General features: G+C 62.2%; 42 protein-coding genes, 2 tRNA genes and 2 pseudogenes. 18 read left to right on the top strand and 28 right to left on the bottom strand.

Going from position 1 to position 57,671, the window contains the following annotated elements:
* The first annotated feature begins 326 nt into the window (after positions 1-326).
* Together FEM01_RS19035 and FEM01_RS19030 are read left to right on the top strand one after the other, a co-directional pair.
* Entirely contained in the window at positions 327-3,719 is a 3,393-nt protein-coding gene (locus FEM01_RS19035) for an Ig-like domain-containing protein (RefSeq protein WP_138221022.1), read from the top strand.
* A 73-nt stretch (positions 3,720-3,792) separates the two neighbouring features.
* Positions 3,793-4,746: an SCO family protein gene (locus tag FEM01_RS19030; protein ID WP_138221021.1), complete on the top strand. Its 954-nt coding sequence runs from the start codon at positions 3,793-3,795 to the stop codon at positions 4,744-4,746.
* A gap of 6 nt (positions 4,747-4,752) precedes the next feature.
* Here FEM01_RS19030 and FEM01_RS19025 read toward each other — a convergent pair whose 3' ends face one another.
* Positions 4,753-5,232, bottom strand: coding sequence for a hypothetical protein (locus tag FEM01_RS19025; protein ID WP_138221020.1), 480 nt, complete (start codon positions 5,230-5,232; stop codon positions 4,753-4,755).
* An 894-nt stretch (positions 5,233-6,126) separates the two neighbouring features.
* Between FEM01_RS19025 and FEM01_RS19020 the strand changes: the two genes are divergently transcribed.
* From FEM01_RS19020 to FEM01_RS19010, 3 genes are read left to right on the top strand one after another with little or no spacing between them, the layout of a single operon-like run.
* Positions 6,127-9,651: a hypothetical protein gene (locus tag FEM01_RS19020; RefSeq protein ID WP_138221019.1), complete on the top strand. Its 3,525-nt coding sequence runs from the start codon at positions 6,127-6,129 to the stop codon at positions 9,649-9,651.
* Between the two features lie 18 nt (positions 9,652-9,669).
* Positions 9,670-10,833 carry a hypothetical protein gene (locus FEM01_RS19015; protein ID WP_138221018.1) on the top strand — a complete coding sequence of 388 codons (1,164 nt, stop codon included), beginning with the start codon at positions 9,670-9,672 and terminating at the stop codon, positions 10,831-10,833.
* A gap of 22 nt (positions 10,834-10,855) precedes the next feature.
* Complete coding sequence (locus tag FEM01_RS19010) at positions 10,856-11,902, top strand: hypothetical protein (protein ID WP_138221017.1); 1,047 nt, start codon at positions 10,856-10,858, stop codon at positions 11,900-11,902.
* A gap of 293 nt (positions 11,903-12,195) precedes the next feature.
* On the opposite strand, the gene FEM01_RS19005 is transcribed toward FEM01_RS19010, so the two are convergent.
* The gene (locus FEM01_RS19005) at positions 12,196-12,633 is read right to left on the bottom strand and encodes a type II toxin-antitoxin system YafO family toxin (RefSeq protein WP_138221016.1); all 438 of its coding nucleotides are present in this window, start codon (positions 12,631-12,633) and stop codon (positions 12,196-12,198) included.
* A complete protein-coding gene (locus tag FEM01_RS19000) occupies positions 12,633-13,172 on the bottom strand; it encodes a hypothetical protein (protein ID WP_138221015.1) in 540 nt (179 codons plus the stop codon). Before FEM01_RS19000 ends, FEM01_RS19005 begins: the two co-directional genes overlap by 1 nt.
* Before the next feature lie 216 nt (positions 13,173-13,388).
* Here FEM01_RS19000 and FEM01_RS18995 point away from each other — a divergent pair.
* Positions 13,389-13,604, top strand: a pseudogene (locus FEM01_RS18995) (tyrosine-type recombinase/integrase); the annotation flags it as partial.
* A 78-nt stretch (positions 13,605-13,682) separates the two neighbouring features.
* Here FEM01_RS18995 and FEM01_RS18990 read toward each other — a convergent pair.
* The 9 genes from FEM01_RS18990 to thrS all read right to left on the bottom strand — a co-directional run bounded on the left by FEM01_RS18990 (position 13,683) and on the right by thrS (position 21,154).
* Positions 13,683-13,759 (bottom strand) — tRNA-Pro (locus FEM01_RS18990).
* Between the two features lie 99 nt (positions 13,760-13,858).
* Positions 13,859-14,215, bottom strand: a complete 357-nt coding sequence (locus FEM01_RS18985; protein WP_138221014.1) for a MerR family transcriptional regulator — start codon at positions 14,213-14,215, stop codon at positions 13,859-13,861.
* Positions 14,196-14,498 (bottom strand): integration host factor subunit alpha, encoded by a 303-nt coding sequence (ihfA, locus tag FEM01_RS18980; RefSeq protein ID WP_009394049.1) that lies wholly within the window; start codon positions 14,496-14,498, stop codon positions 14,196-14,198. The genes FEM01_RS18985 and ihfA overlap by 20 nt, the downstream gene beginning before the upstream one ends.
* A 4-nt stretch (positions 14,499-14,502) precedes the next feature.
* Positions 14,503-16,884 carry a phenylalanine--tRNA ligase subunit beta gene (pheT, locus tag FEM01_RS18975; protein WP_138221013.1) on the bottom strand — a complete coding sequence of 794 codons (2,382 nt, stop codon included), beginning with the start codon at positions 16,882-16,884 and terminating at the stop codon, positions 14,503-14,505.
* 31 nt (positions 16,885-16,915) lie between these two features.
* Positions 16,916-17,932, bottom strand: a complete 1,017-nt coding sequence (gene pheS, locus FEM01_RS18970) for a phenylalanine--tRNA ligase subunit alpha (protein WP_138221012.1) — start codon at positions 17,930-17,932, stop codon at positions 16,916-16,918.
* A 107-nt stretch (positions 17,933-18,039) separates the two neighbouring features.
* A complete protein-coding gene (rplT, locus tag FEM01_RS18965; protein ID WP_003250671.1) occupies positions 18,040-18,396 on the bottom strand; it encodes a 50S ribosomal protein L20 in 357 nt (118 codons plus the stop codon).
* Between the two features lie 28 nt (positions 18,397-18,424).
* Positions 18,425-18,619: a 50S ribosomal protein L35 gene (gene rpmI, locus FEM01_RS18960; RefSeq protein ID WP_003250667.1), complete on the bottom strand. Its 195-nt coding sequence runs from the start codon at positions 18,617-18,619 to the stop codon at positions 18,425-18,427.
* A 61-nt stretch (positions 18,620-18,680) separates the two neighbouring features.
* Positions 18,681-19,232, bottom strand: coding sequence for a translation initiation factor IF-3 (infC, locus tag FEM01_RS18955; protein WP_011533207.1), 552 nt, complete (start codon positions 19,230-19,232; stop codon positions 18,681-18,683).
* Positions 19,232-21,154, bottom strand: coding sequence for a threonine--tRNA ligase (thrS, locus tag FEM01_RS18950; RefSeq protein WP_138221011.1), 1,923 nt, complete (start codon positions 21,152-21,154; stop codon positions 19,232-19,234). Before thrS ends, infC begins: the two co-directional genes overlap by 1 nt.
* Positions 21,155-21,485: 331 nt before the next feature.
* Here thrS and FEM01_RS18940 point away from each other — a divergent pair, with 331 nt between their 5' ends.
* Together FEM01_RS18940 and FEM01_RS18935 are read left to right on the top strand one after the other, a co-directional pair.
* Positions 21,486-21,788: a hypothetical protein gene (locus FEM01_RS18940; RefSeq protein WP_138221010.1), complete on the top strand. Its 303-nt coding sequence runs from the start codon at positions 21,486-21,488 to the stop codon at positions 21,786-21,788.
* A 162-nt stretch (positions 21,789-21,950) separates the two neighbouring features.
* On the top strand, positions 21,951-22,163 hold the full coding sequence (locus tag FEM01_RS18935) for a cold-shock protein (RefSeq protein WP_138221009.1): 213 nt from the start codon (positions 21,951-21,953) through the stop codon (positions 22,161-22,163).
* Between the two features lie 91 nt (positions 22,164-22,254).
* Here FEM01_RS18935 and FEM01_RS18930 read toward each other — a convergent pair whose 3' ends face one another.
* Positions 22,255-22,575 carry an I78 family peptidase inhibitor gene (locus FEM01_RS18930; RefSeq protein WP_138221008.1) on the bottom strand — a complete coding sequence of 107 codons (321 nt, stop codon included), beginning with the start codon at positions 22,573-22,575 and terminating at the stop codon, positions 22,255-22,257.
* Between the two features lie 287 nt (positions 22,576-22,862).
* Between FEM01_RS18930 and FEM01_RS18925 the strand changes: the two genes are divergently transcribed.
* Positions 22,863-23,075, top strand: coding sequence for a hypothetical protein (locus FEM01_RS18925; RefSeq protein ID WP_138221007.1), 213 nt, complete (start codon positions 22,863-22,865; stop codon positions 23,073-23,075).
* Here FEM01_RS18925 and FEM01_RS18920 read toward each other — a convergent pair.
* From FEM01_RS18920 to FEM01_RS18890, 7 genes are all read right to left on the bottom strand, one after another.
* A complete protein-coding gene (locus FEM01_RS18920) occupies positions 23,047-24,054 on the bottom strand; it encodes a nucleoside hydrolase (RefSeq protein ID WP_138221006.1) in 1,008 nt (335 codons plus the stop codon). The two genes, FEM01_RS18925 and FEM01_RS18920, sit on opposite strands and share 29 nt — an antisense overlap.
* Before the next feature lie 85 nt (positions 24,055-24,139).
* A complete protein-coding gene (gene rbsD, locus FEM01_RS18915) occupies positions 24,140-24,544 on the bottom strand; it encodes a D-ribose pyranase (protein WP_138221005.1) in 405 nt (134 codons plus the stop codon).
* Positions 24,541-25,449 (bottom strand): ribokinase, encoded by a 909-nt coding sequence (rbsK, locus tag FEM01_RS18910; RefSeq protein WP_138221004.1) that lies wholly within the window; start codon positions 25,447-25,449, stop codon positions 24,541-24,543. Before rbsK ends, rbsD begins: the two co-directional genes overlap by 4 nt.
* A 12-nt stretch (positions 25,450-25,461) precedes the next feature.
* A complete protein-coding gene (locus FEM01_RS18905; protein ID WP_138221003.1) occupies positions 25,462-26,484 on the bottom strand; it encodes a LacI family DNA-binding transcriptional regulator in 1,023 nt (340 codons plus the stop codon).
* A 4-nt stretch (positions 26,485-26,488) separates the two neighbouring features.
* Entirely contained in the window at positions 26,489-27,484 is a 996-nt protein-coding gene (locus FEM01_RS18900; protein ID WP_138221002.1) for an ABC transporter permease, read from the bottom strand.
* Positions 27,481-29,034 (bottom strand): sugar ABC transporter ATP-binding protein, encoded by a 1,554-nt coding sequence (locus FEM01_RS18895; RefSeq protein ID WP_138221001.1) that lies wholly within the window; start codon positions 29,032-29,034, stop codon positions 27,481-27,483. The genes FEM01_RS18900 and FEM01_RS18895 overlap by 4 nt, the downstream gene beginning before the upstream one ends.
* A gap of 105 nt (positions 29,035-29,139) precedes the next feature.
* Positions 29,140-30,093 (bottom strand): sugar ABC transporter substrate-binding protein, encoded by a 954-nt coding sequence (locus FEM01_RS18890; protein ID WP_138221000.1) that lies wholly within the window; start codon positions 30,091-30,093, stop codon positions 29,140-29,142.
* 333 nt (positions 30,094-30,426) lie between these two features.
* On the opposite strand from FEM01_RS18890, the gene FEM01_RS18885 reads away from it, so the two are divergent.
* Both FEM01_RS18885 and FEM01_RS18880 read left to right on the top strand, forming a co-directional pair.
* Entirely contained in the window at positions 30,427-31,518 is a 1,092-nt protein-coding gene (locus FEM01_RS18885) for an asparaginase (protein WP_171030995.1), read from the top strand.
* A gap of 186 nt (positions 31,519-31,704) precedes the next feature.
* Complete coding sequence (locus FEM01_RS18880) at positions 31,705-31,905, top strand: DUF1654 domain-containing protein (protein WP_416781924.1); 201 nt, start codon at positions 31,705-31,707, stop codon at positions 31,903-31,905.
* A 2-nt stretch (positions 31,906-31,907) separates the two neighbouring features.
* Here FEM01_RS18880 and FEM01_RS18875 read toward each other — a convergent pair whose 3' ends face one another.
* The 5 genes from FEM01_RS18875 to FEM01_RS18855 form a co-directional block, all read right to left on the bottom strand.
* Entirely contained in the window at positions 31,908-32,333 is a 426-nt protein-coding gene (locus tag FEM01_RS18875; protein WP_138220998.1) for an HD domain-containing protein, read from the bottom strand.
* A 134-nt stretch (positions 32,334-32,467) separates the two neighbouring features.
* A complete protein-coding gene (locus FEM01_RS18870; protein WP_138220997.1) occupies positions 32,468-33,037 on the bottom strand; it encodes an SPOR domain-containing protein in 570 nt (189 codons plus the stop codon).
* 162 nt (positions 33,038-33,199) lie between these two features.
* Positions 33,200-33,276: transfer RNA gene (locus tag FEM01_RS18865), tRNA-Val, on the bottom strand.
* Between the two features lie 141 nt (positions 33,277-33,417).
* Entirely contained in the window at positions 33,418-35,610 is a 2,193-nt protein-coding gene (locus FEM01_RS18860) for an OsmC domain/YcaO domain-containing protein (protein WP_138220996.1), read from the bottom strand.
* A gap of 128 nt (positions 35,611-35,738) precedes the next feature.
* Positions 35,739-36,890, bottom strand: coding sequence for a PLP-dependent aminotransferase family protein (locus FEM01_RS18855; RefSeq protein ID WP_138220995.1), 1,152 nt, complete (start codon positions 36,888-36,890; stop codon positions 35,739-35,741).
* Positions 36,891-36,972: 82 nt separating this feature from the next.
* On the opposite strand from FEM01_RS18855, the gene FEM01_RS18850 reads away from it, so the two are divergent.
* Positions 36,973-37,410: a MarR family transcriptional regulator gene (locus tag FEM01_RS18850; protein ID WP_138220994.1), complete on the top strand. Its 438-nt coding sequence runs from the start codon at positions 36,973-36,975 to the stop codon at positions 37,408-37,410.
* A 221-nt stretch (positions 37,411-37,631) separates the two neighbouring features.
* Here FEM01_RS18850 and FEM01_RS18845 read toward each other — a convergent pair whose 3' ends face one another.
* Positions 37,632-38,069, bottom strand: coding sequence for a spore coat protein (locus FEM01_RS18845; RefSeq protein WP_138220993.1), 438 nt, complete (start codon positions 38,067-38,069; stop codon positions 37,632-37,634).
* A 182-nt stretch (positions 38,070-38,251) separates the two neighbouring features.
* On the opposite strand from FEM01_RS18845, the gene pvdM reads away from it, so the two are divergent.
* The 6 genes from pvdM (at position 38,252) to FEM01_RS18815 (ending at position 47,474) form a co-directional block, all read left to right on the top strand.
* The gene (gene pvdM, locus FEM01_RS18840) at positions 38,252-39,598 is read left to right on the top strand and encodes a pyoverdine-tailoring dipeptidase-like protein PvdM (RefSeq protein ID WP_138220992.1); all 1,347 of its coding nucleotides are present in this window, start codon (positions 38,252-38,254) and stop codon (positions 39,596-39,598) included.
* A 10-nt stretch (positions 39,599-39,608) separates the two neighbouring features.
* Entirely contained in the window at positions 39,609-40,883 is a 1,275-nt protein-coding gene (locus FEM01_RS18835) for an aminotransferase class V-fold PLP-dependent enzyme (RefSeq protein ID WP_138220991.1), read from the top strand.
* Between the two features lie 14 nt (positions 40,884-40,897).
* The gene (locus FEM01_RS18830) at positions 40,898-41,758 is read left to right on the top strand and encodes a formylglycine-generating enzyme family protein (RefSeq protein ID WP_138220990.1); all 861 of its coding nucleotides are present in this window, start codon (positions 40,898-40,900) and stop codon (positions 41,756-41,758) included.
* Between the two features lie 114 nt (positions 41,759-41,872).
* Positions 41,873-43,207, top strand: coding sequence for a lysine N(6)-hydroxylase/L-ornithine N(5)-oxygenase family protein (locus FEM01_RS18825; protein WP_138220989.1), 1,335 nt, complete (start codon positions 41,873-41,875; stop codon positions 43,205-43,207).
* 16 nt (positions 43,208-43,223) lie between these two features.
* The gene (locus tag FEM01_RS18820) at positions 43,224-44,873 is read left to right on the top strand and encodes a cyclic peptide export ABC transporter (protein ID WP_138220988.1); all 1,650 of its coding nucleotides are present in this window, start codon (positions 43,224-43,226) and stop codon (positions 44,871-44,873) included.
* Between the two features lie 111 nt (positions 44,874-44,984).
* Complete coding sequence (locus tag FEM01_RS18815; protein WP_138220987.1) at positions 44,985-47,474, top strand: TonB-dependent siderophore receptor; 2,490 nt, start codon at positions 44,985-44,987, stop codon at positions 47,472-47,474.
* A 69-nt stretch (positions 47,475-47,543) separates the two neighbouring features.
* Here FEM01_RS18815 and FEM01_RS18810 read toward each other — a convergent pair whose 3' ends face one another.
* Both FEM01_RS18810 and FEM01_RS18805 read right to left on the bottom strand, forming a co-directional pair.
* On the bottom strand, positions 47,544-48,506 hold the full coding sequence (locus FEM01_RS18810) for an alpha/beta hydrolase (RefSeq protein WP_138220986.1): 963 nt from the start codon (positions 48,504-48,506) through the stop codon (positions 47,544-47,546).
* Positions 48,507-48,562: 56 nt separating this feature from the next.
* A pseudogene (locus tag FEM01_RS18805) lies at positions 48,563-57,667 on the bottom strand (amino acid adenylation domain-containing protein); the annotation flags it as partial.
* Positions 57,668-57,671: the final 4 nt, after the last annotated feature.

Raw genomic sequence — 57,671 nt, 5'->3', positions numbered from 1 at the left:
TTCCTTGTTGACCGACCCAATCGCAGGCCAAGGGTGCCAAGAACGGTGGAGCGCCGCAAGCCTGAAACTGTCGCGGCAACACGACACAACAGGCTCAGGGCACCTCACAGTCACTTGCCTGGGGAGCGATTCCCCACCCAGCATTGGGTGTGCTGACCCAAGTATGCGGGGTCGAGGAAATCACCCACCCTTGCAACATCTTGAAACAAGCGACTTTTCGCCCACTGGCCTTTGGCACAGCCGTTGCTCCCCTGCTGTGTGACGAGGCATACGCCACCGGCACGCTGGCCACAGCGGCCAGGCCGCTCAATACGGGGCATACGGTAATGAAAAGACCCGCGGTTTCATCCAGGCACATGTTCAGGTTGGCTTCGCTCGGCGGGCTGTTGTTCGGTCTAGGGCTGGCCGGCGTACAGGCCAGTTCGCTCGACGATGTCACCCCGCCAGCGCCCACCGACCCGTCGGCTTTCAGCGACCCACCATCTGATGCTATCGGCCAGGCGGCGGCGCTGGAGGCCCTTAAAAGCTTGCCCGAGGCCAACGAAGGCGCGCTGGAATTGAGCAACGGTGTATACGGCAGCCGCGCCACGGTAGAGATCGACAACGTGCTACCACCGCTGCAACAGACCTCGCGCCAGTACCCCACCAACGGCAAGCCCAGCCCGCTGTTCGGCGCCGAGCCGTTCACCCAGCAACTGCTGCTGTTCGAAGAGTTCGGCCCGGAGAAACTCGACCCCGCCACCCCACCCGGCGAGCTGGCCTTCCCTCCCCCCGTGCTCGGCCCGGCGCCTGCCCAGGACCCAAACGACGTGGCGCGCAGCAGCCCCAACGGCAACGCCCTGGAAGCTTTCCTCAGACAGCCGGGGCTGACCCCGTTGCCGTCGCAGTATGCCAACGTGCTCGACCGCAACCCGTGGAAGGCGCAGATCGAGCTGTTCCTCAATCGCAACTCGGTCGGCTCGCCTGCCGAGGGCCGTCCTCCAGGCAAAGGTTGGTCGCACCAGCGCTGGAATGAGTTCTACCCGCAGGCGACGTTCAAGACTGCCCAGGCCGGGGCGCGCATCAACCAGGGCCTGCGTGACCGTAAGCAACTACACAACTACGCCAAGGGCGAGTTCGGCCCTGGGGGCCTGTACTACCAGACCTCCGACATCCCCACCACCCTGGGCACCACCAAAGGTATCGACACCCGCTTCCACCCCAAGATGCCGCTGCAAAACCACAAGGCGCTGTGGACCTTCGATGGCACCTTCCCGCCCAAGCTGCTGATGGTGCGCTATGGCCAACCGATACTGATGCGTCACTACAATGCCCTGCCCATCGACCCGTCGGCCAACAATGGCTTTGGCTTGCACACCATCAGCACGCATGAGCACAACGGTCATTCCCCGGCCGAAAGCGACGGTTTTGCCAACGCCTACTTTTTCCCAGGGCAGTACTACGACTACCGCTGGCCGATCCAGTTGGCAGGCTACGACACCCTCAACACCCGCGCCCAGGATCCGCGCGCCGCGTTCCCGTGCTCGCCTGGCGAGACGCTGTTCGTCAATGACGCCAACCCAGGCCTGAAAACCTGCGAGAACGGCAGCATCAAGATTCGTGGCGATTGGCGCGAAACCATGAGTACCCACTGGTTCCACGATCACATGCTCGATTTCACCGCGCAGAACGTCTACAAGGGCAACGCGGTGATGATGAACTACTACAGCGCCCTGGACCGAGGCAACGAGGCCCTGCAAGACGGCGTGAACCTGCGTTTGCCCAGCGGCACGGCGATGCCATGGGGCAACCGCGACTACGACGTCAACCTGGTGATCGCCGACAAGGCCTGGGACGCCAATGGCCAACTGTGGTTCAACCCCTTCAACACCGATGGTTTTCTGGGCGATCAGACGCTGGTCAACTGGCAGTACCAACCGCGCCTGAAGGTGCGTGCGCGTAGCTACCGTTTGCGTATCCTCAATGGTTCGGTGTCGCGCTACTACAAGATTGCCCTGGTGCGCGAAGTGGCAGGCAACAGTGGCGAATTCAAAGGGCCGTCCGGCTCGAACGTGTCTTACAACCGCGTACCGTTCCACATGATCGCCAACGACGGCAACCTCATGGAACATGCCGTGCCGTTCGACGGCACGCTGGACCTCAACGGCGATGGCGACCTGCAAGACCACAACGGCATCCTGCCCCTGCAAGGTATCGCCGAGCGCTACGACCTTATCGTCAACTTCGCCAGGAACGGCATCAGCGTCGGGGACAAGCTCTACCTGGTCAACCTGATGGAGCACCAGACTGGCAAAGGTCCGAACCGCGCCATCGCCCTGGCCGATGTCTTGTCGGAGAAGTACAAGGCGGTGATCAAGCAAACCAGCAAAGGGCCGGAATGGGACGGCGGCGACCCTGTGGTGGGCAAGTTCATGCAACTGCTGGTACAGCCTTACAGCGGCACGGACCTGAGCATGGACCCGTCGCAGTACGAACCGGCCAAACCCGGTAAGGCCGCAGGTCGGGTGATGATCCCACTGCCGATCAATCGCGACAGCGCCACGGATCAGGTTAAGATCGCCGCCGCACGCCATCGCGAGTTCATCTTCGGACGCTCTGACGGTACCGACGAGCAACCCTGGACCATCAAGACCGACGGTGGCTTTGGCTACAGCATGGACCCACGCCGCCTCACCGCCGCCGCGCAACTCGCCCAGGAAGCAACCGACGGCGGCTTTAGCGGCGACGGCACGCTGGAAGTCTGGAAAGTCAAGAACGGCGGCAATGGCTGGAGCCACCCGGTACACGTGCACTTCGAGGAAGGAGTGGTACTCAGCCGCGACGGCAAGGCACCGCCAGAATGGGAAAAATGGGCGCGCAAGGACGTTTACCGCATTGGCCCGGAGGCCGAATCCTCACAAGATGTGGAAATGGCCATTCGTTTCCGTGAGTTCGCCGGTACTTACATGGAGCACTGCCACAACACCCAGCATGAAGACAGCTCCATGCTGCTGCGCTGGGATATCGAGCACCCCGGACAGTTCCAGTTGATGCCCACTCCGTTACCGGGCTGGGACGGCGTGCAGTATGTCAACTCGGCGGCGTTGCCGACCTTGCGCAGCGCCGCCCAAGACGACAGCACCGCCAACAAGCCCCCGCTGGCGGTGAACGACAGCGGCGCGACCACCGCTGGCAAGCCACTGGTGCTGAATGTGCTGGCCAACGACACCGATGCAGATGGCGACTTGCCGCTGAGCATCAGCAACCTGACTCAGCCCGACGCCGGCCAGGGCAGCGTGAGCAGCAACGGCACACAGCTTACCTACACGCCACCGGCCAGTGTCGCCCTGGCATTCACGGCCCGTTTCACCTACGCGGCGCTCGACGCGCGCGGCCTGGCCTCGAACGCGCCAGCCAGCGTGAGCGTCGCCGTCTCGCCCGCCCTGGCGATGGACACCCTCCAGGTAAGTAGCGCCACGCTGACCAAGCGCAGCAATAACCGCTGGACGTGGGAACTGGCCGGTACTACCACGGTGGCGGCAGGCAATAGCATCCAGGTGACCAGCAGCACCACCAGCGGCCCTCTGGACCTGGGCCTGGCCACTCTCAGCCCGAGTGGCACAGGCGCGCGTTGGAAACTGTCGGTAACCACCGAGGGCGCAAGCCCAGTGCTGCCCGCCACGGCCAGCGTGCGCTCGGCACTGGGGCAAAGTCTGAGCGTGTCGATGACGCTGAAGTAAGGTCACGACGCTGAGCAAGCAAGAATCTGCACGGCTTGCTCAGCGCCCTACACCCTGTTCGGAGGATCAAACCATGCCTGGCACCTGGCGCGTGCTGCTCCCGCTGCTGCTGGCCCTGAGCCTGCCGCCGCCGTCGAGCGCGCCCCCCGAGTCCGCAACCCCATGGGGCGCCGACTACTTCCCCAACTTCACCCTACTCACCCAGGACGGGCAGCAGGTGCGCTTTTTCGACGACCTGATCAAGGACAAGGTGGTGGCCATCAATTTCATCTTCACCGGCTGTGGCGACTCGTGCCCCGTGGAGACCGCCCGCTTGCGCCAGGTGCAAAAGTTGCTGGGCGACCGCGTGGGCAAGGACATCTTCATCTATTCGATCAGCATCGACCCGTACAACGACACCCCGGCCACCCTCAAACGCTATGCACAGAAGTTCGCCATCGCCCCCGGCTGGACCTTGCTTACCGGCGCAGCTGCCGACATCGAACAGTTGCGCCGCAGCCTGGGCCTGTACATCGACGGCCTGGACAACGGCCGCAGCAAGGATCACAACCTCAGCCTGATCATGGGCAACCAGGCCACCGGTCGCTGGATGAAGGCCTCGCCATTCGAGAGCCCGTACATCCTCGCCGACCGCCTGGCCAACAGTCTGCACAACTGGAAACAGCCCGCCGCCAGCGCCAGTAGCGAAGCCCCTGTGATCCGCCCGCCGAGCATCGGCGAGCAGCTGTTCCGCACCCGCTGCTCGTCCTGCCACACGCTAGGCGATGCAACGCCCGGCGCCCCCCACGGCATCGGCCCGGACCTGCTGGGCGTGACCCGCCAGCGCGAACCGGCCTGGCTGATCCGTTGGCTGAAAGAACCCGACAAGATGCTGGCCGAGCAAGACCCATTGGCGACGCTGCTCTACCAGCAGTACAACCAACTGGCAATGCCGAACATGCGCCTGGGGCAAACCGAAGTGCAGGCGCTGCTCGGTTATCTGGAAGAGGAAACCCAACGCCTGCAAACACCGGGCGTGCAGCGTTGAGGCGGCTTACGAAAAGCTGGAGGGCCGCTCATGGGTGAAGTCACCGCTGGCCAGCAGCGGCCTGAGGTACACCGCATAGTCATCCCAGGTTTCGAACAACTGCGGGTGTGCCATCAGCGCCTCAGCGTCACCGGTAATATTGAGCAGCATCACCCCCTGCCCCTTGATCACGATCTCTCGCGCCTTATCAGCGAAGCCACTGTGGGTGATGAGGTAACCCAACGCGACCAAGCCGAGCACCGAGCCTTTCTGCGCCGCGCTGGCACTGAGCAACGGCTCTTCAGGGGCGTCGCAGAGCAGCAGGGTCAAGGTATGCAGGTGATGCCGGGCATCATCGACCGACGCGGCGATCTGCCCGCCATGCAGCAGCGCCTGATCGGCCTGGGCATGGGCGATGATGTTCTCGTGGGCGAAATGGTCGTAGGAAGTGAGCAGTACCGTGCCAACGGGAGATGGCTGCTTGGGGAAGTGACGGGCTTCGGTCATGCGCGCATTCCTCGGGGGTCAATGGTGCCATCAGAGCACGATAAAGCCGGTGACGCCAAGCGCGGGGTTTCGACGCAATAGGCGTGCCGCATGCTCGATGCACGCCAGCGATGGCCAGAAGCAGCGCAACCTGTTGATTCCATGGTGTCTTGCGGAGGCAGAGTGATTCCAGCCTTAGGGGAGCTGCCGATGCCGCAGGAAGACGTCTCAGGCTGTTTGCCTGGCTGCATATGGGTAGCGTTTGGCCAGTCACTGCCAGAACGATACCGGACCGGCCAGAACACGCCTGACCGCTTGAAAATGGGAGCCCGCCACACCCAACAACACCTGACACCCAGCCTGACCACACGGTCCTTGTGTCGCCCTTTTGCCCGATGGCTGGGCACTTGGCAGTGCGAGGGTATGGCGAACAGGGGGGAGACTAGAACTGGACGAGAGGCTTTACAACGGACGCTACGGGAAAAGCTGGCCTTTGAGAAAGATACTACGTGAGTATCGGAGATCCCCTTCAAGTCAGGCCAGCTTAGACACCGTGCCGATCGATGCGCAGAGGCATGCCCGGCTATCGCCGATACCAAAACCTTGTAAAGCCCGGATACCCACTGGGCAACCTGCCGTTGTCCGTCGGTGTGACGCTGGTGCTGATCCAAGCCATCGCCCGCCCAAAGCCGCGCGTCTGGAAAATCCCACGGCGCATGCGGTGTGCCACCGGCCTACTGATGCTCATCACCAGCCTGGTCTGTAGCCCACTTACGACAGCCGTCGCGGCACGAAGCATGGCCACCTGCCAGCTGATAGCAAATCGCTAGGTTGGGTATTCCAAAATAAACGTAGCGCCAGCGCGAAACGCCCCTAATCTGTCCATCGATGGATCAACCCTCCCCGGAGCAAATCATGGAAAGATTAGCGTCGTCGCATCCGCTCGCCCGAAAATCCGTCACTGTCGTGCCTGAATCGCGCTTCATGCAGAACTACCGCGTCGCCAGCGCCGTGCATGGCGGCAGCTCGGCGTCTGCTATCAGCAATGCGCGCGGTGATGTGGAACTGTTCACCAGCGGCAGCGATACCCAGGTGTGGAACATTTACCCTGATCCGCAGAGCGCCACGGCCAACAGCGCGACCCTCACCGGCCTCACCGGTGAAGTGATCGCCAGCGGCCTGACGCCGAGCGGCGACATCGCGCTGTTTGCTGCCCAAGGCACCAACCTGCTGTACTGCGTCGAACAGCCGGCTTCGCCCACTCGCTGGTCGTCGGTGAAGATGATCGATGTGCCCTTGCCCTCCAACGCCGTGCGCATTGCGCGCATCACCACAACCCGTGTCGCCGGCAAGCTGTACATCGGTGTGCTGGTCGAGGCAAAGGGTCTCATCGGCACGCTTTACAACTTCAGTTGGGGCGTCTGGGACAGCCGCGCACCCACGTCACTCAACGGCACGACCCTGCAGTTGCAGACACTCAATGCGGTATGGACCGGCAACAGCGTCAGCAATGTGGCCTTCACGGTTTTCGACACGGTGATTCTTGAGTACACCCTCAGTACCCATGAGCTAAACCGTCCAGCCATCGCCGCCAACTTCCGCAGCCTCGATGTAGCGGCGGCTACCGATCAGCTCGGTAACACCCAGGTACTGGCCATTCTTGACGACGGCAATGCCTATAGCCTGGTCGGAGGTGGCAACCGGCCTTACAGTTGGGCGCAGTTGACCACTGCGTCCTCGTTCAAGCAGGTGGCCGTGCTGCCCTCGCGGCCAGCACTGGATATGCTGTTACTCGGTGTCGACAATACGCTTTACCACGCCAGCCAGAATGCCCCGTCGGCGACCGGCTGGGGGCAACCGACGCCGGTCTATCGCGGTGTGCAGGCCTTCCAGGCGGCCGTGCAGGACAATGGCCTGGCGGTGTTTGCCATCCAGGCGCAACAGAACACGGTGACCCAACTCACCCGTGAAAGCCTCAGCGGCAACTGGAACATCGCTGCGCTGCAGGTACAGGCGCAGGGCAGTATCGAGGACTTTGCCTCCTACAGCACCGACGTCACGCTGTTCAGCGAGGTAGGGACGCCGCTGGCTGGGACCCCCGTAGAGGTCTGGACAGAGGAGCCGTCACGGCTGGCCATCAATGGCGGCGTCTACTACGCCACGCCGCGCCGCCCCGTGCGCCTGCTAACCAACAGTGCCGGGGTGCTGTCGATCGCGCAGCAGGTCAGTGCTTTGGCCGCTCCGGCGATCCTGCTGGCGGTCCCCTCACTGATGTCGCCTGGCGAGCGTATCGAAGTCCGTCAGGATGCCGAAGTGCAGGACCGGCTCAGCGTCACCCATGGGAACGAACTGCTGGAGGCCAAGCTGGCCAGCGGTGCGCCGTTGCTGCGCGATCAGTACCGCACACAGGCGACCGCCGATGCGGTGGCCGAAGCGGTCAACCGCAGCATGAGCCTGGCCAGCCCGGCCTACTTCAAGGGGGCTACGGCGACGCCTTATACCGACCCGCGCCGACCTCGTGCAGGTGTTTCAATGCGCCGCGGCGGCGATGTTGGCGTGCGCTCGCTCGAACTGACGCAAGTACCCGAGCAGCACTGGCACCTGAGTGTGCGCAATGGCCAGGTGCAGTTCAGCGACCTGTCCGCCGACGCGGCTTCCGGGCTGCTGATGGCGTTGAGCAGCAGTTCACTGTCCGCCGGTTGGTTCAGTTGGCTGACCGACATCGGCGACTTCATCGCCGGGGTCGCGCAAGGCCTCATCGAGGTCGTCGATTATGTGGTGACCACTGTCAGCGCGGGCATACGGGCGGCATTTCATTTCATCGTCGACGGCGTAACCTACCTGTTCGAAACCCTGGTGGACACCGTGGAAAAGGCGTTCGACCTGGTCGAGGCCGTGTTCTCGGCGGTGAAGGTGTTCTTCCAGCAACTCTATGAGTGGCTGGCATTTCTCTTCAACTGGGGCGACATGCTGCGAACCCACGACGCCATCGCGCATATCGTCAACAGCGGTTTCGACTTCCTGATCGGCGCCACCGGCGGCATCCAGCGCATCATCGACGCAGGTATCGACACCTTGCAGCACCAGTTGCAGCAATGGTTCGCCGAAGCGCGCAACACTATCGCCGGTGACTATAGCCTGGGCGGCTACGAACGATCCAACACTCCGGACGACCCGGACACCTCCAAGGCGGTGGCCAACAACATCGTCTACAACGGCCTGGTCAACAATGCCTCGGCGGCGCATTCGAGCATGGCTGCCACGGCGTTGCTGAGCGCTGCCGACGGGCCGTTGCGCCAGTTCATGGACGAGCTGACGCAACTGGCCGACTTCACCGAGTCGTCCCAGGCCTTCGCCCAGGCGCTGGCCTATCTGCAAGACCTGGGCTCAGCGCCGGACGAGATCTTCCGCAAGCTGCTGGCGGCCTTGATGAGCGTGGTCGAAGGGGTGCTGCAGGCGGTGCTGTCCGGTGTGCAGGCGGTGATCGATGCGCTGCTGAAAACCGTCGCGACACTGATCGCCGGGCTCAAGCAACTGATGAATGCGAAGTGGAACATTCCCTTCGTCAGTGATCTGTACCGGTTTATCACCAACGGCTCGGACCTGACCACGCTGGACTTGATGGCGCTGGTGCTGGCGGTACCCGGCACGATTCTGTTCAAGGTAATGCAGAACGCCGCACCGTTCCCGGACCAGGCCAGCGTGTCACGCTTCAAGGCGGCGTTCACCGCCGATGTGCTGCTCAGCGCAAGCGGGCTCAAGCCGGCTAGCCGGCAACACGCCAAGCAAAGCGTGCAGGCCGAGCAGGCATGGAGCGGTTGCCTACCGCGCGACCTGGCACTGGTGACCGGAACCTTGGGTTCGGTTGCCTACTTCTTCTACGGCAGCCTAACGGCCCTGGGTGACGCCCTGCCGCCGGAATCCGGGCCACCAGAGATCGTCGCCTATGCCGCGTTGATCCTGGAGACGGCTGCGCAGTTGTGCAGTTGCCCCTGGATCTTCGCCAGCGGCGCACCTGGATGTGCCACCGCCGAGGGTGCCGGCCGCGTTCTGTGGCTCTACACCTGCCTGGGCGTAGTGCTCGACGGGGTGTTCGTGTTGACCGCGCACAAGATGCCGGAAAACCGCGACGACATTGGCGTGATGGCCACCTTCGTGTATGGCCTGGGCCACCTGGCGTTGGCGATTCGGCCTTCGATTGGGCAAAGCGGTGAGGCGGTGGCGTTGAACATCGTGCCATGCCTGCCAGAAGTGTGTAAGCCATTGCGCCTCAAACGCGTAGTGGTCAGTACCGAAGGGTTCTCGTTGCTGGGCCAAGCGGCCCTGGATGCGATCTGTTACACCTCGGCCACGGTCCTCAACATGGTCTCGGTGTCTGCTGCAACTCGACCTTCGCTCGCCGACGCCAGTGCCTTGGGCACCGGCACCCGTTCGTTGTAGTCAAAAAGGAGTTTGGCAATGTTGACAGTCACCAAAAATCCCCCCGTGGTCGGCCACGGCCAGGTTCTGCGCGGGCCTGTCGCACAGGCGTCGAGGCGTGAAGCCTTACTGGCCGGGACCTACGACAAAGGCATCTACCTGCGTCCAAACCTGAGCAATGGGGGCAAGATACCCGCCAGTTCGCCACTGTCGGCCTCGCCCGACATCTGGATCGCCGGTACCCAGCCGGTGAAGGATTTTCGCAATGCGCTGGCCACAAGCAACAGCTACGCCTCGCAGTCCCCCGGCACCATCACCCAAGGCACGCCCAACTACATCTACGTGCGCGGGTGCAATGGCGCGCCGGTCAGCACCACCACCAAGGTGCAGCTGTATGGCGTGCCGTGCGCGTCCATCCAGTGGCCCAGCGAGTGGGCCAAGTACGGTATTCCCACCGACCGCGACCACCCGGATGGCACGCCACCGTACTACGACTCATCCATCGTCAACCTGGCGTCGTCAGGCATCGGTGTAGCGGCCGATACTTTTGTCTGGAGCAACCCGCAGCCGCCAAGTGGCGGCAGTGACCACTACTGTTTCATTACCTGGATGAACAACGCCGGCAATCCGTTCCCGGATGTATTCTCGCAGTTGGATATGTCGGCGTTGGTCACCAATAACCTGCAGTTCGGCTGGCGAAACGTGTCGATGCAGTCCGGTCGTTCACCGACCCGGCAGATGAGTTCGCAACTGATCATCCCCGACGACGTGACCGCAGGCAGTCGTGAATATTCGCTGCAGATCACCAACATGGGCTTCCCGGAAACCGGCTGGACCTTGTCGATGAGCTGCAGCCAGACCGACTCCAAGGGCAATCCGATCGCCATCAACAATGTCGCCATGCCTGCGGTGGGCCATTTCGTGGGCGTGCGTTGCACCTTGGCGCCCGGCTATAGCGCATTGCTTACCCTCAATCTGTACAAGAACAACGGGCCCGACTCGCAGCCCGGCGCCGCCATTGATATTACCCCGGCCTATTTCGCCGACGGCTCGACGCTGGAGTTGCAGGAGGCGCTGGACCGCGGGCTGGTGGACTTTGCCTTGTCCCATGCCTTGCACCGGGCCTTTGCCGCCACGGAGGTGGCCAATATCCGTCCGCGCCCTGTGGTGCTGCTGGGCGCTGACGGCTTGCAGATCATCTGATACTCACAGGGAGTGAATGGTCATGAATCAGACAGTCGTGAACCTATTCAGCAGCAGCCAGGCTGCCACTGAAACGCTGTACTTGCGCAACAACCTCGCCTCCACCGGCAGCGTGCCGTTCAAAGGCCCGCTGGGGCTGTGCCCGGATATCATCCAGAGCCCCGAACAGGTGCCGGATGCACAAAATGCGTTCAGCACGGTCAGCAGTTGGGAGCAGGCCTATAACGTGCAACCGCAAGCCGCCGTGCCTAACTACTACTACTTGCGCGGCATGAACGGAGGGAGTGAAACCGACAGCAACGGGTTTTCCCTGTATTACGCGCCGGCGCAGGTGTTGCTGTTGCCCGCGACCTTCCGAGGTCACGCGTTGAGCATCGCAGCGGGTCTGGAAAGCACGCCGGTCAACGCACCTGCCGGGCATATCGGAGTCGGACAGGCGCCCTTCGTCTGGACGCCGCCCTCCCCGCCAGCCGACAGCTACTTCAACCTGATCGCCCAGGTCAACGCCGATACCCAGCCCGACCCACTGCCAGTGGTGCGAGACTGGCTCGACCTGGCCAAGATGATCGGCCAGACCCCGAGCCTGGGTATCCGCACCCAGGCGCTGGTCAGTGGCAAGCAGTGGGTGCGCCGTCAGCAACTGACCGTACCGGCGAGCTTTACCACTTCACCGATCACCATCACCCTGGCGGCCAAGGGCCTGGCCGGCACCCGTGTGTGCCTGCTCTGCGATACGGTCACGCCGTTGCAAGTGCCGGTGTTGCTGGGGCCGCTAACCTTGGGCGCCGATGGTACCCAGACCGGGGCCACGTTCGTGCTGCCTGCGGGGTATTCGGCCAACCTTGCCGTGCAGTTCTGGAACCCGGACAACCAGCCGATCACGACCGGTTCGAGCCTGTCGGTAACCTTCGGTTATCCAATCAATCCAGGCGCCGAACTGGACCGGGCGATCGCCGAGAACCTCGTCAACCATCACTATCAGGACGCCATGGGTGACACTGCCACGGCCGCCATCAAACCCAAGGCCATGGCCATCGTCAGCCAGATGACCTTTACCTTCGAGGCCTGATCCGGGCTGCGGCGTCCTGGGTCTGGAAGCCCCAGGGCGCCGCGCTCACGGTCAGGATGTATTGGCGAAATGACAGGTTTGTACTGAAGATGGCTGCCTGGAAGAACACCACTGTGCCCTGATGTCGCCAGCACCGAGCCTTCAAGGATGCGAGGGGGTTGCTGGATGCTATTGCGGCCTGAAAGAAGAAGAGAGGTGACTCTCAGAAGAATTTCGCGCCTTACGAGCCTGAGAGAGAGGACAAGCAGACCCATGCGACTCTCATTCGAACCCGCTCGATGGCCATATGGACGTCAGTTCTGATCTCGAAACTTTTTAGCCAGCACCCCAAGCCGAGTCATTACCGCATCTACCTTGGCTTTGTCATGCGCATTAGGGGCGAAAAACGCAAGTATCATATAGCGATCTTCGTATAGCTCGCCCTGAACATAGACTAATGCTGCATCTAAATGCGGGAGGCTCTTGTCGCACTTTCTGTATGCCTGGCAAACCTTCTCTTTGAACGTCTGCGGAGGTAGTGCGATGTGAATGTGGCGAAGCTGTCCAGACCTCGCAGCCGCTGGCTCATGATACGGTTGATCGCACCCCATGTAGCTCGGGATTTTCAGGCCGCCACTCTCCATGCAGGCAGCAAAATCGGCCTTGAGCTGATCAATGGTAAATGGGTAATTGGCGAGCGCAGACTGAATGTCCGCCCGCAGATCAGGATGGATTTCAACCTGAACGGGCACTAGCTGATTTGCTTAATCAGACGCAGCGTGGTGTGCGCAGTAAGCTTGCTCAGCCCTTCAAGATCTACTTCGCTGTGAAAGACCTCAGGAACGACAGTACGCTGCTTGATCAGCGAATCATTCATGGCTGCAACGGAGCGAGCCTTCGCTATGGCGCGGATCAGCTTGTTGTACTCAGCCTCTGCGTCCTCGGGCGCGCCAATCTCCCTGAAACGGCTTTCTGCAAATCGAAGGTTCTCTGCAATCAACCCAAATGGTTGATCTTGCAGGTACTTTTCCGGAACGTGGTCTTGGCAAAGAATCTTTGTGTACTTCGACATGCGTGCTTCAAGATCCTTTAGCTCAGACACAGCCTGCTCCACCAACGCCTCCATATCGGCATCGGCGCTAGTGGGCTTGGATACAAAAGCGGACTTCTGCTTAGCAGGCGCGTCTGCCCAAGCAGCACTGCCAGCCATTAGCGCACAGACCGCCGCAATGGCAAGGGCAAGGGATGGCCCCGACCATGAGGCCTTACTTTGCGTGGTAGTGATGGTCATGGCGTCACCGGCAGTGTTCATTGGTTAAGGAGTATACAGCAGGGCAAGGTGGGATTGTATTACACGCAGCCCATATGCCCACCCATCCACCCTGGACGGGAAGCCAGTACGCGCCATGTCCGGGCCGTAGTAGCGTTGTGCCTCTCAACGAACCGCCCCGGTCCGTTGCCGGAAAGCCCATGGACTGGAGCAAGATGACCTAGCCGGTCTGCTTCGAGGGTTCATGACTTGAAGCACACTTTCGGCAGGCGCCTGAAAGCAGCGGGTGTAACAGAGGAAGATCGGAAGTCGCTACTTGGCCACAAGAACGGCAGCGTGACCAGCCACTATTCTGGCGCGGAGCTGGGACAGTTGATAGAGGCGGCAAACAAGGTTTCAGCTACGGACTCGCGTGGCCCGGTGCTGACGATTCTGAAGAGGAGGCAGGCATAAAACCTGAGAAGTCACGCAAAAGTCACGCAAAGGAAAAAGGCCACCCCTTGCGGGAATGGCCTAAGTCCTTGGGATTATTGGTCGGGACGGAGTGATTCGAACACTCGACCCCTTGCACCCCATGCAAGTGCGCTACCGGGCTGCGCTACGCCCCGACATCATTCTCGATACCGCTGAGAACGGTGAAGAATCTAACCTAACCTTCTGATTAATGGAAGCTTTTTTTCAAAAATTTCCACTCATCGGCAATCAGGTCACTTCTTCAAGACCACCAGTACATCCTCCAACTCGGTAATCATCTGCCGAATCAGCTGCTTATACTGGCTGGACTCATCCTTGACCTCGTCACTGGAAAGACGCAAACGCGCCCCGCCAATGGTGAAGCCCTGGTCATACAGCAGTGCGCGGATCTGGCGGATCATCAGCACGTCTTGGCGCTGGTAATACCGCCGATTGCCACGGCGCTTCACCGGATTGAGCTGCGGAAATTCCTGCTCCCAGTAACGCAGCACATGCGGCTTTACCGCACAAAGCTCGCTGACTTCACCAATGGTGAAGTAGCGTTTGCCCGGGATGGGGGGCAGCTCGTCGTTATGGCTTGGTTCCAGCATAGGCCTCTACCCGGGCTTTCAGCTTCTGCCCTGGACGAAAGGTGACGACGCGGCGTGCGGTGATCGGGATCTCTTCCCCGGTTTTGGGGTTGCGGCCCGGCCGCTGGCGTTTGTCGCGAAGGTCGAAGTTGCCGAAACCGGACAACTTGACCTGCTCGTTGTCTTCAAGCGCGTGCCGAATTTCTTCGAAAAACAGCTCGACCAGCTCCTTGGCCTCTCGCTTGTTGAGTCCCAGCTCCTCGTACAGCCTTTCGGCCATCTCAGCTTTCGTCAGAGCACCCATACCGTTATTTCCTTAACGTGGTGTTCAACCTTTGTTCGAGCGAGGTGAGGATATTTACCAAGGTCGCATTCACCTCATCGTCATTAAGAGTGCGCGATGGATGCTGCCAGGTCAAGCCGACGGCCAGGCTTTTTCTATCAGGATCAATACCTTTACCCTGGTAGACGTCAAACAGCCTGAGGTCCGTGAGCCATTCGCCTGCATTGTCACGAATGACTTCAAGCACCGAACTGGCCGCCACGTCACGCCCTGCAATCAGCGCGAGGTCGCGACGGGTTTCCGGGAACTTCGACAGTTCGCTGAACTTGGGCAGGCGACCTTCTACGACATCGCCAAGCACCAACTCGAAGACGAACACCGGACGGTCGAGGCCGAGGGTCTTGGCCAGCTCCGGGTGAATGGCGCCGAGGTAGCCGACTTCCTTGCCGTCGCGCTCGATGCGTGCAGTCTGGCCGGGGTGCAGGGCCGGGTGCTTGCCGGCAGCGAAGGTGAAGTCACCCAGCGCACCGGAGTAGCCCAGCAGGGCCTCTACGTCGGCCTTGACGTCGAAGAAGTCGATGCCATCGCGACCGTTGGCCCAACCTTCGGGTTGGCGGCTGCCGGTGACGACGCCAGCGATCATCGGTTGCTGCTTGAGATCACCCAACTGACCGACGAAACGCAGACCGCTTTCGAACAGGCGTACGCGGTCTTGCTGGCGGTTGAGGTTGTGCTGCAGCGCCTTGACCAGGCCCGGCCACAGCGAGGCACGCATGGCGGCCATGTCGCTGGAGATTGGGTTGGCCAGCAGCAGCGGCTCGACGCCAGGGGTGAACAGCTCGAACAGTTTCGGATCGATGAAGCTATAGGTAATGGCTTCCTGATAGCCACGGGCAACCAGCAGGCGACGCAGGTTCGGCAACTCGCCACGGGTCTCCGGGCGGGCCTGCGGGGCCAGGCGAGCCTGCGGGTAGCGGACCGGCAGGTTGTTGTAGCCATACAGGCGGGCCAGCTCTTCGATCAGGTCGACTTCCAGACTGATGTCGAAGCGGTGGCTCGGCACGCTGACGGTCCACGCCCCTGCCCCATTGGCGCTGGTTTTCAGCTCCAAAGCATTGAGCAGTTGTTCGACCTGGGCCGCCTGCATCTGCATGCCAAGCATCTGGGTAATGCGTTCATCACGCAGGGTGATCGGCGCGATCTTCGGCAGGTGCTGCTCGCTCACGGCTTCGACCACTGGGCCGGCTTCACCGCCAACGATTTCCAGCACCAACGCAGTGGCGCGCTCGAGTGCTTCACGGGCCAATTGCGAGTCGACGCCACGCTCGTAGCGGTGCGAGGCATCGGTGTGCAGGCCGTAGGAACGGGCCTTGCCCGCAACGGAAATCGGCTCGAAGAAGGCGCTCTCCAGGAACAGGTCGCGGGTCTTCTCGGTGCTCACACCGCTGTGCTCGCCGCCCATGACACCGGCAATGGCCAAGGCACGGGAGTGGTCGGCAATCACCAGGGTGTCAGCGCGCAGGGCGACTTCCTGGCCGTCCAGCAGGACGAGCTTTTCGCCCTCCTCGGCCATGCGTACGCGGATGCCACCGTTGATTTCGGCCAGGTCGAAGGCGTGCATCGGCTGACCGAGTTCAAGCATCACATAGTTGGTGATGTCGACGGCAGCATCGATGCTGCGCACGTCGCTGCGGCGCAGGCGCTCGACCATCCACAGCGGCGTTGGCTTGCTCAGGTCGACGTTGCGGATCACGCGGCCCAGATAACGTGGGCAGGCCGCTGGAGCACTGACTTCAACCGAGCGCACTTCGTCATGCGCAGCCGGCACGGCTGGCACCACTGGACGCGACACAGGGACGTCGTACAGTGCGCTGACGTCGCGGGCCAGACCTGCGATGGACAGGCAGTCGCCGCGGTTCGGCGTCAGGCCGATCTCGATGCTGGCGTCGTCCAGGCTCAGGTACTGGCGAATGTCCTCGCCCACCGGGGCGTCGGCGGCCAGCTCCAGCAGGCCGTCGTTCTCTTCGCTGATCTGCAGCTCGGCTGCCGAGCACAGCATGCCGAACGACTCGACGCCGCGCAGCTTGGCTTTCTTGATCTTGAAGTCGCCTGGCAGCTCGGCGCCGATCATGGCGAACGGGATCTTGATGCCTGGGCGAGCGTTGGGGGCACCGCAAACCACCTGGAAGGTTTCTGCGCCGTTGCTGACCTGGCACACGCGCAGCTTGTCAGCGTCCGGGTGTTGTTCGGTGGCGAGAATCTCGCCGACTACGATGCCGCTGAACTGGCCGGCAGCAGGGGTCACGCTGTCGACTTCAAGGCCAGCCATGGACAGGCGGGCAACCAGTTCATCACGGGAGACTTGCGGGTTTACCCAACCGCGCAGCCACTGTTCACTGAATTTCATGCTGTTCTCCTGAAAGTTGCGTCGATTGGGCCTAGCGGAATTGGGCGAGGAACCGCAGGTCGTTGTCGAAGAACAGACGCAAATCGTTGACGCCATAGCGCAGCATGGCCAGGCGCTCGGCGCCCATGCCGAAGGCGAAGCCCTGGTACTCTTCCGGGTCGATGCCGGACATGCGCAACACGTTCGGATGGACCATGCCGCAACCCATCACTTCCAGCCAGCCGGTCTGCTTGCACACGCGGCAACCTTTGCCGGAACACATCACGCACTGGATGTCGACTTCGGCGGAAGGCTCGGTGAAGGGGAAGAACGAGGGGCGGAAGCGCACAGCCAGTTCTTTCTCGAAGAACACCCGCAGGAACTCTTCGATGGTGCCCTTGAGGTCGGCGAAGTTGATACCGCGATCGATCAGCAGGCCTTCGACCTGGTGGAACATCGGCGAGTGGGTGATATCCGAGTCGCAACGGTACACACGGCCTGGACAGACGATGCGGATCGGCGGCTGCGTGGACTCCATGGTGCGCACCTGAACCGGCGAGGTGTGGGTACGCAGCAGCATGTTGGCGTTGAAGTAGAAGGTGTCGTGCATCGCACGGGCCGGGTGGTGGCCAGGGATGTTGAGCGCTTCGAAGTTGTGGTAATCGTCTTCGACCTCTGGGCCCTCGGCGATGCCGTAGCCAATGTGAGTGAAGAACTGCTCGATGCGCTCCAGGGTACGGGTGATCGGGTGCAGCCCGCCGGTGGTCTGGCCACGGCCTGGCAGGGTCACGTCGATGCATTCGGCGGCCAAGCGAGCATTGAGCTCGGCCTCTTCGAAGGCGGCCTTGCGTGCGTTGAGCACCTCGGTGACACGTTCCTTGGCGTCGTTGATCAGCGCGCCGACCTTGGGGCGCTCGTCGGCTGGCAGATTGCCCAGGGTCTTCATCACCTGGGTCAGCTCGCCTTTCTTGCCGAGGAATTGGACCCGGATCTGTTCCAGGGTAGTGATGTCTTCAGCGCGTTCCACGGCCTCGAGGGCTTGGCCAACCAGCGCGTCCAGGTTTTCCATGTACAGACTCCAGATACGAAATAGGGGAAGAGCTTTTGAAGGCTCTTCCCCTATCGATGACGTTTTACATCCGGCGACCGAGGCCGCCGAATGATTGTCGTGGGTACTTAAGCCAGAACGGCTTTAGCTTTCTCGACAATCGCAGCAAACGCCGCTTTTTCGTTCACTGCCAGGTCGGCCAGAACCTTGCGGTCGATTTCGATCGACGCTTTTTTCAGGCCAGCAATCAGACGGCTGTAAGACAGACCGTTGGTGCGGGCACCGGCGTTGATACGAGCGATCCACAGAGCGCGGAACTGACGCTTCTTCTGGCGACGGTCGCGGTAGGCGTATTGGCCTGCCTTGATGACCGCTTGCTTGGCAACGCGGAATACGCGCGAGCGTGCACCGTAGTAGCCTTTAGCCAGTTTCAGAATTTTCTTGTGACGCTTACGAGCGATGACGCCACGCTTTACACGAGCCATGAGTAACTTCCTCTATCTTTGACCGAAATTAACGTACGCGCAGCATGCGCTCGACTTTTGCAACGTCAGACGGGTGCAGCAGGCTGGCACCGCGCAGTTGACGCTTACGCTTGGTCGACATTTTGGTCAGGATGTGGCTCTTGAAAGCGTGCTTGTGCTTGAAGCCGGAAGCTGTTTTCAGGAAACGCTTCGCAGCACCGCTCTTGGTTTTCATTTTTGGCATGTTGGAACTCCGCATTCGATAAAATTACACAATAATCATCAGGCCTGCCGTGCCCGGGAGATTACTTCTTCTTTTTGGGGGCGATGACCATCATAAGCTGGCGTCCTTCCATCTTCGGATGCTGCTCAACGGTGCCATATTCGGCGAGGTCGGTTTCGACCCGCTTCAACAGCTCCATGCCCAGCTCCTGGTGGGCCATCTCACGGCCGCGGAATCTCAGAGAGATCTTGGCCTTGTCCCCATCGCTAAGGAAACGTACCAGGTTGCGTAGTTTTACCTGGTAATCCCCTTCTTCCGTCCCTGGACGAAACTTGATTTCTTTGATCTGGATCTGCTTCTGGTTCTTCTTGGCTTCGTTGGCCTGCTTCTTCTTCTCGAAGAGGTGCTTGCCGTAGTCCATCACCTTGCAGACGGGCGGTTGCGCATCTGCAGAGATTTCCACCAGATCCAGCTTCGCTTCATCAGCGATACGCAGCGCTTCATCAATCGAGACGATGCCAATCTGCTCGCCGTCAGCACCAATTAACCGAACCTCGCGTGCCGAGATATTCTCGTTGATCGGGGCTTTCGGTGCAGTTCGTTTATCGTTTCTCATTTCACGCTTAATAGTCATTACTCCGATTCTAGGCGACCGCGCTTCGCCACTGCGTCAGTGAGCAGCTGGGTGAATTGGGAGACAGGCATGGAGCCGAGGTCTTGGCCTTCACGGGTGCGTACGGCGACGGTCTGCGTTTCGACTTCGCGATCCCCTATAACCAGCAGGTATGGGACCTTGAGCAAAGTATGCTCGCGGATTTTAAAGCCGATCTTCTCATTTCTCAAGTCCGACTTGGCACGGAAACCGCTACCATTCAGGGCTTTTTCCACTTCGAGGGCGAAATCGGCCTGTTTGTCGGTGATGTTCATCACCACAGCCTGGGTCGGCGCCAACCACGCAGGGAACACGCCGGCGTAGTGCTCAATCAGCATGCCGATGAAGCGCTCGAACGAACCGAGGATCGCACGATGCAGCATGACCGGGCGCACACGACTGTTATCTTCGGCGATGTAGCTGGCGTCCAGACGCTCAGGCAGGTTCGGGTCGTACTGCAGCGTACCACACTGCCAGTTACGGCCCAGGCAGTCGCGCAAGGTGAACTCGATCTTCGGACCGTAGAACGCGCCCTCGCCCGGCTGGTATTCCCACTCCAGGCCCGACTCGTTCAACGCATCGGCCAGGGCGCCTTCGGCGCGGTCCCACAGCTCTTCGGACCCCACGCGCTTGGCCGGACGGGTCGACAGCTTCATAGCGACATCGGTGAAACCGAAGTCCTTGTACACGTCCAGGGTCAGCTTGATGAAATCAGCCGCTTCTTTCTTGACCTGCTCTTCGGTGCAGAAGATGTGCGCATCGTCCTGCACGAAGCCACGCACGCGCATGATGCCGTGCAGCGCGCCGGAGGGCTCGTTGCGGTGGCAAGCACCGAACTCGGCCAGGCGCAGCGGCAGGTCGCGGTACGACTTCAGGCCCTGATTGAACACCTGCACGTGGCACGGGCAGTTCATCGGTTTTACCGCGTAGTCGCGGCTTTCCGAAGCGGTGGTGAACATGTTCTCTGCATAGTTGGTCCAGTGCCCGGAACGCTCCCACAGGATGCGATCGACGACTTGCGGGGTCTTGATTTCCGAGTAGCCGTTCTCGCGCTGAACCTTGCGCATGTACTGCTCGAGCACCTGGTAGACGGTCCAGCCATTGGCATGCCAGAACACCATGCCAGGGGCTTCTTCTTGCAGGTGGAACAGGTCGAGCTGCTTGCCGATCTTGCGGTGGTCGCGCTTTTCGGCTTCTTCGATGCGCTGGATGTAGGCCGCCAGCTGCTTCTTGTCAGCCCAGGCGGTGCCATACACACGCTGCAGCTGCTCATTCTTGGCATCGCCGCGCCAGTAGGCGCCGGAGAGCTTGGTCAGCTTGAAGGCTTTCAGGAAGCGGGTGTTCGGCACGTGCGGGCCACGGCACATGTCGACGTATTCTTCGTGGTAGTACAGGCCCATGGCCTGCTCGTCAGGCATGTCCTCGACCAGGCGCAGCTTGTAGTCTTCGCCACGCTGAGTGAACACGTCGATGACCTCGGCGCGCGGGGTCATTTTCTTGACGACGTCATAGTCGGTATCGATCAGCTGCTGCATGCGCTTTTCGATGGCCGCCAAATCGTCCGGTGTGAAAGGACGTTCGTAGGCGATGTCGTAATAGAAGCCTTCGTCGATCACCGGCCCGATCACCATCTTGGCGGTCGGGTACAGCTGCTTTACTGCGTGGCCGATCAAATGGGCGCACGAGTGACGAATGATCTCCAGTCCCTCTGCATCTTTGGGGGTGATGATCTGCAGGGTGGCGTCATGATCGATCTTGTCGCAGGCATCGACGAGCTTGCCGTCGACCTTGCCGGCCAGGGTGGCCTTGGCGAGGCCCGCGCCAATGGAGGCGGCGACTTCGGCTACGGATACCGGCTGGTCGAACGTACGTTGACTGCCATCGGGAAGAGTAATAACGGGCATGGCGCCTCCTCTCCTAGTGGTGACCCCTACCAAAGGTCACGTGGGTTGGGATGAGCCAGTACAAGATCCGCCCTGCCTTTCCCGCGGGAAAGCCTGCCTCACAGTGGCAGAGACCTTTCGGCCTGCCAGGAACGAACCAGAGTGACTGGAAAGTAAATAAGAAGTTGCAGCCAGAACGGGCTGCAAGCCGGCCATGCTAGCACGGGCTAGAGCCGCAGGCAGAAATATTTGGAAATTACGTACCCAGGGTGAACTTGTACGGAAATTTTCCTATCAGACTTTGTGAAGCAACCTACTCTAGATGAGACCTTAACCCAAGGAGTGCCTGGTTATGCGACTTCCTTCCCTTCTGGCCGCGTGTGCCACAACGGCCTTGCTGCTGCCGCTGGCCGCCCATGCAGGTAATTTCCCGCCCGGCAAGGAGGCTGCCTACATGGCGCAGTGCACGCAGGTGGCCACTGGCCAAGGCGTGGACGCGGCGACGGCGAAAAAGCACTGCGACTGTGGTGCCCAGACCATCAAGAAAAATTTCACCGACAAGGAGATCGTCGAACTCGATAGCAAGGATGGGGTAGATGCCAAGCTGATGCAGCGTGCCCAAGCCACCGTGCAGGCCGCCTGCAAGCCGAAATAGCTAAAATTTCGAGGCCAATCCAGACATTGTTTGCTCTGGATCAACATCCTGCGAAGGTAAAAGGCGCTAGATGCGCAGAAATGAACTATGATGTTGCCCGTGCTCCTGTAGCCTCGGCAACATTGCACCTCGAAAAAAATCATGTTTCTGGAGATTCACCTCATGTCCAATCGCCAAAACGGCACCGTCAAATGGTTCAATGATGAAAAAGGCTACGGCTTCATCACCCCAGCAGGCGGCGGCGACGACCTGTTCGTTCACTTCAAGGCCATCGAATCCGACGGCTTCAAGAGCCTGAAAGAAGGCCAGACCGTCTCCTTCGTTGCCGAGCGCGGCCAGAAGGGCATGCAGGCTGCACAGGTTCGTCCGGAGTAATTCGGATACCGCTGTAAAAAAACCCGCCACTTGTGGCGGGTTTTTTATTGGCCGCTTGCACCGGTGCGACCCGCTGCAAGCGCAGCCTCCTTTAACCGCAGTTGACGCGGGTCACCACACCCTTGTCGTCGACGTTCAAGTTCACCCGCTCCGAGCGATACTCCAGGGTGATCATGTCAGTCGGCTTGAGGATACGCCCCATCTGTGAACCGCTAGCCTTGCGCGCCTGCTCGAGCAACTCGGGGGTACCTGGCTTGCCGATGGCGAAGTCGGCACCACTGGCGTCGCAGCGGCCATCGTTGCCAGCCGGGGCAGCAGGCGAAGCCTTGTCGCCCGAAGAACCACCGGTGCTGCAACCTGCCAGTACGGCAGCTACCAGCAAGGTGGCCAGGGAAGCGCGGGTACGGAACATGAATCCTCCTGAAATCGATCTGGGCAATGTCCATGCGACAATGCCTGTAGCTCTTTGTTGCAAGGCCGCCGGATTCTGCCTGAACCCAAGACCCGAAGCGAAACACAATCGTGACCGAATTTTGCACCAAACCGCAGGTTACACCTCGCCCCGCGCTTATGCTTAAGTCGCAGGGCCGTTGACATCAAGGCGTGATTTACTGGAACCAATGGAGTGCGCACGGCCTCCTATCGAACGCCAGGACCCGGTATTCGACCTCCCACCCAGGCCCCTCACGAGAGCCCTCCATGAGCAGTCACAGCATCGATGCCGACATCAAGGTCAAATGGGCCGAAGGCCAGAGCGCCTATAGCCCCAGCACCCCAGAAGAGCTATTGCTGATCGCCATCGATCTACTGGTACGCGACCGCGGTAGCGAGGCAGCGCGCAGCTTCATCGACCAGGTGTTCGAGCGCTATGCCCACCACGCGGCTATTGCAGTCGCGCCAAGCGGGCGCTGAGCAGGTCGAAGAACCCCTGCGCATCGCCCTCTTCTATCCAGTGCACGTTGCTCGGCTGCTTGAGTACGCCGTACCAGTCAGCGATGGTCTGACCGAACGTCGGACCTTCACGACTGTCGATGGCCAGATGCACGTCGCGCCCTTTGAACAGCTCGGGCTTGAGCAGGTAGGCGATCACGCTCGCGTCGTGTACCGGGCCGCCAGGCATACCGTATAACTGCATGTCGTACTGGATGTAGGCATTGAGAATGTCGACCACACGCTTGCTGGCCTGATTATTCACCGCAGCCAACTGCTTGAGGCGCGCCTCGCTGGTGAGCAACTTATGGGTGACGTCCAGTGGCAGGTAGGTGAGCTTGGCCCCGCTGGCCAGCACCACTTCGGCCGCGTGTGGGTCGGCGTAGAGGTTGAACTCGGCGGCGGGGGTGATGTTACCGCCGTTGAAGTGCGCCCCACCCATCACCACCACCTCCTTGAGGCCTTGGGCGATTTCGGGCTTCTGGATCAAGGCCAAGGCCAGGTTGGTCTGCGGACCAAGCATGGCCAGGGTGATGCTGTGGGGCTCGGCAGCGCCAAGCGTATCCACCAGGTACTGTACGGCATTGCCTTGGGCCAAGGGCGCCTTGGGCTCGTGCACCGGCACGCCGGTCAGGCCTTCTTCACCGTGCACGTTGGCCGCATAGATGGGGGCGCGCACCAGGGGGCGCCCTGCCCCGGCATACACCGGAATATCTTCGCGCCCGCCCCATTCACGGGCCAGACGGGCATTGCGCGAGGTCTTGTCCAGGCGCACATTCCCCGCCACCGTGGTGATCGCACGGATCTTCAGCTCATCCGGCGAAGCCATGGCCAGCAACAGCGCAACCACATCGTCGGCCCCAGGATCAGTGTCGATGATAAGCTCGCGCGGGGCAGCCATCAGGCTGGTGGCAGTCAGTGCCGACATCAGTACAGCTCCTTGCAGTAGGCGTTTGAACATTCAGCTCTCCTTTGCCTATTCCGTTGACCTATCCCTCGTGCCACAAGGGGGAGGCATCTGCGAACAGATGGCCTGCATGGCCTACCTAGAAGGTAACCCCCGCAACCAGGGCGATATTACTGTATGGCTGACACTCCCCCGTGCGCACCACAGCCCGCGCCTGGCGGCTCAGCACCTTGAACGCCTCATGACCGAGCAGCTCGCGCTTACCCAGCTCGCCCAGTCTGTGCATGCGCTCCACCTCAGCCAGCCCCGGGGGAGCTGCCTGGAACATCTCTTCACCCAGCACATGTCGCTCGACCTGCATTTCGCTCAGCACCACCCGCAGCACGCTGGCAAAGTCCGGGATGCCGGGCGTCAGCGCCAGGTCGATCAGTTCCACCCCAGGCGGCACCGGCAGTCCGGCGTCACCGATCACTAAGATATCGCCATGCCCAAGTCCGGCAATGGTTCGCGACAGGGCTACGTTCAACAAGGCCGTTTTTTTCATGGAGTCATTTCCGCCAGGTAAGGAATCGACGGCTGAGCACCGCTGCGGGTGACGGAAATCGCCGCCGCTCGCTGCCCGAAAACGATTGCGTCGGTAATCGAGAAACCATTGGCCAGGTGCGCCGCGAAACCACCGACGAATGTGTCGCCGGCCGCAGTGGTATCGAGCGGCTGCACGGCCGCGGCCTTGAAGTGTTGCGCGCCTTGCCCATCGACATGCAGTGCGCCCTGGGCGCCCAGAGTGACGATAACCTGCCCCGCGCCGAGTGCACGCAAACGCTCGGCGGCAGCCTGGGCGCTGGCCAGGTCGGTCACGGGCAGCCCGGTCAAGGCCTCGGCTTCACTTTCGTTGGGGATCAGGTAGTCGATCTGCGTGTACCACTCAGGCGGCAGCGGCCCGGTGGCCGGCGCCGGATTGAGAATGACGGTCTTGCCCAGTGCGTGACCACGGGCCAGTGTCCAGGCCACGGTTTCGGCGGGAACCTCCAACTGGCAGACGATCACCTCGGCACCCTGCAGCAGCGCATCGAAACGCTGCACCGACTCAGGCGTCAGCAGGCCGTTGCCGCCCGGAACGATGACGATGGCGTTCTGGCTTGCTGCATCAACCACAATCAGCGCCACACCGCTGGAGACACCGGCGCATACACCCACGCCCTGGCAATCGACACCCTCCACTTGCAGCGCATCGCGCAATTGCTGGCCGTAGGCGTCATCGCCCACGTTGCCGAGCATCGCCACACGGGCGCCCAATCGCGCCACAGCCACCGCCTGATTGGCGCCCTTGCCGCCTGGCGCGGTGAAGAATTGCTCACCAGCCAGGGTTTCGCCACCGCGCGGCAGACGCTGGGCACGCGCCACCAGGTCCATGTTGAGGCTGCCGACCACTACCACCTTGGCATCCATTGGGGTACTTCCTTAACGGTAATCGTTGAACAGATCCGGGCGCGGCCCGGTGGATTCGCGCAGCACCAAGCGCGGCGCGACGATACGTTGCTCGGTCTCGCCGCGGCGTGGCGCAGTGATGCGCGACAGCAACAGAGCCGCGGCGCTCTCGCCAAGCTCCCGAATCGACTGACCGACCGTGGTCAGCGCCGGGTACACGTAGCGACTGAGTTCGATGTCGTCGAAACCGATCACCGACAACTCACCGGGCACGTCAATGTTGCGCTCGGCAGCCGCGCGCAGCACACCGAAGCCGATCATGTCGTTGCCGGCAAAGATCGCAGTGGGCCGCTGGCCATCGAGCAGGCGCGCGGCTGCCGCATGCCCGCCCAGGCTGGTGAAATCGCTGTGCAACACACCGTCTGCGGCGATGCTCACCCCTGCCTCGGCCATGGCTCGACGGAAACCGGCAAGACGCAACTGGCTGACGCCAGTGTCCTGCGGGCCGGCAATCGTGGCGATGTCGCGGTGGCCCAGCTCCAGCAAGTGGCGGGTGGCAAGGTAGGCGCCTTGCTCGTGGTCGATACGCACCAGATCCGCCTCGACACCTTCCAGCGCGCGGTCGACGATCACCATCGGCGTGCGCACGCAGCGCAGGCTGTCGAGCAAGTCGCGGTCCTCGCCCACCGATGCCACCACCAGGCCGTCGATACGTTTTTCCAGAAGCACCCGCAAGTAACTGCGCTGCTTCTGCGGGTCGTCATCGGAGTTGCATAAAATCACACAGTAGCCATTACGCTCGCAGGCATCCTCGATACCCCGTGCCAGCTCGGCAAAGTACGGGTTGACGCTATTGGGCACCAGCAGGCCGATGGTGGCAGTGCTGCGGGCCTTGAGCGAACGCGCCACGGCGCTGGGCACGTAGTCCAGCTCAGCGATGGCCGCCTCGACTTTCAGGCGCACGTGCTCGCTGACCGGACGGGTCTTGTTCAGTACATGCGACACGGTGGTGTAGGAAATACCCGCCAGCGCCGCGACGTCTTTGATGGTTGCCATGGTTTCAGTTCCGCCGGTTCGCGCGCCGGCTGCGGTAAGTGTCGAGCACCACGGCGATGACGATCACCGCGCCAGTGATGATGCGCTTGGTAGGTTCGGAGGCGCCGATTTGCGCCAGCCCTGCGGCCAGCACCGAAATGATCAGCACACCGAAGAACGTGCTGATGACCGAACCTCGCCCACCCATCAGACTGGTGCCGCCGATCACCACGGCAGCGATCACCTGCAACTCCAGGCCAGCACCGGCATTCGGGTCGGCCGCCTCAAGCCGGGAAATCTGGAACAACGCGGCAAGGCCCGCGAGCACGCCCATCAGGGCGAATACCAGGATCTTGTAGGGGCGCGGATCGATACCGGCCAGGCGCACTGCCTCTTCGTTGGTGCCAATGCCGATCAGGTAACGGCCGAATACCGTACGGGTCAGCACCAGCTGGGCTACCACGATCACCAGCAGGGCGATGATGAACGCTGGCGAGATGCCGAATGCAATCGGGTTGGAGAACCAGGCGAAGGCATCGCCGATGTAGGCGGTGCGCGAGTCGGTGAACTGGTAGGCCAGGCCACGGGCCATTTCCAGCACGCCGAGCGAAACGATGAACGAAGGAATGCGCCAGGCCACGGTAATGCTGCCGGTGACCGTGCCCGCCAACGCCGCCACGGCCATGCCCAGCAGCGCTGCCGGCAGCACGCTCCAGCCCCAGCCGAGGATCGCCACGCTGACCGTGGAGGCGGCCAGCGCCAGCACAGAGCCCACCGACAGGTCGATGCCGCCGATGATCAGCACGAACGTCATGCCCACCGCCAGCACCATCAGGTCGGGGATCTGGTTGGCCAAGGTGCTGAAGGTGGCGTAGGAGAGGAAATGGCTGCTCAGCAACGAGAACAGCACGATCATCGCCAGCAAGGCGCCAGCCAGGCCCAGGTAAGTACCCAGGCCCAGGTAACTGCCGGTACGGCGAACAGGCTTGGCGCCCGAGGTATCGAGAGGGGTGGTTTTCATGCGTCCATCCTGGGAGCTGCATCGTGCAGCAAGGCATCACGTTTCTGATAACCGGCGAAAGCGGCTGCGAGGAGTTGGTCCTGGCTCCAGCGGTCACGGTCGAAGGTGTCGATCAGGCGTCCGGCCGAGAGCACGGCGATGCGGTCGCAAATCAACATCAACTCGCGCAGGTCGCTGGACACCACCACCAAGGCCTTGCCCTGGCGAGCAAGCTCGGCGAGCAAGCCGTAGATGTCGAATTTAGCGCCGACATCGATACCACGGGTAGGTTCGTCGAACAGCAGCACCTGGCAGTCGCGCTCCAGCCAGCGGCCGATCACCACCTTCTGCTGGTTGCCACCGGAAAGCTCACCCACCGCCTGCTCAGGGCCCGCGCTGCGGATGCGCATGGCGCTGATCTGGCGTTCAGCCAGGCTACGTTCGGCGCCGCTGTCCAGCACCCCCGCGTGGGACACGGCAGCGAGGTTGCCCAGGGCGATATTGGCACTGATCGACTGCGTCAGCAGCAAACCTTCACCTTTACGGTCTTCGGTGATCAGTGCGATGCCGGCCTTGACCGCAGCCTTCGGCGAGTCGACGACCACCGGGCGCGGCGGCTGCCCCAGGGAAACCGTGCCGCTGTCGGCGCGGTCGGCGCCGTAGATCAGGCGCAGCAGCTCAGTGCGCCCGGCACCGATCAGCCCGGAAATACCAAAGATCTCCCCTGCCCTGACCTCGAACGACACATCGCGCACCTTGTCGGCACGGCTCAGGTGCTCGACCTTGAGCAGCGGCGCCCCGAGATTGCGCTGGCCCAAATCGATGTGCTCGCCGAGCGCACGCCCAACCATCAGGTTGACCAACTGATCGCTGCTGTAGCGCTGGATAGACTCGACGCACACCAGCTTGCCGTCGCGCAGCACGGCGATGCGCTGGGCCACCCGCTGCAACTCTTCGAGCCGGTGGGAAATGTACACGATGGCCACGCCACGCTGGCGCAGGCGCTCGATCTGGGCGAACAGCAGTTCGACCTCGCGCGCGGTGAGCATGGCCGTGGGTTCGTCGAAGATCAGCACGCGGCAGTCGCCGATCAGGTTGCGGGCGATCTCGACCATCTGCTGATGACCAATACCCAATTCGCCCACTGGAGTATCTGGATCGATGGTATCCAGGCCCACCTGGGCCATCGCCGCAATCGCAAGCTGGCGCAAGCGTTTCTGATTGATCCAACCCAGGCGCCCAGGCAGGTTGTCGAGGAACAGGTTCTCGGCCACGGTCAGGGTGGGCAGCAGGTTGAGTTCCTGCATGACCATGCGCACCCCCAGGCCTTCTGCCTCGGTGCGACTGGCCGGTCGATAAGGCTGACCGCGGTAGAGCATATGCCCGCTAGTCGGGATTTCCAGACCACTGATGAGCTTGGACAAAGTGGACTTGCCAGCCCCGTTCTCACCGGTCAGGGCCAATACTTCGCCGCCGCGCAGCTCAAGCGTGACATCACCGAGCACGGGCTGGGCGTAGGTCTTGCCCAGACCGGTGACGGCCAGCACGGTTTGATCGGCCGACACAGACATGGCCACCTCTCTCCTAAAACGAAACACTGCTTGTGGGTTGAACGGACATTCGCAAGCGCGGGCGGCGCAGGTTCAGGCCGCCCCACCTACTACCCGCTTGCTCTGTTACTGCTTGATCAACTCGACCGGCGTCTGGATGACGTTGTCAGCATCCACATCCGGCTTCTCGCCCTTGATCATTTTGAGGGCGGCCTGGATACCGAACACGGCCTGTTGGCTGGCGGCCTGGTCGAGGGTGGCAAGTACGCGGCCATCCTTGAGCATCGGTTTGATGGCGTTGATGTTGTCGTAGCCGACTACTTGCACCTGGCCAGTCTTGCCAGCGGCGCGCACGGCCGACACCGCACCCAAGGCCATGCTGTCGTTGCCGGCCAGCAGCGCCTTGAGGTCTGGGTATTCGTTGAGCATCGAAGCGGCGACGGCGTTGCCCTTGTCGATCTCCCAGTTGCCCGACTGCACCGAGACGATCTTCATCTGCGCCGCCTCCATGGCATCCTTGAAGCCGGCAGTACGCTGCTGGGCGTTGGTGGTGGTCGGCACGCCTTCGATGATACCCACCTGATCCCCCGGCTTGAGCTTCTGCTGGGCCAGGTAATCACCCACCAGTCGCGCGCCCTTGCGGTTGTCCGGCCCTACGAACGGCACACTGATGCCTTTGCTCTTGAGCACGTCGGGGTCGAGGCGGTTGTCGATGTTGACCACGGTGATACCGGCGTCCATGGCTTTCTTGACCACCGGGACCAGGGCCTTGGAATCAGCAGGGGCAATCACCAGGGCCTTGGCACCGGTGGCGATCATTTGCTCGACGATACGGATCTGGTTACCGGTATCGGTCTCGTCCTTGATGCCGTTGGCCACCAGATCGAAGTCGTTGGGGTGTTCTTTCTGATAAGCCTTGGCGCCATCTTCCATGGTGCGGAAGAACTCGTTGGCGAGGGATTTCATGACCAGGGCGACCTTGGGCTTGTCTTCGGCATGCGCAACAGACAATGGCAGGGCGAGCATGAGCGAGGAAAGAACGGCAATGGCCAGCGGACGACCGGGGAAAGGCAGCTTCATGGAATTGACTCCGAATCTTGTGGTTTTTATCGGATGCAAACGTTTGCGGTGACTCACTATGGAAACAGCTCTCGCATTTGTCAAATCCGCATTGCAGCCTTTTCGACACAGGTGTTCGGATTATCCGCAATTTATCCGAAAAACCGAACTGCTTTCCTAATCGCGTTCGGCAAGCCGAACCACGAAAGCGCCCACTACGCCCCGGCCCGCACAACGTTCTTATAAATATCAATAACTTGCACATTTCAGCTGACGAACGGTGGGACTGGTACGAAACCTGCCTCGATACCACTGCGACACAGCAAACATCTCATCTGGAAGAGAGAAGAAGAAATGATCGAAACCACCCTGAAGACCTTCGCCCCGGCCGCCCTGGCCCTGCTGCTGGCCCTGCCCAACGTGGCCAGCGCGAAGGACACCGAGCAACGACAGAAGCTTGCCAACGTGGTCATCCTCGCGACCGGCGGCACCATCGCCGGCGCGGGCGCCAGCGCCGCCAACAGCGCTACCTACCAGGCCGCCAAACTTGGCGTCGACAAACTGATCGCCGGGGTGCCGGAGCTGGCCGACCTTGCCAACGTGCGCGGCGAACAAGTGATGCAGATCGCCTCGGAAAGCTTCAGCAACGACGACTTGCTAAAACTGGCCAAGCGCGTCGCGGAACTGGCCGAAAGCAAGGATGTGGACGGCATCGTCATCACCCACGGCACAGACACCCTGGAAGAGACCGCCTATTTCCTCAACCTGGTTGAGAAAACCGACAAGCCAATCGTGGTGGTCGGCTCGATGCGCCCAGGCACCGCGATGTCCGCCGACGGCATGCTCAACCTGTACAACGCCGTGGCCGTGGCCAGCGACAAGCAATCGCGCGGCAAGGGCGTACTGGTGACGATGAACGATGAGATTCAGTCCGGCCGAGATGTCAGCAAAGCGGTCAACATCAAGACTGAAGCCTTCAAGAGCGCCTGGGGCCCGATGGGCATGGTCGTCGAGGGCAAGTCCTACTGGTTCCGCCTGCCGGCCAAGCGCCACACCACTAACTCGGAATTCGATATCAAGCAGATCAGCAGCCTGCCGCAGGTCGATATCGCCTACGGCTACGGCAACGTCACCGACACCGCTTACAAAGCGCTCGCCCAAGGCGGTGCCAAAGCCATCATCCACGCCGGCACCGGCAACGGCTCGGTGTCCTCGCGGGTAGTACCGGCCCTACAGGAACTGCGCAAGGACGGCGTGCAAATCATCCGTTCCTCCCACGTCAACCAAGGCGGCTTCGTACTGCGTAACGCCGAACAGCCAGACGACAAGAACGACTGGGTCGTAGCCCATGACCTGAACCCACAGAAAGCGCGGATCCTTGCCATGGTGGCAATGACCAAGACCCAAGACGCCAAAGAGCTGCAGCGGATCTTCTGGGAATACTGATAACAGGACGCTTCGCGGGGCAAGTGCGCCTCTTCGATACCTGTAACCAGGCCCATCGGGAGGCGGGCTTGCCCCGCGATTTCATATTGCGAATTTGCCTACAGTGAAATACTGTATGCACATACAGCAAAAAAGGAGCATCCTGTGGCCAGCACTTGCGCCGAAACACCGGGCAGCTATGAACAGATGGGTCAGCGCATCCAGAAAATCATCAACAGCCCCACCGCTCAACGCAGCCGTGCCGCGCTGATTTTCCGTCTTGAGCACGAATCGCCCGATGACTGGGCCACGCTGCTCGAGGAAATCGCCGAGAACGACAACGTCACCCTCGCCCATCGCGACGATGGCGGCATCCAGATCTTCTGGACAGTGCCGAAGGACGACTGAACTCAGGCCAGGGTGCGCAGGTAGGCGCTGGCTTGCTGGTAGCGCGACAGCCTGGCAAGGTCCGCTGGGCCTGGATGGACGATGCGACCGAGGTCACTGTTGTCGGCCAAGTCAGCCAGCTTCACTTCGCGTGCCAACGGGTCGCCTCCCAGGCGGATCACGAAAGCCTCGTAGCTTTCGCCCTCACGCCGACTCAGCGCCAGCACGGCGGCAAGAATTTTCAGCGGGAAGCCTTCGCGCGCAAGGTCGGAAAGCGTCAGCGGGGTATCTTCCAGCACGTCATGCAGCACAGCGACAATACGCTGCTCCGGCGTACAGACCCGCGCCATCACCCGCAATGGGTGCAGAATATAAGCCGCCCCGCCCTTGTCGACCTGCCCTTCATGTGCCCTGGTAGCCACCGCGATGGCGCGTTCCAGTGTAGCCATGAGGCCTCCCTGATTTCACATCTGCCATGCTCAGCATAGTCGCTGAACGTTGCAGCTGTGACAGTGACCGCAGACGCTCTGTTCCGCACCTGCGGCGACAAAGCGCAGCGTATTCAATCGCCCACCGCACCGGCTCAGCGCGTTACGCCATGCTGGATGACGATGGAGTCAGTGCCCAGCTTGGCCATCACCTCAGCCTTGCGGGCATCAGCCTCGGCCTTGCTCGGGAAAGGCCCCATCAGCACCACCGGCTTACCTTCACGGTATTCGACCCAGGAGGGAATACCCTTTTCGATCAGGCGTGCAGTCATGTCGGTGAGCGCCCCCATGTTCGGGCCCTGGATCACTTCGACATCCCAGCCCTGGGGGGCCGGCTGATCGGCCAACGCATCGGCGCGGCGCTGCAGGTCGGCCCCCCCGCAAACCTCGCGGATGCGTAGGTTGTTGCCGGTTTCGTCGATGAGAATTTCGTACTGACCATCGTGCTTGATCGCCACATAACTGCGGTAGGGCTCGTATTGCCCAGCATCGTCCTTGCCACGCACCTGGCCGCAAATCGAGCCATTGGTGTCGAAGCGCACGTTGGCGAACTTGGCCGTCTTGGGGTTGTTCAGGTGTTCGGCTACCTGCTTGTGCCCCCCTTCGACCTCGTTGTTACAGCCCGCCAAGGCCAACACCGCCATTACCACCGCCAGTTTGCGCACGCCTGTACCTCCAGATTCGAAGGCTCGGATTCTAGCATGGGCAAGCGGGGGATTCTGAGGGGGTGCGGCAACGCTGCAACGGTATGTGTAACCAGCGATGAATCGGTACGGTAAAGCGCAATGCAAAAAGGGCGACCCTTGCGGATCGCCCCTTCTGATGTTTGGTAGGCACAATTGGACTCGAACCAACGACCCCCACCATGTCAAGGTGGTGCTCTAACCAACTGAGCTATGTGCCTGTCGTGTGGGGCGCATATTAGTGCTGCTTTCATACGCTGTAAAGGTTTTTTTTCAAAAAAATCAAAACCTTTGCGAAAACATCGCAGCGTTGCCGCACCGCTGTCGCGGGGCTCCGTGGCAGAAGCCCCTTGCGCGTTTGCTTAGCCCTGCGCCGCCCTGCCCCGCGCCGCGTGCAGCTTCTTGTAGCTTTCCACCAGGCGCAGGTGGCGATCGAGGCCCTCTAGCTGCATGCTAGTCGGGGTCAACCCATAGAACCGCACGCTGCCCTCCACCGATCCGAGCACCGCATCCATCCGCTCGTTGCCAAACATCCGTCGGAAGTTGGTCTCGTAATCGGCCATCTCCAACTCGTCATCCAGCACCACTTCGAGCACCGCGTTCAGCGCCTGATAGAACAGCCCTCGCTCGAGCGTGTTGTCATTGAACTGCAGGAACATCTCCACCAGCTCCTTGGCATCGTCGAAACGCTGCAACACCAGATGAATCAGCAGCTTGAGTTCAAGGATAGTCAACTGCCCCCATACGGTGTTGTCGTCGAACTCAACGCCGATCAGCGTGGTGATGGTCGTGTAGTCATCCACCTCGGCGTTGTCCAGGCGCTTGAGCAGCAGCTTGAGCGAACGGTTGTCGAGCTTATGCAGGTTGAGGATGTCGGAACGGAAACCCAAGGCGCGGTTGGTGTTATCCCAGATCAGGTCTTCCACCGGGTAGATCTCCGAATAACCCGGCACCAGGATACGGCAGGCGGTCGCGCCAAGGTCATCGTACACGGCCATGTACACCTCCTTGCCCATCCCTTCGAGGATGCCGAACAGTGTCTGCGCCTCCTGCACGTTGGAGTCCTGGCCTTGGCCCGAAAAGTCCCACTCGACGAACTCGAAGTCAGCCTTGGCGCTGAAGAAACGCCACGACACCACGCCACTGGAATCGATGAAGTGCTCGACGAAGTTATTCGGCTCGGTCAGGGCATGGCTTTCGAAGGTCGGCTGCGGCAGATCGTTCAGACCCTCGAAGCTGCGCCCCTGGAGCAACTCGGTGAGACTGCGCTCCAACGCCACTTCGAAGCTTGGATGGGCGCCGAACGAGGCGAACACACCACCGGTGCGCGGGTTCATGAGAGTGACGCACATCACCGGGAACTCCCCGCCCAGGGAGGCGTCCTTGACCAGCACCGGGAAGCCCTGCTCCTCCAGCCCCTGAATGCCGGCGACGATACCAGGGTACTTGGCAAGGACCTCTTGCGGCACATCCGGCAGGCACAACTCGCCTTCGAGGATCTCGCGCTTGACCGCCCGCTCGAAGATCTCCGACAGGCACTGTACCTGCGCCTCAGCCAGGGTGTTACCGGCGCTCATGCCGTTGCTCAGGTACAGGTTCTCGATCAGGTTGGACGGGAAGTACACCGTCTGGCCATCGGACTGGCGCACGAAGGGCAGCGAGCAGATGCCGCGTTCTTTATTGCCCGAGTTGGTGTCGTACAGGTGCGAGCCACGCAGCTCACCGTCAGGATTGAAGATCGCCAGGCAGTGTTCATCGAGGATCTCCACCGGCAGCGCATCGCGCGGCCCAGGCTTGAACCACTGCTCGTTGGGGTAATGCACGAACGCCGCGTTGGCGATGTCCTCGCCCCAGAACTGGTCGTTGTAGAAGAAGTTGCAGTTCAGCCGCTCGATGAACTCGCCCAGCGCCGAGGCCAGCGCCGCCTCCTTGGTGGCGCCCTTGCCGTTGGTGAAGCACATCGGCGACTGCGCGTCACGCAGATGCAGCGACCACACGTTAGGCACGATGTTGCGCCACGAAGCGATCTCGATCTTCATCCCCAGATTGGCCAGCAACGCCGACAGGTTGGCGATGGTCTGCTCCAGCGGCAGGTCCTTGCCAGGAATGTAGGTGCTGCTGTCGGACACCGGCATCAGCAGCGCCTGGGCATCGGCGTCGAGGTTGTCGACCTGCTCGATGACGAACTCAGGACCGGTCTGCACCACCTTCTTTACCGTGCAACGGTCGATGGAACGCAGGATGCCCTGGCGGTCCTTCTCGGAAATGTCCTCGGGCAGCTCGACCTGGATCTTGAAGATCTGCTTGTAGCGGTTCTCCGGGTCGACGATGTTGTTCTGCGACAGGCGAATGTTCTCGGTCGGGATGTCGCGGGTCTGGCAGTACAGCTTGACGAAGTACGCCGCACACAGCGCCGAGGACGCCAGGAAATAGTCGAACGGCCCCGGCGCCGAGCCGTCGCCCTTATAGCGAATCGGCTGATCGGCGATCACCGTGAAGTCGTCGAACTTGGCTTCCAGACGGAGGTTGTCGAGAAAATTGACCTTGATTTCCATGGGCGGGCATACCAGAAAGCGGGCGAAAAATGGCGGGTATTATCCGGGATTTTTGGCGCAAAGTGTTGATGGGCGTGCAGCCTGCTCAGCGCCCCTGACAGGCGGAGTACGCGACACGCCTCAGCCCCCTACTTCGCCTCGCGCACCACCTGCGCCAACCGCCGCAGCCCCTCCTCCAGCAACGCCGGCGGCACATGGCTGAAATTCAGGCGCAAGTACCCCAGGTGTTGATCCGGCTCGGGAAAGAACGCCTCGCCCGGCATGAACGCGACGTCCACCGCCAACGCCGCTGGCAGCAGGGTGCGGGTATCGAGCGGCCGCTTTAAGGTCAGCCAGAAGAACAGCCCACCCTCAGGGACCTGCCAGTCGGCCAAATCGGCGAAATGCGTTTGCAGTGCCGCCTGGAACGCATCGCGGCGGCTGCGGTAGTAATCACGCAGGCCGGCCAGGTGCTGCTGGTGCTTCTCGCTGCCCAGCCATTGCAGCAACTGCCACTGGCCGATGCGGTTGGTGTGCAGGTCGGCCGCCTGCTTGAGCCGCAACAGGTACGGGAACAGGTCGGGACTGGCGATCAGGTAGCCCACCCGCAAGCCCGGCAGCAGGGTTTTCGAGGCCGTGCCGGTGTAGATCCAGCTGGCCTTGCGCAGGCGCCCGGTGATTGGCGTGGCGTCGGCGCCGTCGAAGCTCAGCTCGCGGTAGGGCTCGTCCTCGATCAAGGTCACGCCGAACTCGTCCAGCAGCGCCGCCACGGCATCGCGCTTGGCTTGGCCGTAGCGCAGGCCAGACGGGTTCTGGAAGGTCGGGATCAGGTAGACGAATGCCGGGCGCTGTTGTTCGAGGCGCTGGCGCATGGCCGCCAGATCCGGGCCGTCGGCCTGCATCGGCAAGGCCAGGCAATCGGCGCCGAACAGTTGAAAGTTCTGCAACGCCGCCAGGTAGGTCGGCGCCTCCAGCAAGACTGGCGTACCAGTGTCCAGGTACAGCTTGGCCGCTAGGTCCAGGGCCTGTTGCGAGCCGCTGAGCACCAACACCTGGCTGGCATGGCAGTCGATCCCCAACGCCCGCGCTTCGGCCGCCAGGGCTTCGCGCAGGGCCGGCTCGCCCTCGCTCATGCCGTATTGGCCTATGCCCACCGGCATCTGCTCCCAAGTCACCTTCGGCAGCATCGACTCGGCCGGCAGGCCGCCAGCGAACGACATCACCCCTGGGCGCTGCGCCGCAGCAAGGATTTCACGGATCAGGGAACTCTTCAGGCGCGTGACACGTTCGGAGAAAGCCATGGGGATCACCAGTAGCGAAGCGTGGAAGAAATACGTCAAACTGATTGACCGAACTTACGATGTCGCCCACGGATAAGTCAATATGATTGACCTTAAAAACCCCGCCTGCCAACAGCAAGCCATGGAAGCGTTCTTCTTCGGTTACCAGGCCTTCACCGCCAAGCCCGATGAAATGCTCGAACGCCGCGGCCTGAGCCGGGTGCACCAGCGCATCCTGTTTTTCATCGCGCGTTATCCGGGCCTGAGCGTGAAAGCGCTGCTGGCGCAGCTGGGCGTGAGCAAGCAGGCGCTGAACATCCCCTTGCGTCAGCTGATGGAGATGCGCCTGGTAGACAGCCAGGCGTCAGCGCAAGACAAGCGCATGCGCTTGTTGCAACTGAGCGAGGAAGGCGAGCGCCTGGAACAGGCACTGCGTCGCGAGCAGGTGAAATTGCTCGAGCGGGTGTTCGCCGAGGCCGGCGAAGCGGCGGTGGGAGGCTGGCTGGCGGTCAATCAGGCGCTGGGAAACAGCGCCCTGTAGGAGATCACCCAGCCCTTTGGGCTGCGCTGTCGCGCAGAGAATTGAAATTACAAGCGCGCCACGTACCCTGTGGGAGCGGGTTTACCCGCGAAGCAGGCGACTCGGTGTATGGCACCGGCTTCGCCGGTGTTCGCGGGTAAACCCGCTCCCACAGGTCTCTGCTAAATCAACAAGTTATGTGTAGTTCTATAGGAGCGGCGGGGTTGCGCAGCGGCGCACGATCAAGCCTCGGTATTGACCACGCTACCAGCGCTGCTGCCACCGCTCTCGGTCAGCGCCGTGAGCAGTTGCGCAGTGGCGGCCTGGATCTGCCCATTGAGCGTGGCGATGCTCGCCTGCTTGGCGGTGACCAGGGCCAATTTGGCGCTGTCGTCGGTCTTCTGCGCCATCAACTGGGCCAACTGCCGTTGTTCATCGGCCAGTTGCTTTTGCAGCTGCTTGATCATCTGGCGCAGCTGTTTGATGTGCGGCGCTTCGGTGTCGCTGTCGCTACTGCTAGCGCGGTCAGCCTTGCCCGCCCCCGCAACAGACGACTCAGTGGCCAGCTTGGTTCCGTCCACCTGCAACGACGTCTGCGTGCCAGGTGTCTCCTGCGCTGGGGTGCTGGCCGGCTGGTTCGCAGCCGGGTTGCTGATGCTGATGCCGGTGATGCCCACCATGTCCCTGATCCTCTGAAAAAGGTCCCTTACGTGACCGCTGCATCGGCCGCGACGGGCATTTCTTGAGTCCGCCCTGACGATAAATTTGCCCGCCCGTCACTCGTCCACCTGATACCCGAGCCCTGCCCGGTGCCGCCCGCGCGCCGCCAGGCCGATCCGATCAGCCCTGCAACGAGATGGCAATGACCAAGACCCGTTCCCGCAAAGCCCTGTACATCGGCCTGCCCCTGGCCCTGATGGTCGCCCTGGTAAGCGCCGCTGGCTACTTCTACTGGCAACGCCAGAATGCCGGCTACCCGCACAAGATCATCGAACAGGCCACGGCGCTGCACGAGCACATGTTGTCGTTCGACAGCCACGTGACCGTGCCCCTGGACCTGGGCAGCGCCGGGAATGAACTGGACAAGGACGGCCCTGGCCAGTTCGACCTGGTCAAGGCCGGCCGTGGCCGCCTGTCCGGGGCCGCACTGACGGTATTCGGCTGGCCGGAGATCTGGAACGGCGCCAACGCCCCGCATCGTCCTACCCCAGGCTTCGTCGACGCGGCGCGCCAGGAGCAGGAGGTGCGCTACAGGATCATCTCCGGCATGGTCCGCGACTTCCCCAACCAGGTCGGCATCGCCTACACCCCCGAGGACTTCCGCCGCCTCAACGGCGAAGGCAAGTTCGCCGTTTTCATCAGCATGCTCAACGCCTACCCGCTGGGCCACGACCTCTCGCAGCTCGACCTGTGGGCTGCGCGCGGCATGCGCATGTTCGGTTTCAGCTACACCGGCAACAACGACTGGGCCGACTCCTCGCGCCCGCTGCCGTTCTTCAACGACACCGCCGATGCGCTGGGCGGGCTGTCTGCGCTGGGCGAACAGGCGGTCAAGCGCCTCAACGACCTGGGCGTGATCATCGACGTGTCGCAGATGTCCACCCTGGCCCTGGAAGACGTTGCCCGCCTGTCGCGCGCGCCAATCGTCGCCTCGCACTCCGCACCACGGGCACTGGTGGACATCCCGCGCAACCTCTCGGACAAAGAAATGCAGCTGATCAAGGACAGCGGCGGTGTCATCCAAGTGGTGGGCTTCGGCCAGTACCTCAAGCCGCTGAGCAAACCGGTCCTGGACAAGCTCGATGCCCTGCGCGCGCGCTTCGACCTACAACCCTTGCAGGGCCTGGCCAACGCCCTGATGCCGGGCGATGCGGTGATCGCCATCTGGCCCGAGCAGCGCTTCGGCGAATACGCAAGCTCGCTGTACGGCATTCTCGAAGAAGAACCCAAGGCCACCCTCAAGCACTACGTCGATGCCATCGACTACACGGTGAAGAAGGTCGGTATCGATCACGTCGGCATCAGCTCCGACTTCAACGACGGCGGCGGCCTGGATGGCTGGAAGGACGTGAGCGAAATCCGCAACGTAACCGCCGAGCTGCTGACCCGCGGCTACAGCGAGACGGACATCGCGAAACTCTGGGCGGGCAACTTCCTGCGCGCCTGGGAACAGGTACAAAAATCCGCACGCCCCGTCGCCACTCGCTGAGCACATCTGAATGAGCAACCGCCGTACCTTCCTGAAACAGGCCAGCGTGCTGGCCGCAGGGCTGCCACTGCTGGCCCGGGCGCAAGACCCAGTCATCCCCAAGCCGCTTGCCGGCACCGATAAATGGCGCAACCTGCGCGCCCTGTTCCCGCTCGACCCGAACATCGCACATTTCGCCAATTTCCTGGTCACCGCCCACCCGCGCCCGGTACAAGCCGCCATCGACCGCCACCGTGCCGACCTGGACCGTAACCCCGCCGCGCTGATGGACTGGGAGAGCCAGTACGAATGGCAGCGTGAAGACGAAGTCCGCGAGTGGGCCGCCCGCTACCTGGAGGTGGGCCCGCGCCAGATCGCCCTCACCGGCAGCACCACCGAAGGCCTGGCAATGATCTTCGGCGGCCTCAAGGTAGGCCCCGGCCAGGAGATCCTGGTTACCGAGCACGAGCACTACTCCACGCACAAGACACTGGCCTTGCGTACCCAGCGCCAAGGCACCGCAGTGCGCAAGATCCGCTTGTTCGACGACCCGTGGACGGTGTCCAGCGACCAGGTACTGAGCACGATCGACAAGGCGATCAAACCCCACACCCGCGTACTGGGCATGACCTGGGTGCATTCGGGCAGCGGCGTCAAGCTGCCGGTCGGCGAAATCGGCGAGCTGGTCCGCCGACACAACCACAACCGCAGCGAAGCCGAGCGCATCCTCTATGTGATCGATGGGGTGCATGGTTTCGGTGTGGAGAACGCACGCTTCGCCGACTTCAACTGCGACTACTTCATCGCCGGCACCCACAAGTGGATGTTCGGACCACGCGGCACCGGGATCATCTGCGCCGCCTCCACCGGCATGACCCACCTCACCCCGACCATCGCCACGTTCTCCCGCGATGAAGACTTCGCCACCATCATGACCCCCGGCGGCTACCACGCCTTCGAGCACCGCTGGGCCGCTGGCGAAGCCTTCAAGCTGCACCTGGAGCTGGGCAAGGCTGATGTGCAAAAGCGCATCCACCAGCTCAATAGCCTGCTCAAGGAGCGCCTGGCCGAGCACCGTCAGATCCAGCTAGTCACGCCGCGCAGCGAACAGTATTCGGCCGGCTTCACCTTCTTGCGGATCAAGGACCGCGACCCTGACACCGTCGCCGCCTACCTCACCGCCAACAAGGTGATGTGCGACGCGGTCTACCGCGACGTCGGCCCAGTCATCCGCCTGGCCCCGAGCCTGCTCAACGACGAGCAGCAGATCGACCGCGCCATGACCCTGATCACCCAACAACTCTGAACAAGGCCCCCTCAATGCGCATACCTGTCTACCGCCTCACCCTGGCCGCCGTGCTCGCCACCTGTAGCCTGCCGGCGCTGGCCGCGCAAGTGTCCGACACGCCCGGCACGGTGTTCCGTGACTGCACCAGCGCCTGCCCGGAGATGGTCGTGCTGCCAGCCGGCACTTTCAGCATGGGCACCCCGCCCGATGAGATGGGCCGCCAGGACGACGAAGGCCCACAGCATCCGGTGACCTTCGACAAGCCCTTCGCCATCAGCCGCTTCCAGATCACCGCCGGGGAATGGGCGGCCTATCAGAAAGAGGCCGGCGTGGTCATTGCAGACGGCGACGACCGCCCTGGCCGGCGCTGCACCAACAGCAAGCCCAGCTACACGCAAGGCCCACGCCAGCCTGCGGTGTGCATGAGCTACCACGACGCCGAGCAATACGCTGCGTGGCTGTCGAAAAAGACCGGCCAGCCCTACAGCCTGGTCAGCGAGGCCCAGCGTGAATATGCAGCCCGTGGCGGCAGCACGGGCTTGTTCCCGTTCGAGCCCGACGCCAACTTCGAAATCAGCAAGCACGCCAACGTGTACGGCCCCAAGGATGGCTACAGCTACAGCTCCCCAGTGGGCAGCTTCCCGGCCAACGCCTTCGGCGTGTACGACATGCACGGCAATGTCTACGAATGGGTCGCCGACTGCTATCACGACAGCTACCACGGCGCGCCCACCGATGGCAGCGCCTGGACAGAAGCCGGTTGCGAGCGGGTCAGCATCCGCGGCAACGACTGGGGCGAGGCACCGATCTTTTCGCGCTCGGGCAACCGCAACAATGCCTATGCCAACAATCGCGGCGACTGGCTCGGTTTTCGCGTAGCCAGGGCGCTCTGAGCCGCCGTACGGCGGTAAATTCTCCCCCACCCGGCTCGTTCCTATCGGTGTACTTGCAGAGGACCCGGGGCGCCCCTGACGGCGCCCCTACCCACCATCCAAGGAACCGCAACCATGAGCCAGACCGCTTCTTCCGAAAACATCCACGACCTCATCGGCGTCGGCTTCGGCCCTTCCAACCTGGCCCTGGCCATCGCCCTGGAAGAGCTTGCCGAAACCAACGGCCACGCCCTCGACGCGCTGTTCATCGACAAGCAGACCGACTACCGCTGGCACGGCAACACCCTGGCCACCCAGAGCGAGCTACAGATCTCCTTCCTCAAGGACCTGGTATCACTGCGCAACCCCACCAGCCCCTACAGCTTCGTCAACTACCTGCACCAGAAGCAGCGCCTGGCCGACTTCATCAACCTGGGCACCTTCTACCCCTGCCGCCTGGAGTACAACGACTACCTGCGCTGGGCCGCCGACCATTTCGCCACCCAGGCGGTGTACGGCGAGGAAGTACTGCGTATCGAGCCAGAGCTGCGCGACGGCAAGGTCGACCATCTGTGTATCGTCTCGCGTGACCAGCAAGGCCGTGAATTCAGCCGCAAGGCACGTTCGGTGGTAGTCGGCAGCGGCGGCACGCCAAAGATCCCCGAGGCCTTCCGTGCGCTCAAGGACGATCCCCGCGTATTCCACCACTCGCAGTACCTGAGCGGCCTGCAGAAGCTGCCGTGCAACCAAGGCAAGCCGATGCGCATCGCCATCGTCGGCTCCGGCCAGAGCGCCGCCGAAGCGTTCATCGACCTCAACGACAGCTTCCCGTCGGTCAAGGTCGACATGATCCTGCGCGCCTCGGCCCTCAAGCCCGCCGACGACAGCCCGTTCGTCAACGAGATCTTCGCCCCCGAATACACCGACCTGGTGTTCAACCAGCCCCACGCCGAGCGCGAGAAGCTGGTCGCCGAATACCACAACACCAACTACTCGGTGGTCGACGTCGACCTGATCGAGCGCATCTACGGCATCCTCTACCGCCAGAAGGTCGCCCATCAGTACCGCCATCACGTGCTGTGCCGCCGCAACATCGAGAACGTGGTGAACACCGCCGAAGGCATCGAACTGACCCTGCGTGACCTGGCCACCGGTGTGCAGCAGACCCACCGCTACGACGCGGTGATCCTCGCCACCGGCTACGAGCGCCGCTCGCACCGCGAACTGCTGGCACCGCTGCAACAGCATCTGCGGGACTTCGAGGTCGAACGCGACTACCGCGCCATGGCCAGCCCCGAGCTTGCCGCTGGCGTCTACCTGCAAGGCTTCTGCGAAGCGTCCCATGGTTTGTCCGACACGCTGCTGTCGGTGCTGCCGGCACGCGCGCTGGAAATCGGTCAGTCGCTGTACCAACACCTGGGCAAGCACGCCAGCAACGCACCAGCCGCCCTGCGCGCCACCAGCGTCTGAAAACGGGAAACCTTCGATGAGCAATCAACCGCGTGGGGCCATGCGCGAGCTGCTGGCCCTGCTCCGGCCCTTCTGGGCAATCGTCGTCGTCTCGGTCGTGCTCGGCATGCTCGGTGGCCTGAGTGTCACTGCACTGCTGGCCCTGACCAACAACGCGCTGCACGCCGAAGGCGGGCTTACCCAGGGCATTGTCTGGCTGTTTGCCGGTCTCTGTCTGCTGGCCCTGGCCAGCAGCATCTGCTCGGACATCGGTACCAACTTCGTGGGCCAGCACATCATCGCCAGGCTGCGCAGGGAACTGGGCGAGAAGGTACTGTCGGCACCGATCGAACAGATTGAGCGCTATCGCAGTCACCGCCTGATCCCGGTACTGACCCACGATGTCGATACCATCAGCGACTTTGCCTTTGCCTTTGCGCCACTGGCAATCTCGCTGGCAGTGACCCTGGGCTGCCTGGGCTACCTGGCTATGCTGTCCTGGCCGATGTTCCTGATCATGCTGGTGGCCATCGCGGTAGGCACGGTGGTTCAGTACCTTGCACGCGGCAAAGGCATCAAGGGTTTCTTTGCCGCTCGTGATGCCGAGGACGAACTGCAAAAGCACTATCACGCGATTGCCGAGGGTGCCAAGGAATTGCGCATCAACCGGCCACGCCGCCAGCGGATGTTCAACGCACGTATCGAACGCACCGCCAACCGGATCTGCGCCACGCAGATCAGCTCGATCAATACCTTCGTCATGGCCAAGAGCTTCGGCTCGATGTTGTTCTTCGTGGTCATCGGGCTAGTCCTGGCCTTGCAGTCTTGGTGGCCGAGCAATGACCGCAGCGTCATGAGCGGGTTCGTCCTGGTGCTGCTCTACATGAAAGGTCCGCTCGAACACCTGGTCGGCACCCTGCCCATCGTCAGCCGTGCCCAGATCGCCTTTCGGCGTATCGCCGAACTCTCGGAGCAGTTTTCTTCGCCGGAACCGCACCTGCTGCTCAACGATAGCGGCAAGGCTGCCACCACCCTGCACAGCCTGGAGCTGCGCAATGTCAGCTATAGCTTTCCGGCCGTCGGCGACCAACCTCCGTTCCGCCTGGGGCCGGTCAGCCTGCGTATCGAACAGGGTGACATCACCTTCATCGTCGGTGAGAACGGCTGCGGCAAGACCACACTGATCAAACTGCTACTGGGCCTGTATCCACCGCAGGAAGGGGAGATCCTGCTGGATGGCCAATTGGTGAGCGCGACCAACCGCGACGATTACCGACAGATCTTCACCACCGTGTTCGCCGACTACTACCTGTTCGACGATCTCGTACAGGGTGATCAGCAGATTCCCGACGATGCCAATCAGTATCTGCAACGCCTGGAGATCGCGCACAAAGTCAGGGTCGAGGATGGCAGCTTCACCACCACTGACCTCTCCACCGGCCAGCGCAAACGTCTGGCCTTGGTCAACGCCTGGATCGAGGAACGCCCGGTACTGGTGTTCGATGAATGGGCCGCCGATCAGGACCCGACCTTCCGCCGCATTTTCTACACCGAACTGCTGCCCGACCTTAAGCGACAGGGCAAGACCATCATCGTCATCTCCCACGACGACCGTTACTTCGACCTCGCTGATCAATTGATACGCATGCACGCCGGCCAAGTGGCCAGCGACCGCACGCTGGCCTGAGTCAGCCCGCACGCCCTGTAAAAACTTTCCGGTTTTCTACAGGTCGTGCGTTCTAGTTTCAGGAACAATTCTCAATTACAAAAGCCACGCACACTTACGGATCTTCATCGAATGGGCAAGTCTCACAACACTTCCGGCGCCGCACGCCACCTGCTCAACCGCCACAAGACGCTTCTCGCATTGGGTGTTGCCCTTGCGTTGGGCTGCGCCCAGGCGCACGCCGAGGTGGTTGAACTGGATATCCCGGCCCAGCCGCTGTCCAGCGCACTCAACGACCTCGGTCGCCAAGCCAACCTGCAGATACTGTACAGCCCGGAGATCGTGCGCGGCCTGAGTTCGGTGAGCATCCACGGTCGTCTCGACAGCCTCGAGGCACTGCGCCGGTTGGTCCAGGGCACCGGCATCACCTACCAGGTGAACGGCAACGTGGTCACCCTGAACAACCGCATCGATGCCAACAATCATGCGATCAATCTCGACTCCACAGCAGTGACCGCCTTTCAGCTCGGCGAGATGACCGAGAACACCGGTTCCTACACCACCGGCGCAGTGACAGCCGGCGGCAAGACGCCTCAAGCCCTGCGCGACATCGCCCAGTCGGTCTCGGTGGTCAGCAGTCAGCGAATCCAGGACCAAGGCTTGCACAATGTCTCGCAAGTGCTCAACCAGGCCACCGGTATCACGCTGGTCGGCGGCAACGACAACGACGTGGCAATCTACTCGCGGGGCTTCAAGATCACCAACGTGACCACCGACGGTGGTGCACCGAACATGCGTGAAGAGTCGTACCAGTCCTTGCCGGACATGATCCAGTACGACCACATCGAAATCCTGCGTGGCGCCGATGGCCTCAATTCAGGCACCGGTGAACCTGGGGGCACCATCAACCTGGTGCGCAAGCGCGCCCTGGACCATACCCAGGTCAAGCTGGCCACCTCGGCCGGCAGCTGGGACAACTATCGTCAGGAAATCGACGTCACCGGGCCACTGGGTTTCGATGGCCGCCTGCGTGGACGCTTCGGCGCAGCCTATGAAGACCGCGGCTATTTCTACGACGGTGCCGACAGTCAGAAGCAGGCATTCTTCGGCGTGCTCGAGGCCGACTTCACCCCAGACACCACGGTCTCTGTCGGCGGCAGCTACGAGAAGCGCGACATGGACGGCTACTGGGACAATGGCCTAGTCCGCGCCAGCACCGGCGACGACCTGGGCCTGTCGCGCGACAAGTCGCTGGCAGCGGACTGGTCCTCGGCAAATTCCGAGAGCATGGAAGGCTTCATCAAGGTCGAGCACAGCCTCAACGAGCACTGGAAAGCCGATGCCAGCTACACCTACAGCAAGTACGACGCCCACCATGACCTGGGGCAGGTCACCACGGCCCTGAACCCGGTGACCAACAGCGGCACCAACTTCACGCGTACCGTGCGCGAGTTCCAGAACGAGCAGAACACCGTGGCAGCCAACCTGCACGGTACGTTCGAGGCGTTCGGTCGCGAACACGAGCTGCTGATCGGCGCCGACCACGAGAACATCCACAAGTACTACGCCGACTTCAGCCGCAACTCGCCAGGCGTGCCAGTCGATGTGTACAACGACGACATCGGCTCGCTCCCCAAGCCGGTCAAGCCGACCATGTACTACGAGTACCCGGTCTGGGACACCAAAAAGACCGGAGGCTACGTAACCCTCAAGGCACGCCTGGCCGACCCGCTCAAGCTCATCGTCGGTGCCCGCTACAACGATTACCAGGATACCCAGGTCAGCGTCGTACCGGACTTCGGCTCCACCTTCGGCCTAGGCGGCAAGAACAGCGGGGTCATCACGCCCTACGGCGGTCTGATCTACGACCTCGATGACAACTGGTCGGTCTACACCAGCTACGCCGAGATCTATAAACCGCAGACCAACTACCTGACGGCCGGTGAAACCCAGCTCAAGCCAATCGAAGGCAAGACCTACGAATTTGGGGTCAAGAGTGCGTTCTACGACGGTCGCCTGAATTTCTCCAGTGCCGTCTACTACACCAAGCGTGAGAACGAAGCGGTCCTGGTCGAGTATGCCGACACCGCTACCAACAACTGCTGCTATGTCGCCGGCGGCGAGGTGGTCAGCCGCGGCTGGGACACCGAGATCAGCGGCGAGTTGGCCGAGGGCTGGCAGGTGTCGGCAGGCTATACCTACAACATCAACAAGCAGCGCACCGCCGCTGACGCCAGCAACACCGGCCTGCCACTGAGCAGCCAGACGCCCAAGCACCTGTTCAAGTTCTTCACCACCTACCAGTTGCCAGGTGAGCTGGAGCGCTGGAAAGTCGGCCTCGGCGCCAACATCCAAAGCCGCAACGCGGTCAACGGCACGGTCCGTACCCGACTGTCCGACGGCACCTTGAGCCCTGGCACTTCGCCCTACTCCTACGTCCAACCAGGCTATGCGGTGTGGAACAGCCTGATCGAGTACCGCATCAACGAGAACTGGACCGCCGCCCTCAACGGCAACAACCTGTTCGACAAAAAGTACTACCAGACCATCGGCAGCAGCGTACGTGGCAACTGGTACGGTGAGCCGCGCAACTACATGCTGAGCCTGCGCGCCACCTTCTGATTGCAAAGCCCGTATGAAAAACGCCCGATGCAGGCAACTGCATCGGGCGTTGTTCATGGAGCGACCGGTTCAGCGCTGCAAGCGCTGGCGAATCAGACCGGCAAGCGTTTCATGCACCTGTTCCACTGCCGGTACCACGCTGCGCATACGCAACAAGTCATGGGTCAGGTCTGGGTATTCCAGCAACTGGACATCGACGCCTTGTGCCTGCAACTTGCGGGCATATGCCAGGCCTTCATCGAGCAACGGATCGAAACCTGCAACCACGACCACTGCCGGGGCCACCCCGATCAAGTCATCCGCGAGCAACGGCGAGAAGCGCCAGTCCAGACGATCCTGCGCGGTACGTGCATAATGCTGGTAGAACCATTCCAGGGTGTCGCTTTCCAGCAGGTAGCCCTCGGCGAACAACTCCATCGACGCACTGCGTTGCGAAGCGTCGGTCATCGGATAGCACAGCACTTGCAGGCAGGGGGTGATCGGCGCGGCCTCACCCGCATGCGCAGCCTCGATGGCCAGCACGGTGGCCAGGCTCGCACCGACGCTGTCCCCGGCCAGTACCACCCGCTCAAGGTCGATACCCAATGGCACGGCTTGCTCACGCAGCCAATGCAGGGTGTCGGTGCAGTCATGCAGGGCGGTAGGAAACTTGTGCTCCGGTGCCAGGCGGTAACCCACCGACAATACCGGGAAGCCACTGCGCTGACACAGCTCACGGCACACGCCATCGTGGGAATCGAGACTACCCACCACGTAGCCGCCGCCATGCAGGTAGCACACCAGGCCTTGAGGCCCCGCACTCGCCCCGTGTGGTCGGTACAGACGCAACGCAATCGCTGCACCATCGCGGCCACGGGCTTCGAGCGCCTGGACGTCAACGGCCTCAGGCGCAGGCCAGCGCAACTGGTGGGTAGTCAGTTCGAATGCCGCTCGGGCCTGCTGTGCGGTCATGGCCGCAAAAGTCGCCTGCGAACCTGCCTGGCGCTCTTCGGCCAGGTCGAGAAAGGCACCGATATCGGGATGCAAAGTCATGAAGAGTTTCCTGGAAAAAAGAAGCGGGCACCGTCTCCGGCACCCGCAGGCAAGGTTCAGGTCGTCACGGCCTGATCAAGGCAGTGCTCGATCAGCGCCAACAGCTCACACCTGAAGGCGTCCATCAGCGCTTGCACGGTAGCGGCACGATAGCGTCGGCTACTGTAGAAACAGCGCAGCGAAAGCTGACCGTCGAACACCTGGCCAGTGATCTCCAGCCAGTTGCCCAACTGGGCCTGGGGGCTGTAGCAAGCACCTGGGCTTTCGTCGGCGGGCACCAGCAACGCCTGCTCGTCGAAGCTCTGGTCGAACTGCCCCAGGTAGTTGAACGTCACCCGTGCCTGGGCCAGCCCGGCAAGGCGCTCACGCAGCTGTCGGTCGCCCATGTGGCGCAGCAGGCCGTAACCCAGGCCTTTGCTTGGAACCGCCTGCAATTGCTGCTGAATGGCTCGGATCGACGGCGCGAAGTCCTCATCCAAGCCCGGGCTCAGACGCAACGGGAACATGCTGGTGAACCAACCCAGGGTACGGCTCAGGTCGAGCGCCTCGAACAGGTCCTCACGGCCGTGACCTTCGAACTGCACCAAGACCGACTCCGCTTCGCTCCAGCGGCACAGCACCCGGCTCAAGGCCGTGAGCAACACATCGTTGATCTGGGTCTGATACACCGCTGGCACCTGCTTGAGCAGCCGAGTCGTGTCACGCTCCGACAGCTTCAGCTGGGCGCTGGTCTCGAACTGCACCTGGTTCTTGCCACGCGGGTTATCGCAAGGCAGCTCCTGCCCTGGCTGATCCAATTGGCCAAGCCAGTAGCCCAGTTCCTCCTCCGCCAGTCGCTGGACCTCCCCCTGTAGCCCTTCGGCCCAGGCGCGGAAACTGCTGGTACGGATCGGCAGGTTCACCTCGCGCCCCTCCAGGCACGCCTGGTAGGCCTCTTGCAAGTCCTGCAGGAGGATTCGCCACGACACACCATCGATAACCAGGTGATGAATCGCGATCATCAAGCGGCTCTCACCCCCGTCGAGCCTGGCATTGACCACCCGAATCACCGGGCCGTCGATAATGCTCAGGCTGCGCTGGGCACTGTTGACCAAGGCATTCAACGCATCGGCGTCACTGACCTCGCGGTGCCAGATCCACTCGCAACTGCCGGCCAGGGTGTCGTAATACTGGTACCAGCGTCCGTTCTCCTGGCGAAAGCGCAACCGCAGGCTGTCGTGGTGCCGTACGACGTGCAGCAGGGCCTGCTCGAGGGCCTGGCCATCAATCGGGCCACGCGCACGTAACATCAAGGCCTGGTTGAAGTGATGCGGCTCGCGCATGGTCTGCTCGAAGAACCACTCCTGGATCGGAATCAGGTTGAACAGCCCCTCGCTGGCCTGATGGGTGAGGTCTTCTTGTGGGCTTCGGCGCGCCGTACCTTGGTCGAACAACGCTTCGATGGTCTGGTGGCGCATCAGGTCGCGCAGTTTCAAGTCCATCTCCAGGTGCGGATGGTTACGCACCTGGGAGATCACCTGAAGACTCAGGATCGAATCGCCCCCCAGTTCGAAGAAGTTGTCGGTAATCCCCACCTGCTCGACTTGCAGGACCTGCTGCCAAATCTGCGCCAGCCACTGCTCACGCTCGTTGCGCGGCGCAACATGGCTTTGCGCCTCGAACTGCGGTTCAGGCAACGCACGTCGGTCGAGCTTGCCGTTGGGCGTGAGCGGGAAGCGCGACAGGCACAGGATCTGCGCCGGCACCATGTAATCGGGCAGCGACTGGCGCAGGGCCGCCTTCAACAGGCCTCCCTGCTCATCCCCTTGCGGGCCGACCACGTAACCGATCAGTTGCTTGCCCGACGGACTTTCGCGAGCGATCACCAAGGCATCGGTGACGCCGGGCTGCTGGCGCAGGCGCGCCTCGATCTCGCCCAACTCGATGCGGAAACCGCGCACCTTCACCTGATGGTCGATCCGCCCCACATAATCGACGAGCCCATCGAGGCGCAGGCGTACCAAGTCCCCGGTGCGGTACAAACGCTCACCCGCAGCGCCGAACGGATTGGGCACAAAGCGCTCGGCACTGGCATCCGGCCGGCGATGATAGCCACGCGCAAGCCCCTGCCCGCCGATGTACAGCTCACCGGCAAAGCCCGCTGGCAGCGGCCGCAGGTCATCGTCGAGGATGTACAGCGAGCGTTGTCCTACTGCTCGTCCGATCGGCGCATAAGCGGCGCCACAACGTTCCTCGCCGGCCGCCTTCCACAGCATGGGCGTGACTACCGTTTCGGTGGGGCCATAGCCATTGGTGAAATAGCGCGGCCTGAGCGCGGCCTTGACCTGCTCGAACGTCTGCTCAGGCACGGCATCTCCGCCAAAGCAGTAGATCCTCACCGGCGGTGCCGGCTCGGCGCTGCTCTGCACGAACTCGGCCAGTTGCTTGAGATACGCCGGTGGGAAGCACGCGATGCTAATCCCGTGGCGGTGCAAGGCCGCACAGGTCTGCTCAGGTGTCCACAGCTCGTTGTCGCGCAGCACCAGAGTGCCTCCGGCGAACAACGTGCTGAGCCAACGCTCATGGGCACCGTCGAAGGCAAACGACATGAAATGCAGCTCGCGGGTGTCGGCGTCCATCTCATACAGCCGAGCGATGGCCTGACAATGCGCACTGATCGGCCCATGCGCCACCGCGACGCCCTTGGGCCGGCCGGTCGAGCCAGAGGTGTAGATCAGGTATGCCAGGGAATCGGCACATACCCGGCTGGGCGGTGCCTGCCGGTCATGCAGGCTGGCGTCGAACTGGTCGACCTCCATCACTGCCAGCGCCGGCGGCAGGTCAAAGCGCGCACGCAGCGGCTGCTCGGTCAGCAGCAGCACCATCGCCGAATCCTCGATCATGTACGCCAGACGCTCCGGCGGGTAGTCGATATCCAGCGGCACATAGGCCGCACCGCTCTTGAGTACCGCCAGCAGCGCCACCAGCAGGTCCGCAGAGCGCTGCATGGCAACCCCGACCACACACTCAGGCCCGACCCCTTGGGCGATCAGGGCATGGGCCAGCTGGTTGGCGCGGCTATCGAGCGTGGCGTAGTCCATCACCACATCGGCACACTGTACGGCGATGGCCTTGGGTTGCTGCACGGCATGCCGTGCAATCAGCTGGGGCAGTGTCAGGGCCTGGTACGCGTCCGCTGGGGCTGCACTCCATTGGCTCAGGGCGCGATGCTGGGCCTCGTCCAGACGCGGCAAGTTGCCCAGCGGCATGTGCGGCGAGGCCTCCACTAACGCATTGAGGGTCTGCTCCATGCAGCGCCGGATCCCTTCGACCGCCTCATGACTGAAGCTACTGCGCAGGTACATGTACTCGATGCTTAGGCGCTCGCCCAGGTTGACAGCCAAGTCCATCGGGAAGTTGGTCAGGCCTTGGCTGGCACTGTTGCCAAAGGTCAGGCCAGTATCGATGTCCTCGTTCAGGCGCTGGTCGATAGGGTAGTTCTCGAACACGATGATGCTGTCGAACAAGCCCTGGGCACCCAGCCCCGACCACCGCTGCACATCGGCCAGCGGCGCCTGGGAATAGTCACGAATGTCCAGGTTGTAGGCCTGCAACGCACGCAGCCAGTCGGCCAGTGGTTGTTCGGGCTCCAGCGTCTGGATCACCGGCAAGGTATTGATGAACAGACCCAGCATACTGTCGGCACCCGGCAGGCTTTCAGGGCGGCCTGCCACGGTCGCGCCGAACGCCAGGGTGCGCTGGCCAGTGTAACGTTGCAGCACCAGCAGCCACGCCGCTTGTACCAAGGTGTTGAGGGTAATGCGCAGGCGCCGGCAATGCTGTTGCAGGCGCACGGTCTGCGCTGGATCCCAGGAGGAATACAAAGCCTGGTGGCCCGGCAGCGGCTCTGCATGCTGAGGGTGCACCGCCTGCGCGAGCAGCGTCGGCTCTTCCAACGGCCGCAGGCGCTCGCGCCAGAACTGCTCCAGCGCAGTTCGGTCCTGGCTTACCAGCCAGGCGATGAAGTCACGGTAGTTGCCCACCTGCGCAGGCACCTCGATGCCGGCGTAGTGCTGTAGCACCTCGGCAAACAACCGCGAGCTGCTCCAGCCATCCATCAGTATGTGATGGCTCGTCCAGATCATCTGGTAGCGGTCGTCATCCAAGCGCACCAGCAACAACCGGTGCAGCGGCGCAATGGCAAGCTCGAAGCTGCGCTCACGCTCGCGGCGGTTGAGTTCGGCGATACGCTGCTCGTCGACCGCGGTGTGGCGCCAGTCAAGCTCGCGAATGTCCAGTTCCACCTGGCGGTGCACCACCTGCAGCGGCCTGGCCAGGCCGGCCTGCCAATGGAAGCTGCTGCGCTGGATGGCATGGCGCTCGGTGACGAAGGTCCAGGCAGCACGCAGGCGCTCCACGTCCAGACCGCCGATCGACAGGCTGGACTGGTTGATGTACAGCTCACTGTCATCGTCGTTGACACTGTGGAACAGCATGCCTTCCTGCATCGGCGAGAGCGGGTAGATGTCCTCGATGTCGACCGCTGGCACCGGCAGGCGATCCAGCTCGGCCTGGGTCAGTGCAGCCAACGGGAAGTCCGACGGCGTCACCCCCTGATTGTGCGGATCCAGGCAGTGCTCGATGATCTGCTGCAACGCGTGCAGGTAGTCCTGCGCCAGCGTATCCAGGTCATGCGCATGCCCCTCGCCAACCAGTTGCCAGTGCAATTGCAAGTGCCCATCGCTGACCACGCTGGACAGGTGCAAGCCAGGCAACGTGGCCATGCTGCCCGCCCCGTGCTGCTCCCAGGCACCGGGCGCCGGGCGCTGGGGATCATGCCTGAATGCCAGTTGCGGCCAAGCCTCGGCGCCCCCCTGCGCCAGAGCAAAGGCAGCGCCGTGCAACGGCACTCCGCGCAGGCACTCTTTCACCGATTTGATCGCGCAGGCCAGGTCGCTCTCGACCACCAGGCGCAACGGGAACGGGTTGGCAAAGCGGCCAATGGCATGCTGCACGTCGCAGCCCAGTGTCGCTCGCGCCGGGGTGAGCGCAACGCGCACTGCCGGTGCCAGCGTAGTACGGCCCACCACACGCACCAGCGCGGTCAACAGCAGCTCGGCCGGTGTGGTGCGATAGGCGGTCGGCGCGAGTTCCAGCAGTTGCCAACTGTGCGTGCTGGACAGGCTGTCCTGGCGCACGTAATACCCATGGCCTGCGCCATGAAGCGGCAGGCGATCAACCGCTGCCAACTGCTGGTCACGCCAGAAGTCCGCTTGATCGCCGGCCTGCTCCTGTAGACGCGCAAGCCAGTACTGCCAGGTATGGCTGCGCGGTGGCAGCTCGCGCTGCTCGCACAGCGCCTGGAGTTCTTCGCGCAGAACATGCCAGGCATCGGCGTCGAAGACCTCGCCTGCCGCCACCAGCAGCAACGGGCGCCGGCCCTCTACGACAGCCCCCAGTGCGCCACGCAGCAATACCCCCTGGGTCGGCTCAAGGCTGTCCGCCAGGGCTTGGCGCACTTGCAGTTGCGGTTCAGCGTCGATCAGCAATGCGACGTCTTTCCAGCGCTCATCCAGGGCATCAAGATCAAGGTACTTGCCCTGCAGGCCCTCGACAGCGACCTCCACGCTCAGGCGCAGGCTGTCGTGCCGTGCCACCAGGGTACGCAGCGCCTGCTGCAAGGTCTGCGCATCAAGCGCCGCAGGCACCGAAAGCTCGCACCATTGGGCAGCCAGCTCGCCACTCAACGGCAGGCAGGCCAACGTTCCAGCGGCGGCTGTCTGCTGTGCCTGCGCCAGCTCGGCCACCGTAACCACCTGCGCCAAGGCTTCGATGGTCTGGTGCTCGAACAGCGCCTTGGGGGTGAACAGGATGCCAGCCTGGCGGGCACGGCTGACCACCTGGATAGACACAATGGAGTCGCCGCCCACTTCGAAGAAGTTGTCAGTTACCCCTACCCGTTCGAGCGTCAACACGTCTTGCCAGATCTGCGCCAGACGCTCTTGCAGCGCAGTCTGCGGCGCCACATAGGCCTGCTGTGACAAGCTCGCATCCAACGTTGGCAGCGCCTTGCGATCAAGCTTGCCATTCGGGCTCAGCGGCAAGCGGGCGAGCAGCATGAGGAACGCTGGCACCATGTAATCCGGTAGCGTATCGCGCAAATAGGCGCGGACGCTGTCGCGCAGTGCAGCCGCTTTTGCCTCATCGGCCAGGACCACATCGGCGCGGCTTGGCACCAGGTACGCGACCAGTTGGTGACCGGCGCCACCTTGCTGCGCGACCACCACCGCATCATGGACCTGTGCGTGCTCGACCAGACGCGCCTCGATCTCCCCCAGTTCGATGCGGAAACCGCGTATCTTCACCTGATGGTCGATGCGCCCGACATAGTCGATCAGCCCTTCGGCGCGATAGCGCGCCAGGTCGCCCGTACGGTACAGGCGAGCGCCTGGAGCACCGAACGGGTCCGGCAGGAAACGTTCGGCGGTCAGTCCGGGACGACCGTGGTATCCGCGTGCCAGTAGCTCGCCACCAATGACCAATTCGCCCATCACCCCCATAGGCGCCGGCTGGCCGCTGTCTTCGAGCAAATAGATGCTGCGCCCCGGTAGCACCCGACCAATCGGCAGGGTCAGCGGCATCGGCAGATGCCCACTGATGTAGTCACTGCAATCGAGGGTCGTTGCAGTGACCGTCGCTTCGGTGGGACCGTAGGTATTGAGCAGGCGCACGTGTCCAAGTCCCGCTGCCTGCCACGCGCTAAGGCCCTCGACCGGCATGGCCTCGCCACCGCCGTGCACCTGTCGCAGGCGCCCATAGTCGCGCGGCCCGTGGGCGGCGAAGTCCTTGGCCAACATGTTCCAGTAAGCGGTGGTCAGGTCGGCTACGCTGATCTGCTTGTCGATCAGTTCGCGATAGAAGGTCTCGCTGTCCCAGATCTCATTGCCGCGCAGGACGACCGACGCACCGCAGATCAACGCCGGGTACAGTTGCTCGACGAAACCATCGAAGTTGAACGTCGAGAACTGCAAGGCGCGGTCGTTGCCATCCAGGGCAAAGAAGTCCAAGGCGACGTGGGCATGCCGCGCCAAGGCCAGATGACTGATACCAACCCCCTTGGGGCGCCCGGTAGAGCCGGAGGTGAACATCACATACGCCAGGTTGCCAGTCTCGACCCGGTGGGTCAGATTGTCCGATGACTGCCCCGCCCAGGACTCTGGCTGGTCCAGATACAGACGCGGCAGCGTATCGGGAACGGCCAGGCGCTGCATGAGGTGGGTATGGCTGAGCAACAGCGTGATGCCGCTGTCCTCGATCATGCACAGCAAACGATCCGCCGGGTAGTTCGGATCCAACGGCACATAGCCACCGCCTGCCTTGAGCACGGCCAGAAGGCCGACGATCATGTCCAGACCGCGGTCAGCGGCGATACCCACCAGTACGTCAGGTCCGACCCCCAGGGCCACCAACTGCCTGGCCAGGCGGTTGGCCTGCTGGTTGAGCATCGTGTAAGTCAGGCTGCTGGTCTGGAACATCAGCGCCGTCGCCTCTGGCGTGCGCGCGACCTGGGCCTCGAACTGCACATGCACCGGCGCGTCGTCAGGGCAATCCAGTGGCGCAATGGCCCAGTCATCCAGCTGCTGGCGCTCGGCCGCATCCAGCCATGCAAGCTCGCTCAGTGCCTGGCCGGCGTCGGACTGCATGGCCAACAGCAGGTTGCCCAAGCGCCCTGCCAGGGTTTCTATCGTCGCCTCGGTGAACGCGGCGCGGGCGTAGCTGAAATGCAGACTGAGCGTCGCAGCGTGGGTAACCGACAGTGTCAGCGGGTAATTGGTCTGCTCGTGGTTGCCGATGCCGAAGAACTGCAACCCTTCAGGCGCCTGCGCTTGCAGCGCATCAGCCACCGGATAGTTCTCGAACACCAGCAAGGTGTCGAACAGCGCCTGTGCGCCCTGCCCTGCCCAGCGTTGCACATCGAACAACGGCGTGTGCTCATACTCGCGCAGCGCCAAGTTCTGCGCCTGCACGCGCTGTAGCAAGGCCTGCACGCTTTCATGCGGCAGTGGTGCTGCGACCACCGGCAAGGTGTTGATGAACAAGCCCACCTGCTGTTCGGCACCGCGCAGCTCGGCCGGCCGACCGGCCACCGTTGCACCAAACACCACCGCTTGCTGCCCGGTATGACGTTGCAACAGCAAGAGCCAGGCGGCCTGCACCAGGGTATTGAGCGTCACTTTCTGGCGCCGGGCAAATTCGACGAGGGCGGTGGTCTGTAAGTTATCCAGACGCATGCCGAAGCCACCATGCCCCTGATTATTGGCATCCGCCGCACGCAAGTTGGCCAGCGCTTGTACCAAGCGGGTCGGTTCCTCGACGATCTTCAGCTGCCCACGCCAGAACGCTTGGGCCTGGTCACTGTCCTGGCGTTGCAACCAGGCGATGTAGTCACGGAAGTGCCCTTGCCGGGCTGGCAAAACCTGGCCGTTGTAACGCTGCAACACCTCGCCCATCAGTTGCGAATGGCTCCAGCCATCCATGAGGATATGGTGGTGGGTGTGGATCAGGTGGTGACGATCATCTGCCACCTGCACCAGCACCACCCGCAGCAACGGCGCTGCGCCCAGGTCAAAACCTTGGGCAAGCTCAGCACGCGCTAAGCTCGCCAAAGCGCTCTCAAGATCGTCCCGACCGCGCCAGTCGTGCAGCACGAACGGTATGCTCAAACGCCGCTGCACAACCTGCAACGGCTCATTCAGGTCGCCGTCCCAGACGAAACTACTGCGCAATACCTCCTGAGCGTCCAAGGTGGCCTGCCAGGCGGCGCGGAATCGCTCTGCGTCGAGGCCATCGACATCCAGGCGCATCTGGTTCAGGTAGTCGCCGGCACTGGCTTCGTAGAGCGTGTGGAACAACATGCCACGTTGCATCGGCGCCAGTGGATAGAGGTCTTCAACCTGCTCGGGCGCGATCGCAAGACGGTCCAGTTGAGCCTGGGTCACACGTGCCAGAGGGAAGTCCGACGGTGTCAGCCCACGATGCTGCGGCTCGATGCAATGGGCGATCAGTGCACGCAGTTCGTCAGCGTAGTCGTCGGCCAGGGCCTGTAGGGTCTGTACATCGAACTGCTCGGTACTGAACGTCCAGCCCAGGCTCAGCTCGCCGCCATACACGCGGCCATTGATCGTC

The sequence above is a fragment of the Pseudomonas mosselii genome, from assembly GCF_005796105.1.
GTDB lineage: Bacteria > Pseudomonadota > Gammaproteobacteria > Pseudomonadales > Pseudomonadaceae > Aquipseudomonas > Aquipseudomonas mosselii_C.
The sequence above is the reverse complement of the archived record's forward strand: the minus strand, read 5'-3'. Positions and strand labels throughout refer to the sequence as shown.

What these genes read in the sequence shown, in the direction of transcription:
- FEM01_RS18875 (WP_138220998.1), bottom strand. Translation starts at nt 32,333, where the DNA reads ATGGCTACACTGGAACGCGCCATCGCGGTGGCTACCAGGGCACATGAA.
- pheT (WP_138221013.1), bottom strand. Translation starts at nt 16,884, where the DNA reads ATGAAATTCAGTGAACAGTGGCTGCGCGGTTGGGTAAACCCGCAAGTC.
- FEM01_RS18855 (WP_138220995.1), bottom strand. Translation starts at nt 36,890, where the DNA reads ATGGCTTTCTCCGAACGTGTCACGCGCCTGAAGAGTTCCCTGATCCGT.
- thrS (WP_138221011.1), bottom strand. Translation starts at nt 21,154, where the DNA reads ATGCCCGTTATTACTCTTCCCGATGGCAGTCAACGTACGTTCGACCAG.
- FEM01_RS18895 (WP_138221001.1), bottom strand. Translation starts at nt 29,034, where the DNA reads ATGTCTGTGTCGGCCGATCAAACCGTGCTGGCCGTCACCGGTCTGGGC.
- rpmI (WP_003250667.1), bottom strand. Translation starts at nt 18,619, where the DNA reads ATGCCAAAAATGAAAACCAAGAGCGGTGCTGCGAAGCGTTTCCTGAAA.
- pvdM (WP_138220992.1), top strand. Translation starts at nt 38,252, where the DNA reads ATGACCAAGACCCGTTCCCGCAAAGCCCTGTACATCGGCCTGCCCCTG.
- FEM01_RS18830 (WP_138220990.1), top strand. Translation starts at nt 40,898, where the DNA reads ATGCGCATACCTGTCTACCGCCTCACCCTGGCCGCCGTGCTCGCCACC.
- FEM01_RS18835 (WP_138220991.1), top strand. Translation starts at nt 39,609, where the DNA reads ATGAGCAACCGCCGTACCTTCCTGAAACAGGCCAGCGTGCTGGCCGCA.
- rbsD (WP_138221005.1), bottom strand. Translation starts at nt 24,544, where the DNA reads ATGAAAAAAACGGCCTTGTTGAACGTAGCCCTGTCGCGAACCATTGCC.
- pheS (WP_138221012.1), bottom strand. Translation starts at nt 17,932, where the DNA reads ATGGAAAACCTGGACGCGCTGGTTGGCCAAGCCCTCGAGGCCGTGGAA.
- FEM01_RS18900 (WP_138221002.1), bottom strand. Translation starts at nt 27,484, where the DNA reads ATGAAAACCACCCCTCTCGATACCTCGGGCGCCAAGCCTGTTCGCCGT.
- rbsK (WP_138221004.1), bottom strand. Translation starts at nt 25,449, where the DNA reads ATGGATGCCAAGGTGGTAGTGGTCGGCAGCCTCAACATGGACCTGGTG.
- FEM01_RS18880 (WP_416781924.1), top strand. Translation starts at nt 31,705, where the DNA reads ATGGGTCAGCGCATCCAGAAAATCATCAACAGCCCCACCGCTCAACGC.
- FEM01_RS18890 (WP_138221000.1), bottom strand. Translation starts at nt 30,093, where the DNA reads ATGAAGCTGCCTTTCCCCGGTCGTCCGCTGGCCATTGCCGTTCTTTCC.
- FEM01_RS19025 (WP_138221020.1), bottom strand. Translation starts at nt 5,232, where the DNA reads ATGACCGAAGCCCGTCACTTCCCCAAGCAGCCATCTCCCGTTGGCACG.
- FEM01_RS18940 (WP_138221010.1), top strand. Translation starts at nt 21,486, where the DNA reads ATGCGACTTCCTTCCCTTCTGGCCGCGTGTGCCACAACGGCCTTGCTG.
- FEM01_RS18985 (WP_138221014.1), bottom strand. Translation starts at nt 14,215, where the DNA reads ATGCTGGAACCAAGCCATAACGACGAGCTGCCCCCCATCCCGGGCAAA.
- FEM01_RS18845 (WP_138220993.1), bottom strand. Translation starts at nt 38,069, where the DNA reads ATGGTGGGCATCACCGGCATCAGCATCAGCAACCCGGCTGCGAACCAG.
- FEM01_RS19020 (WP_138221019.1), top strand. Translation starts at nt 6,127, where the DNA reads ATGGAAAGATTAGCGTCGTCGCATCCGCTCGCCCGAAAATCCGTCACT.
- FEM01_RS18905 (WP_138221003.1), bottom strand. Translation starts at nt 26,484, where the DNA reads ATGGCAACCATCAAAGACGTCGCGGCGCTGGCGGGTATTTCCTACACC.
- FEM01_RS18825 (WP_138220989.1), top strand. Translation starts at nt 41,873, where the DNA reads ATGAGCCAGACCGCTTCTTCCGAAAACATCCACGACCTCATCGGCGTC.
- FEM01_RS18925 (WP_138221007.1), top strand. Translation starts at nt 22,863, where the DNA reads ATGAGCAGTCACAGCATCGATGCCGACATCAAGGTCAAATGGGCCGAA.
- FEM01_RS19015 (WP_138221018.1), top strand. Translation starts at nt 9,670, where the DNA reads ATGTTGACAGTCACCAAAAATCCCCCCGTGGTCGGCCACGGCCAGGTT.
- infC (WP_011533207.1), bottom strand. Translation starts at nt 19,232, where the DNA reads ATGACTATTAAGCGTGAAATGAGAAACGATAAACGAACTGCACCGAAA.
- FEM01_RS18920 (WP_138221006.1), bottom strand. Translation starts at nt 24,054, where the DNA reads ATGTTCAAACGCCTACTGCAAGGAGCTGTACTGATGTCGGCACTGACT.
- FEM01_RS19030 (WP_138221021.1), top strand. Translation starts at nt 3,793, where the DNA reads ATGCCTGGCACCTGGCGCGTGCTGCTCCCGCTGCTGCTGGCCCTGAGC.
- rplT (WP_003250671.1), bottom strand. Translation starts at nt 18,396, where the DNA reads ATGGCTCGTGTAAAGCGTGGCGTCATCGCTCGTAAGCGTCACAAGAAA.
- FEM01_RS19000 (WP_138221015.1), bottom strand. Translation starts at nt 13,172, where the DNA reads ATGACCATCACTACCACGCAAAGTAAGGCCTCATGGTCGGGGCCATCC.
- FEM01_RS18820 (WP_138220988.1), top strand. Translation starts at nt 43,224, where the DNA reads ATGAGCAATCAACCGCGTGGGGCCATGCGCGAGCTGCTGGCCCTGCTC.
- FEM01_RS18935 (WP_138221009.1), top strand. Translation starts at nt 21,951, where the DNA reads ATGTCCAATCGCCAAAACGGCACCGTCAAATGGTTCAATGATGAAAAA.
- FEM01_RS19035 (WP_138221022.1), top strand. Translation starts at nt 327, where the DNA reads ATGAAAAGACCCGCGGTTTCATCCAGGCACATGTTCAGGTTGGCTTCG.
- FEM01_RS19010 (WP_138221017.1), top strand. Translation starts at nt 10,856, where the DNA reads ATGAATCAGACAGTCGTGAACCTATTCAGCAGCAGCCAGGCTGCCACT.
- ihfA (WP_009394049.1), bottom strand. Translation starts at nt 14,498, where the DNA reads ATGGGTGCTCTGACGAAAGCTGAGATGGCCGAAAGGCTGTACGAGGAG.
- FEM01_RS18810 (WP_138220986.1), bottom strand. Translation starts at nt 48,506, where the DNA reads ATGACTTTGCATCCCGATATCGGTGCCTTTCTCGACCTGGCCGAAGAG.
- FEM01_RS18860 (WP_138220996.1), bottom strand. Translation starts at nt 35,610, where the DNA reads ATGGAAATCAAGGTCAATTTTCTCGACAACCTCCGTCTGGAAGCCAAG.
- FEM01_RS18930 (WP_138221008.1), bottom strand. Translation starts at nt 22,575, where the DNA reads ATGTTCCGTACCCGCGCTTCCCTGGCCACCTTGCTGGTAGCTGCCGTA.
- FEM01_RS18815 (WP_138220987.1), top strand. Translation starts at nt 44,985, where the DNA reads ATGGGCAAGTCTCACAACACTTCCGGCGCCGCACGCCACCTGCTCAAC.
- FEM01_RS18885 (WP_171030995.1), top strand. Translation starts at nt 30,427, where the DNA reads ATGATCGAAACCACCCTGAAGACCTTCGCCCCGGCCGCCCTGGCCCTG.
- FEM01_RS18850 (WP_138220994.1), top strand. Translation starts at nt 36,973, where the DNA reads ATGATTGACCTTAAAAACCCCGCCTGCCAACAGCAAGCCATGGAAGCG.